Source organism: Streptomyces sp. NPDC051738 (assembly GCF_044453205.1).
Classification (GTDB): domain Bacteria; phylum Actinomycetota; class Actinomycetes; order Streptomycetales; family Streptomycetaceae; genus Streptomyces.
Window position 1 is genome coordinate 1 of sequence record NZ_JBITCM010000021.1, and the last position, 57,671, is coordinate 57,671.

A 57,671-nucleotide genomic window follows, 5' to 3' on the forward strand; every position below is an offset into this window, starting at 1 on the left:
CCGCTTCGCTCTGCCTCCGGCAGCCGAATACTCGCTTCGCTCGTTTCGCGCGTCCCCGCGCGAATTGCCCGCCTCCGGCGGGGAGTTGGGAAATTTGGCCTCCGGCCATTTTCCCAACTTGCGTGCCTCCGGCACGAAAAGATGGCGAAAAGGGTTTGTGCCTCCGGCACAAAAGGAGGGTGCTGGTTTTGATTGTGGGTGTGGGGAGTTGGGGAACGGGTTGAGGGGGCGTCATGCGCCGTTTCCCGTGGTTGGGTTGAGGGGGAATCTCCGATTCCCTTGAACCCGGGAAGAATTGAATTGTATTCCGTGGAGAAAAGTAAACCACGGAATACCAGGGAGAGACAACGGGGCCCCTCCGGGGCCCCGTTGCTCTGTGAGGGGTGGAGGGTGGGGCCTGCCTCCGGCAGGACGGGCCGGGGGTGAGGGATGGGAGGAGAGGGGAGTACGGGGGCAGGGAGGGGGAGTTGAGGGCCGGGACGGTGGTCCTGGCCCCTCACGCCACCCCCAGCACGGGCCGACAGGCCCATACCCCCACCACACACCCACCACCAGCGCGGCGGCCTCCGGCCGACGCGCAGCAGCCACCCACCACCCACACCCATTCCTCCAACCAGCGTGGGAAAAGTGGCAGCAGAGGGGATGTCAGACCCCCAACCACGCACGATTGTTGGGATGACCAGGGGTGATGTGGAAGCCGGCCACCAGGCCCCGCTGACGCAGGACACCCGACACTTCGGCTCGACCGGAGCCTGTTCGGTTCCCGGATCACCCGGGCTGGCCACAGGTCGAGCTCGGGTCCGGCATCGCCGAGTCGATGCAGTTGCCGCGACCACGCTCGCGGCAACCCTGAGTGGGACGACACTGCCGTACAGGCCGAGGTGTCCGCGATTCTCGCCGAGACCGGAGTTGCCGCGCCGGACCCCGTCGGGAGTTCCCCGCTGTAAACCCCCATTCGCCGTCAGCGGAAGACGCAACACCCAGGCACGTTGACTAGTAGATCTCCTGGCATGTCAGGTCTTCCGCGTCGTCGAAACCGAGCAGCCAAGCAGAAGGTCCGCATCAATCGTCGCCCGCAGGACGAATTCACAGAGCATGTGGCACAAGCCGCTGCGGAACAAGCGGCCAGAGATCAGCGCCTGAATTTGAAGATAGCCGCATTCGTCGCACTTCTGTCGGCGCCCGCACTCATCATCAGTCTGTTCAGCCTCTATTTTCAGGTTCAAAATGACAACGAGGCAGGGAAAAAGGAAGCCGCACGCGTCAATTGGAGTGTGGAATGGAACGAGGATAAAACGAAGGCGACGGCGGTCGTAATCGAGAATCGAAGCCTCAATCCCGCGTCACTTACCACTCTAGTGCTTAAAGACGAGCGCGGCAGAGCCGTGCAGCACTACCTCTTCGACTACATCACTCCTTGCACGCGGGAGACTTACCGCCTCCCCCCCAACGCAATCGAAGCCATCAACGAATTCAACGAGCCAGGCCCGACGAGCTTGTACTTTGTGGATAGCCTCGGCAGAGTGTGGCGGAATGACGATTCCACAGTACAAGAAGTGAACGGTTTCCTGGACGATGAGGGAAAAGACATCATCAGCGAGTACGACATTAGATATGAGACGGAAGAATTGCAAGCCTGCGCCTGACCTGCAATGAGGGGGTGGAATGCCCATCCACTCGGGAATGGTTGAAGACCTCGCCGTCGGCACCCCCGTGCCTGTATCAGCAGGCCGAGGAGCGCCTGTTGGGCATCATCGCCCGCCAGCTCGCCGACGGCCTCGACGCTCCCGGGTGGATCGAGCGCAAGCTCGCCGCCGTACAGGCCGTACGCCGCGTGCCTCGCACTCGGCGACGCGGCGCTGGTGCTGAAGCCGCTTCACGGCTACGGCGGTCACCTGCCGCTCGACGAGCTTCGAAGGACGCCAAGAAGTTCGTGGGCTGGAAGACCGAAGAGATCCAGGTCCCCTTCACCGCCCAGGCGAAGACGCCGAGGCAATCCGCGAACTGGCGCGCGATCAAGAGGTGGTGGCGGCGCGGGTTACAGCGGGAGTTGTATGCCGAGTTCCTGCATGGCGCGGGACGGCGGGCCACCCTCGGAGCGCTCGGTCTTATAGCCCTTGACGCGGGGCTCGAGGGTGCGGGGGTCGACGGCTTCCGCGGGGGCGCTCTTGGCGTACAGGCCCTCGGGCTCGGTGTCGCGGTCGTGGGGCAACAGCCAGAAGACACGGCGGCGGAAGGTGCCCGAGGCGCGGGAGGGCTTGGCGTCGGGGCCGAGGATGGCGTAGCCGACCATGCGGCCGTCGCGGTGGTAGGGGGGCTTGCCCTTGCGGGTGGGCAGCCGGTCCAGGCTCTGGCGCACATAGTCGAGGGCGTCGATATCCTCCAGCCACACGAGTTCGGCTTCGTGGCTGATCTCTTCCGCGCTGATCAGGGAACTCATGCGCCGGCGTCCCTCTCCTCGTCGGTGAGCAGTCCGATGCCCGGGTAGTACTTGCGCTGGTTGGACACTTTCATCTCCTTGGGCGAGGCCAGTCCGACCAGTTCCCTGGTCCGGGAGGCGAACGCGCGGGAGGAGATGATCTGCGCGCCTTCATTCTGACACCAGGTGGTGTAGGCGGCGTAGAGCGCCGTCTGCTCGGCGCGCAGGTCGGGGCCCAGGCGGCAGCACTCCTCGTAGAACCGGCCGGTGTGGTCCTCGGTCTCGGCGTAGGCGGTCGTGGCGATGCGGACGCGTTCGGGGCCGGTGAGGTCGCGGTCGCCGCCTAGGTAGCGGCGGGCACCGTCGATGAGCCAGGCGAGAATGCCGGGGCCCTCTTCCATGACGAGGAGGTCGGCCAGGTTGTCGATCTTGCGGTCGTCGGGGACGACGCGTTCGAAGGGGATCAGTCGCATGCGGCGCCAGAACGCGAAGCCGCCGGTGCCGACTTCGGGCTTATGGTTGCCCAGCAGCCACAGTTTGTGGGTGGGTTCGAAGCTGAAGGGGTCCTGGCGCATGCGGCGGGCCTTGATGCGGTCGCCGCCGGTCAGCAGTTTCACCCGGGCTTCGTCGAACTTGTCGCCGGGCTTGATCTCCGAGTAGACGTAGACGCGCCGGCCGTGGAGTTCGGCGAGGTCAGTGGGGTGGCCTTCGAACGGCTTAGCCATCAGGAAGCCGGGCGGGGCCGCGTCCGCGTAGTCGCCGAGCAGCTTCATCATGACGTCCAGGAGGACGGACTTGCCGTTCTTGCCCGTTCCCCAGAGGAAGGGGAGGATCTGGGCTCCGACGTCCCCGGTGATCGAGTACCCGAGCAGCAGGTGCAGGTAGTCGATCATATTGAGGCCTTCGGCGTCGTCGCCGAAGGTGTCGGTCAAGAAGCGCAGCCAGCGGGGGACGGGCATCTGCTGCGGGCCGACGGTGGTTGAGCGGGAGTGGAAGTCCTTGTTGGGGTCGGGGGCTTTCAGCAGCCCGGTGCGCAGGTCGACGACCCCGCGAGGGGTGCACAGTGCGTAGGGGTCGGCGTCCAGGCGGTCTGCTTTGAGGACCATGCCGGGCGCGGACCTGGCCTGGGTGAGCATCGCGTTCATGCCGGAGGTCGACATGGCACGGGTGCGGTGCTTGTGCAGGGCGGTGGTGGTGAACAGGCCGCGGGGGTCGTGGGTGGCGATGGTCTCGGCAAGGTCGCCGGCCGCCCACAGGACGGTGTCGTCCTCGTCGATCTGCCAGCGGGTGGTGTCCCACCGGTACCAGCCGATGTTGGGTACGTGCCGGAAGTCGTTGGCGTAGAGCTTGACGAACAGCTTGGCGTTGCCGCGGTCGGTCAGGGTGTCCGGCAGGAGGCCGTGGGAGGTTGCTTGGCCGACGGGGCGTTCGGCGGTGGCCTGGGCCGGGAGCGGCGTGGCATGGCTCTGTGCGCGGATCTGGGCGGCGACGGCTTCGGGGTCGAACTCGAAGAGCGTCTCGTTGCTGGGGGACGTCACGGGCGCCTCCCCGTGGCGTGCAGGGGCTTTTCCAGGCCGGCGGCGAGACCGCTGCGGATGATCTGCTCGATGCGCAGTTCTTGGCCCGGACGGGCCGCAGCCGCGGTGTCCTTGAGTGCCTGCTCGGCTTCTTGCCGGGAGAGACGGCCGGCGGCGATGAGGCCGCCGAGGGTGTAGGCAGCTCGGTTGAGGGTGTCGGAGAAGCCCGCGCCGTGGGCAACGTGGCCGCAGGCCGCAACCGGTGCCAGGACCGAGGCGAGGGTGCGCTCGGTCTGGCTGCGGCCGCCACCGGCTGCGAGGACAGCCTGTTGGGCGCGCGGCGGGACGGGGCGTGGAGCGGGGATCGTGGGTGCGGGCAGGTGCCCGGTGCGGTCGAGTTCCTGGGCGAGCCATAGGGGGAGGGCCGCGGGCTCGCGGGCCTCGTCGACTGGGGTGTAGGTGCCGTGGTGGGTGGTGGTGCCGGGGGCGATGATGTAGCTGCCGTGGGCGCGGATGTCGACCTGCCAGGCAAGGGCCCGGCCGGGGCTGGATCCGGCGGAGGACTTCCACTGACGGTTGCCGGTAGCCCGGTACCAGACGTGCAGGCCGCCGGAGGGCGTGCGTACGCGCAGAGTGGTGGTGTCGTCGGCGGGGCTCTGCTGGCCGCGGAGGGCAGCGAGGACGGCGAGGGTGTGGAAACCGTTGGCGAGGCCGGCGAGGTTGACGTGGTCTCCGATGGGGATGCCGGGCAGGATCCGGTCACGCGCGGGAGGCTCGGCGTCATGAGCGTCGATGTCGATGACGACCAGGCCGGCCGGGCCGCAGGAGACGCCAATGCCGAACTCCGGGTGCTGCCCCCACCACTGCTGGATGCGGTCTTGGTTCAGGGTGGCTGCGTGGAAGCTGTGACACCAGCGGCCTGCGCGAAGGCAGGGGCAGTTGACCGCGGCGTGGGAGCTGCCACGGCACTCGCTGCAGTTCGCGGCTGGTGTCTTACGGCCCGGGGCGAGGGGATGCACGGGCCAGCCTCGGCGGGCGCACGCCTGCGCGAGGGCAAGGGACGGAGCGACTGAAGAAGCTCGGATGGCAGGGGCCCTTGAGTCGCTGCGGGAAAACTGCAGCTCAGCAGGCATCTGCACCCCCTATCAGCGACCGAAGCGACTCAACGACGGACACAGACTAGCGAACGGGGCCGGTGGGGTCGTGGAGCACATGCGGAACAACAGTGACGCCGTGTCGATGATGCGACCGGCGAGCGTGCGTCCAGCGACCGAGCGAGAGGCGCAGCGACTCAGGACCGCCCGGTCGCTTCTGGCGGACAACGGCAAACAGCCTGGTCAAGCCGGGTATGAGGCCTGAACAGCGACTGAAGCGACTGAAGCTCTCCGTATATGACGCACACGCACACTCTCTCTGGATCCCGTATATGCCAACTCCGAGTCGCTTGAGTCGCTATCCCTCCGCAGAGAACGTGTTGACCTGCAGTTTTCCCCGCTTGGTCAGCCAGCGACCGAAGGGTTGCCCGGTCGCTGGCTGTTCAGTCGCTGTGCCGTGTCGAGTACAGCGACCCAAGCGACTGAAGCGACCGAACCTCAGGCAATCGGGCTCGGCGAGAGCCGGAGCGCAGGGGTCGTTGTCACACCCCTCCGATTCACTGGCCAGCAACCCAGTGAAAGGGCAGGGATGTTGCACCTGGTGTACGAGGACCCTCGCGGTTGGCTGCGGCACTACATCAAGAAGCGATCGGTCCCCGACCGGGCCTGGAAGGGCACGGGTTTCGTCTATGTCCTCGCGATCACCGGCGCTGTGTCGTACGTGAAGGTGGGCTCCACCGCCGGGCCACGTGCCCGCTTCGAAGCCCTGCGCAGCGAGGCACACCGTGTCGGCTCAACCGTGTCCCGGGCCTGGCTCTCGCCTGCGCACCCGGACTACCAGACCAGCGAGTCCCACATCCTTGCAGCCTGCCGAGCGCTCTCTCCCTCATCTACGCCCCGCGGCGAATACTTCCCCGAGCTCGACTTCGTCACTGCCCGCCGCGAAGCTGTGAAGGCGGTTCTGGGGGTACGCGATCAGCCGCGGGTGTCCGTCACGACTCTCGCCGCCGGCCTACACGAACGGGTTTCCTCCGCCGTCCAACGGCGCCTGGCCCCGAGCGTCTACGACATCCATCGTCGGCGGCAGGCCTACTTTGCCCAGGGCAGTCGGCGATCGCGCTTCCAGCAGCGCAAGGCAAGCCCGCCGGAACGCCCCGGTACGAACCCCTTCCGCAAGGCCCTCGAGGAGCTTGCCCAGCCACGTGCCGCGGTCATCGATCTGTCGTCCCGCCGACAGATAGACGTCGATGAGGCAGCCCTGCGGAGCGCCTGGACGGATCACCGCCGCAGGCCTTCCATCTCGGTGTCCGGCAGTTCCCGGCTCGAATGATCAGATCGAAGGACAATCGGCCGCTGGCGGTCGTGCTGGTTGCGCCCTGCGTCTGGCCTCTGCACGGCCCTCCCCCGCCCGTGGGCCCGCTTCCGTACCCCGTTCCGGACGTCCACTGCATGCAAGCAACTAGACACGGTGCGTGGTACGTGAGGAAACTGGATCATGGCCTCCCAGGTATCTCACGATACGTCGGCCTCCGCGCTGGGCTATCTGTACCAGGCGAAGTGGGCGCTGTTGGAGTTGTTGCGCGGGTCGTCCGAACGCCCTGACGGAGCGATCAGCCTCGAGTTGCACGACGACGTGGCGTGGGAGGTGGCTGGGCGTCCTGTCGACCTGCTACAGACCAAGCTCCACCAACGATCGACCCGCACGCTGGGCGATCGGGATGACGATTTGTGGCGCACAATCCGGTCATGGATGGATACCCATGATCCCGGTGATGCAGAGGGGCCTTGGCTGACGCTCGTCACGACCCAACAGGCGCGCGACGGTTCGGCAGCTGCGGCGCTGCGCAGCGCGAACCGAGAGCCTGGCGTGGCTCTGCGACGGCTCGAGACAGCCGCGGCCGAGTCGAAGTCGAAGGAGACCGCTGAGGCTCGGGCCCGCTTTCTGGCCCTGTCAGCCGGTGAGCGCGCGACGTTCGTGGAACGCATGCGCGTCATCGACAGCACGCTCGGCATCGACGACCTCGATGGGGCCGTGCGGAAGCGGCTGCTGTTCACACTCCCGTCTGGCGACGGTCCGCAGGCAGCGTTCATGGAGCAGTTGTGGGCGTGGTGGTACGACCAGGTCGTCGAGATGCTGCAGAAGCGCCGGACGAGCGTCTCCGTGGGGACGGTGCATCGGCGGGTGGAGCAGATCCGGGACGACTACGCCGCCGACCGGCTCCCCACCCTGGTGGAGCGGAGCGACTGGCAGGCCGCCCAGCGGGAGGGCGTGGACTACAGCGAGCGGTACTTCGTCCATCAGCTGCGGTGGGTCAACCTCGGCCGGCCCGAGCCGGAGAAGGCGATGATGGACTACTACCGGGCCTACAACCAGGCAGTGGCCTGGGCTGACAACGACCTGATCGGCCTGGACGAACTGCAGCGTTACCAGGGCGACTTGGTTGACGAGTGGGAGCGGCTCTTTGCCCGCATGGTCCGACGGCTGCCGGCGGATGCGAGTGAGCAGGACCGGCGGGACGCGGGAGAAGAGCTGCTGTGGCAGGTGCTGGACAGCGTCACGGTCAGGATCCGGCACCAGTACGACCAGGTCTTCTTTCACCGTGGCCAGCACCACTGCCTGGCGGATGAAGCCCGCGTGGGATGGCATCCCAAGTTCCTGCAGCGGGTCCAGGCACTGACCGTCGGGGCCGTACATGCCTAGCCACTCACAGCAGCCGCAGGCCTTCGCCGCGTTCCTGAATCCGGCGCTGGTGGGTGCGGTGCAGGCCGTGATGGCCCAGGAGTACGAGCTCAAGCGAGGGCGGGCGATGGTCTGGCCCTTGGCGATGGTCCTTCCCGTGCTGGTGCTGCACCGCTCCACACGTGAAGCGCTGCCGTCCAGTATCAGGACGCACCTGCCGACGTGGGCCGGGCGCAATCCCGCCCTCCTCACGGGATTTGGAGCCCAGGTCGACTCGACGCTGCCCGTGCTCCGCGAAGGGCTGCGGTTCGCTCTGCGCCACGGCCTGATCCAGATGGAGGCCGGGGCCGTGTACGCCGTGCCCTTCTCCACACGACGTGCCGAAGGAGAACTGCAGGAGCTGTTGAAGGCGGCTCGTCTGGTGGGAAAGTGGGCGGCGACCGTAGATCAGCCTTCTACCCTCTTGGCGCTACTGGGCGTGAGAGTCTGATCACCGTGCAGCTTCGGTCTCTGATCCTTTACAGCAAGAGCGGCAAGGTCCGCGAGCTGAGGTTCCGCCTCGGCGAGCTCAACATCATCACGGGCAGTTCACGGACCGGGAAAAGCATCGTCCTGGACATCGTCGACTTCTGCCTGGGCCGCGACGATGCCCCCGTCTCGGTCGGCCCGATCACCCGGACCGTCGAATGGGTGGCCGTGCTGCTCCAGTTGCCCGACACTCGGGCGTTCGTGGCACGCCGGCTTCCCGCCAAGGGCAAGAAGTCCATCTCCACAGCGATGCTCGAGTTCGGCTCCACCCTGCAGCCGCTGTCCTACGAGGGGCTCGCGAACAATTGCGACTCCGATGAACTGCGCCAGCAGCTCGGGCGGAGGATCGGCCTGGGCGACGTCCGCAGCGAACCCCAGCCTGGGAGCCTGCAGGCGCCCTTCGCAGTCCACCTGGGGCATGCGGTGCCGTTGTGTCTTCAGAACCAGGACGAGATCATCACCCGCAGCATCCTGTTCCATCGGCAGGGCGAGCGCGATGGTGGAGCACGGCTGACCTCAACCCTGCCGTACTTCCTGGGCGCCGTCGGCGAGGACCAGGCGCAAAAGCAGCACGAGCTGACGGCCGCCCGGCGCCTGTTGCGACGCCGGCAGCAGGACCTGCAGGTGGCCGAGACCGCCGATGGCAGGCCCTTGAGGCTGGTGTGCCTGCGGTGATGGTTGTAGTGGTGCAGCCACGCAGGGAACGCGTCGCGGCGTTCCTGCTCGCTGAGATACGGCCTGGCGTAGGCCCATTCGTCGAGGAGGGTGCGGTTGAAGCGTTCGACCTTGCCGTTGGTCTGTGGGCGGTAGGGCCGGGTGCGCTTGTGGGTGATTCCCGCGGCGTCGAGAGTGTCGGCCCAGGCGCGTGAGCGATAACAGGAGCCGTTGTCGGTCAGGACACGCTGGACGGTGATCCCGGCCTGGCTGAAGAACTTCTGCGCCCGTATCCAGAACGCGGCAGCGGTCTCCTTCCTCTCGTCGGTGAGGATCTCGCTGTAGGCCAGGCGTGAATGGTCATCAACGGCATTATGGAGATAGCTGTAGCCCCCGCCGATACGGTTCTTGCGGCCTGCTTGACGACCCCAGATCTGATGGCCCCCGCCATTGGGGATATTGCCGAGCTTCTTGATGTCGACATGTACCAGATCGCCCGGTGCGGCGTGTTCGTAGCGGCGGATGACGCGTCCTGTGGCGCGGTCGAGGTAGGACAGGCGGCTGATGCGGTATCGGCTCAGTACGCGATGCACGGTGGAGGGGTTAAGGGTGAGCAGGTGGGCGATGCGTGCTGGACCCCAGCGGCGCAAGACGCGGACCTTTATGATGCGCCGCTCAGTTCGGGTTGGTGTGCGCAGCGGGCTGAGGTGCGGGCGGCTGGAGCGATCCGTCATGCCGGCGGAACCCTGTTGGCGGTAGCGGTCCGCCCACCGTTTCGCCGTAGTGGGAGAGACCTGGAAGCGTTCGGCTGCGCGCCTAAGCGGCCATCCGTCCTCGACGATGCACTCGGCCAAGCGTAGGCGGCCGGTCTCGGTCAAGGGCGCGTTGCGGTGAACCATGCGGCACTTTCTGACGTTGCGTAAGACGACGGTCGGGGGCACGAGTCGTTTCTCGTGCCCCCGACCGTGGCTCAGGGAGCGGGTAAACGGTGTCGGGAAGCTGCAGCAGCTCTCCGACAGGTTGTTGTCTCGATCGTGCCTAGCGCGGGGGTAGTTCGCAGGAGTCGGTCGGACTGCACATCGCCGCACCGTCGACGCTGTTAGGGCTATCGGTCCAGGCCCGCTCCAGCGCCCGGGTGAAGGCATCGACGGACTGGCCGCCGGAGATGACGGTGTGTCCGTCGATGAGGAAGAAGGGGACACCCGGCACATCGAGTTCGGCGGCACGTTGTTCGTCGGCGCGGACCGCGGCGGCGTAGGCGGACGGGTCATCGAGCACCCGCTGGACGTCTTGGGCCTCCAGCCCCGTCTCGATGGCAAGCTCGATCAGGGGGCTGGTGGTGAACAGATTGCGGGCCTCGGCGAAGTTGGCGCGGAAGGCGGCGGCGACCAGCTGGTGCTGGAGACCGTACTCGCGGGCCAGATGGATCAGGCGGTGGAGGTCGAAGGTGCTGCCGACGTGCCGGTCGGTGCGGTAATCGAGCCCTTCGGCGTGGGCCAGCTCGGCAACCTGCCGGTCCATGCTGGGTCCGCGGGACCCGAACCTGTCGAGCAGCATGTGCCCAACGGGCTCGACACGCGCCTTGTCGCGTCCCGGCTCCAGCTCGAAGGAGCGGTAGAGCACCTCGACTTGGTTACGGTGGGCGAATGCGGCCAGGGCACGATCGAAGCGTGCCTTACCGATGTAGCACCAGGGGCAGATGATGTCCGCCCATATCTCTACGCGCATACGGCAACGTCCTTGGAGTTGATCAGGAGGGGGCCAGGACAGCGACTGTCGGCCCAAGGGCGTGTGTAGTGGCCGGGTGCCGCCTCGGCCGGCGAGGCGACACCCGGCGGTGAGGGCGAGCGTCAGGGGGTCATGGCCGCGTGGACGCTGGCTGAGTCGACGATCTGCTCGAAGCGCACGATGCGCCCGCCGCGCACGATGAAGCAGTGGGCAACCCGCACGCTCATCGACTTGCCCGTGGCCCTGTGCGTGGCGCTGTACCGTCCCAGGACGACGACGCGCTCACCGTCAACGACGTAGGTGTCGTCGTGGGTGACCCAGCCGTCCCAGGCCGCGGCCAGCTGTTCGAAGACACCCTTGATCACACCGTCCGGGGTGCGGTAGGTGCCGGCCAGCGGGAATCCCGCCGCCTCGATCCACTCCACGTCGTCCGCGACCGCCGTGCGCCACATCTGAAGATCACCGGTGGCTGAGGCCAGGTACTGGCGGCGCACCACGTCCACAGGCGCAGTGGCGGCCAGATCGTGTGCGGGCATCAGAACATGCCGTTGGGGTTGGCCGCGGTCTCCGGAACGTCCTGGATGACGTCCCAGTGCTCGACGACTTTGCCGTTCTCCAGCCGGAAGAAGTCGGCCAGGGCACGGCCCGGCTTGCCGGGCTCCAGGATGAGGTGGGAGTGCGTGACGACCATGTCGCCCTCGGCCAGGACCCGCTTGATGTCCAGCTGCAACTGCGGGTACTCGCCGCGCAGCCAGGTCACGAATCCGGTGAAGGCTTCCGGGCCGTCGGCAGCATCGGGGTTGTGCTGTATGTAGCGGTCGCCGAAGTGGTCCGCGATAGCCTTCTCGGGGTTGCCGCCGAAGGCAGTCTGGTAGTAGTCGACGACGATCTGCTTGTTGCGCTCAAGCTGCGACATGAGTCATTCCGTTCGGGGTGGGTGGCTCCCGGGAACGAAGACTCTGAAGGAGGTCGAAGTACCGGGAACCAGGATTTCTCAACTGGTGCCCTCGCGTCATGAAAAGGGCGGCCTGGGCGGCACGCCGACGCTGGTACTACTTTCTCTTGCCGTCCCGCAGGCGGGACGTACGCCAGGATCTGCCGCTATCCAGCGGTGATCTCCTGTCGCACATTCAACATAACCCGCAGAATCGACCCACGCAAACCGCGAAAGAATCCACCCAAAAGGCACAAAAGTCCCCTTGCGTGCTCCTTGCCCGACATGCTGCAAGAGCAGCAATGCCTCGATCACGCCTGTCATCCCAGATCGCAACCAGACTCACGGCAAGACAGCATCCAACTCTGTCCCCAACCTCTCGGAGTAGTACAGCTAGAGGACGTTGGTCGGCCGGCACCGCCTCCCAGCCCGCCGGCATCGCCCGGTCTCACACCGCGCGGACGAGGCTGAACACGCCGTCGCAGGCGGGACCCGCTGGAGGACATGGTCGGCATAACGGCGTCGACGTGAGAGGTGCCATGGTTGGCGTAGGACAGCGGGCCCCAGCCGCGGCCACGGCCAGGACCCGCCCCGCGTAGGGCGGGTCGGCTGTCCCGGCTCAGTTCGCAGGAGCCGGGGCGCCCGTCAGCACCTCGGGATCACGAAGTCCCTGATGCTCCGGACCACCCAGTACGCGGCGGCCGAGACCGGACCCAACCACAACCGCACGGGCCGCGCGGTTCGGGCCCTCCTCGGCCTGGTGCGCTCGCCCACAGACATCTCCCTCCTCCCGGCCGGCCCCATGCCGGACCCGGGCGCCCAGGGCCCAACAGCAGGACAGGAGAAAGGTGTTGCCTCCGAAGGGCGAGCGAGGACAACGCTAAGTGCGGTTCGGTCACCGGAGAACAGCGAAACGTGTTGCTCTGTGTTGCTCATCTTTTCGGTGGCCGCGTCGTCCCTGTTCTCAGCTCGGCCATCATGGAGACCGGCACGGACTCCTACCGCCTCGCCCAGACCGGGCTACCGACGAAATGGGCCGCCCCAGGTGACGAAACGCAGTTGGTTCGGCGGGCCTCATCGGTGCTGAGTGCGTTCACGTCGGCGCCGACGCTCAGGGGCGGGAACGTGGGCACCCCCGCGCGGGAAGCTACGTACCGGCTGGTCAATGAACTCCGTCCGGTGCCCGTTGGTACGCGGGCGCTGGCCGGTGTGCCGTCCGGGCGCTCCGACCCCGCCGTCAGGATCACATGCCATCCCGGTACCGGGGCGGCTACACGCACACGACGGCTCCGGGGCGCTTTATGGCCACATATACCAGACCTGCGACTCACCGCCGGAACAGATGGCCAGGTTGACCCGGTCGTTTGTCTGCCGCCCCAGACAGTTGAATGGGTAGTAGTCGTTGTTGATCGCCAGATTCGGTCCCGCCACGTGCCAGAAGGCCGCCGGGTCGGACGCGTTGCATGCACGCATCACCGGCCCCCCGCTGCGCACCGTCAGACACAAGCCGCTCGCCCTCTGTCGCAGCGCCGTTTTCGGGACGTCCGGGTCGAAGTACCACGTCTGGTAGGTGCTGCCGTTGCAGCCGGTGACGTATACGCCCCAGTCCGCCCGGTAGTCCAGGCACGCCTTGGGGCCCGCGTAAACGCCCCACGATCCCGCCACCGCCGTAGCGTTCGCCGGTGTGCAGCTCAACGCCCACACGAATCCGGACGCCACCACAGCCGACAGCCACCTCGAAATCACAGCGAATCCCGCCCCTCTGTCTACACAGTCGGGCGGTCAGCATAGATCGCCCCGACCCGCCGAGTAGGTGGGAACTGGCGAACTGCACTTCACGCATATGCACATCAGAAGAAGTCGAGCGGCTGGCGTCGACGGCGGCGCCTGCGCGTGGCCGGTTGCGGGCCCACCCGGTCAAGTCGGGCTACCGACGAAATGGGCCGCCCCAGGTGACGAAACGCAGTCGGTTCGGCGGGCCCCATCGGTGCTGAGTGCGTTCACGTCGGCGCCGACGCTCAGGGGCGGGAACGTGGGCACCCCCGCGCGGGAAGCCAGCTCGACGGAAGCCACGTACCGCCTGGTCAACGAATTCCGTCGGTTGCCCAGACCAAAGCCCGAGCGGGACAAGCTGCCGGTCGGCAACCTCAGATCGGCTGAACGCTTTCGTCGAGCCTGTCGGTTGATGTGAGCCCTTCGACAAACGACTTGAAGTCTGGAGCGAGGACGAGATCGCTCTCCGCATCGGCGTCGAACCACGTGACCGACGGCTCGCCTTGCCGGCCGCAGTTCCGGTAATCGAGCGCCACCCAGTAGTGGCCGTCGCCGGAGAGAAGGACAATCGGCGCCGGAAGGTCCCACTCCTCAACCAGATATGGCGTGTCCAGAAGCGATGTGATCCGCTCGCGTCGGCCGATCCCCATCAAGTCGCCGAACGGCACGTGGTCCTCGCTCCACGATGTCGGCATCCGGGTGGGAAACACGTTCCAGCGCTCCGCCACCCCACCGCCGTTCCGCACCCGCAAAAGCGTCAGAAGCGAAGCAGGAAGCGAGACGCCGAGCAGGCGTTCGGCGTCTTGAACCATCTCTTCCGTCAGCGGCGGCTGGACTCCGTAGTCGTCGTTCCAGAACGATGCCCTGACCTCATCGAAGCGCGTCACGATCAGCATCGTATGGCTCGGGACCTGACGCGCAGAGAAGGCCACCGAACATCCGAGCGACATTAAAACTCGGCGACATCGATCAAGCCGCATGGCTCCGACTGACATCGCGACTCAGCGACAAACGACATCCCCGACAACCCTCACAGCCACGGGACCAAGGAAGGAATCGTCGTGCTCAGCCAAGTAGCGCCGCTGGGTTTCGGCGCCGTGATTGGTGGTGGCGCCAACGCTGCTCTCGCCGCTCTGCACGTGTGGGCCGCTCGTCGCGCATTTGGCCCACCCCCGACGTCGTGGCCATCCCCAACGTGCGGTACGCCGTTCACGTCCGAGGCCTCGCTCGGCTGACCCCCTGGTGCGCTTGAAACGCGTCGTGGCCGACTCCGATGGCGGAGCCAGCCACGACGCCGAACGCGCTGGCGCCTCCGGCGCCGGAGGCGGGCGCCGTATTCGGACGGCTCCAGCCTGCCGTAACAGATCTGAACGACCGGTGCTGACGTGCCGGGCGTGAATCGCTCGCGAGCCCTACGGTCGGTGGTGTTCCCGCCAGGCGCGGCACAGTGCGTTGAACTCCTCCTGACGTGCGGCAAGAAGGTCCTGAGGCCGTTGCCGGTGGCAGTCCAGGATGTGCACGCCGGCCCGGAAGGGTTCGAAGCCGATCCGCTCCCGCCGGTCCATGACGAGCAGGTCGCCGACGGGGTGCGCGAGGGCGGCCTCGAAGGCCGGCTCCCATCGGCCGTCAGCGACGTCCAGCACCACCTCGCCGATGCGGGAGACGTCCCCGGTGTAGGAGTCCATCGCCTCGAATGGATGGTCCGGCCCGAACATCCGCACCCGCACGAACGACATGCTGCCCACCGTGACGTCCTGCACCGCGTCCAGCGACTCCTGGTCCATGTCGCTATAGGCGGCCAGGTCCTCCGCCAGGACGTCCGCGTCGATCCGGGCGGACACCGTCCACACCTCCAGCGTGTTCTCGAACTCGTACGCCTGGACGGGGTGTTCGTGGTGGTATACGAGGCTGATCAACGACGGATCGGCGGGCAGCTGGGCAATCTGGGGAGCCAACAGGGTCACCGTGCCAGCGTAGTTCTGTCTGGCGGGCACGTGCCGGGGAACAGCGCGCTCTCACCCTTCGGCGAGGCCCACGTCCAGCACTCGACGTTGAAGCACGGCGTCGGATCCCGTTTGCACATGCGTCTCACATCTTGACGCAGGTCGCGAATCGGACAGACGGTAAGTCTCGCGCCTTGCTCCACGGGAAGGGGACCGTATGTCCTTCACCTGGCGATACCTCGTACGCCCCGACGGCGACTTCTGCCGCATCGGCAACCTCGACGGCCGTCTAGACGACGTCAGCGACGAGGAGCTGGCCCGCCTGCACTCGTCCGATCGCGAGGAGGCCCAGCCGGCCCGGCCCTGTTCACGCTGTGGAGGCGACCTCCTCCTGCACTGGCACGGGCCCCTCATGACCGGTGTGTGGATGGAGCTCTGCCCGGCCTGCGACGCGCACCGCCCCGCGGCCCGTGCCTTCATCCGCTGGTACCGCGACGCCGACCGCGATCCGAAGGCACTCCCCCAGCTGTTCGAGGACTGGGAGACCGAGACCATGCACGCCCACGGCTGGGCCCGCGCTGCCCAGCCCGCACCGCCTTCCAGTCCACCGGCCCCATCAGGCCTCACTCCGCGCGGACGGGGCTGAATGCGCCGTCGTCGACGCCCCGAGACCTGCCGCAGGACAACGGCGGCATAGCACCGCCTGTTCAGTCGGGAGGCATCGCTCCGGGCAGCTGTCCGGCAAAGCCCAGCCACTGCTCGATGGTCCACACGGCGACACTGGAGCGGTCGGTGGACATCCGCAGCCACACCTCTTCTCCACCGGGCATGAGCGCCACCTCCAAGTGCGGCTCGTCCCACGTCCCGAGCGGGTACATCCACTCGATGCCGTCGGGCCAGGCACGCATCGCCACCGTGCGCACGCTCAGCGCCGCGGCCATGGCGTCAAGGACCGCGCGAGGTATCCGAACCTCCGCCGGCTCACGGTTGAACGCTTCCACCAGCCCTCCGTTCCTGAGGCGAGACATCCAGCTCGCCGCGCACCACAGCCTGCCAAACCAGAGGTCACGACCGGGACGAGTGAGGAGCTCCTGCGTCAGCGCGAGAGATCCTTCCCAGGCTTCCTCTGCGATGGACTGGGCGAGCGCCTTTAAACGCTGCCAGCCTCCTTCTGCGGATCGAATGAGACGCCGCGCGACCCCGGTCGTCGGCAAGGCAGTCCGTCAGTCAGGGCGCTGGTGACGTCTGCGTGAGTCCGTCGCCGTTGGCACCTGGTGCAGGCACTGCCGGAAGGTTGTCTGGAGGGGGCGGCGCCGGCAGCGGTTCGAGGCCCTTTTCGGCTCGCAGGAACTCGGCGTCCGCCCGGCGCAGTTCGGCCTGGGCGCGGATGATTGCTGCCTGGCCTTCCTTCTCCGCGCGGATGACGTCCGCGTCTCCTGCCCTCTCGTCCCTGGCTTGGGCTCCCCAGGCCCGGACGATGTGCGGGATCACCAGGATCGCAGCAGTGATCAGAGCGGGGATACCGATTGCAGTACTTACGATGGCCGGCGTGTCGGCGGGGCCAAGGCCCACCGGGGAGTCGAGAGAGGTAAGCACGTCTCTGAGCCCGAACAGGGAAAGGCCAAGGAAGGTGCACAGCAGGTAGACCTCCCAGTCGCGGAGACGCTGCGCCAGCCTGCCTTTTGTTCGCTCTGCAAGGGGCGTGCCGACGCCTTTGCGCTCGGCAAGTTTGGCCTCGTTCTCCCACTTTTTGACGAGCTCAGAGGCCCATCTGCGCTCGTATGCGGTCGGTTGCCGGGCTCGAAAGGTCACAACCCCCAGGACCAGCCAGGTGTACAGCACTACTGAAGGCGTCCAGCTCCAGATGGGATCGGCATAGGCGTCCCACCCGAACCCCGAGAGGATCACGATTGCTGTAAACCGAATCTGGCTGGTCCCCCGACGAACCACGGCGAGTGCGTAGTCGTACGTAGTTGGTTCCCCGTTGTGCATGCCATCAGGGTGGCGGAGGAGCGCCGTTATCGGCAGGGGTACGGCGGTTTTGCCGCCAGACCTTCTGAAACACCGTAGACAACGCCCGTATGCAGCACATTCTCGGGACCGGCTCGTGGCGTTGATGTGGTCGAGCCGCCTGACTGGAGAAAGCCTGTGAGCGCGATCGATCCTGCCTCAGCCATTCGCCCCGGCTGGTGGACCGACGACACGTATCTGCACCTCGCCGCCCTTGAGGATGGTGCACTGCCTGGCCGCGGACTGCTGGAGTCGGAGCAGAACCACCCCACCCTGCCCGTGCTCGAGAGCCTGATCAGGGCTGTGTGGTGGCTGGGGAAGACCGGTGGAGGTGAGGAGCGCGCCGAGACGTCTGCGGAGGCGCTGCGCGTGGTAGAGCACCATGCTGTCGCCGCTGCGCGCGCAGCACGCCGAAGCCTCAGCTTCCTTATCGACCGCACCATGGATGACGAAGAAGCCGAGTTCGAGCGTTCGTGTGAGCGCGATGAGAACTACGGGACGCCCCCAGCTCGTCTGACCGATGCCACTTTCACCGTGCGTCTTCCTGGCTTCTCGGGCGACACAGTCTCCGGACGCATCCATGTGAGCGGCGAAGGGATGCTGACAGTGCAGGGCTGCGGCCCCCTCGCGGACCTCGACCTGCTCGGGCGGCTCGGTGCCCGCGAGGTGATCGATGCGATCGAACATCTGGTCACCCGACAAGCCGAACGTCCCTTGCCCGGTCCGACGAGTACAGCTCCCGCCGACTCCTAGCCGGAACAGGAGGCGTGCAGCTCAGCGTGCTGTTACCTGAGTTCGACGGAGTATGAGGCGCCGGGAAACTCCCATCCGTCGGTGCCTTCGCCGATGTCCGCCACGATGATGTCGTCGATGAAGTGGTCTTCGAACTCGTCGTCGGTGAGCTCGCCAGCCAGCCAGAGTTCCTCGATCTCGGCCCAGTCGCCCCGGCTGCCGTCGATACGCAGGGGCGCAGCCCGGCGGTTGCCGCGCTCGCGCTCGTCGTCGCCCGTCTTGACGACGCCGCTGATCTCGAACTGGCCTCTCTTGACGTGGTCGGGGATCGGATCGGCGGGGACGACGGCGGCGTTCTCGTAGGCGGTGTGGATGATGTCGATGTAGCTGCGGCGGATGTTGTATTCGGGATCGGACAGCCAGTTGATCAGGGTCTTGGTGGTCACGTGGAGGCCGACGTCCTCTAGGGCCTGGTAGCCGCGTTGGGTCGCGGTGAGGTGGTTGAGCTGGGCGTGCCAGTGCTTGGCGGTGTATGACGACAGCCGGTGGCGGGGGGTGACTTGGGAGCGCAGGAGGTCGTTGAGGGCGGCGCCCAGGGAGCGGCCGCGGCCGGTGGGGCCGGCCATCAGTCGTCACCTTCGGGGATGATCTCGCCGGGCTGGATGAACTTGGCCTTCACTTCGCCGAAGCCGGTCCCGATCCGGTACGTGGAGGGCGGGGTGCCGTCGGGCGTCCAGAAGACGGCCGCGTCGACGTTGCGCAGGGCGATGAGCGTGTGGCCTTCTTGGACCGCTTTGAAGGCCACGGTCCAGTGGCGGACGGAGGCTTCGGCGACCATGCTCATGCGCCAGTCCGGCCGCCAGAATGGAGACTTCTGTTCCTGGCGCTTGGGCCACAGCAGGCGTAGTGCGATGGACAGCCGGGTTTTGTACGCCTTGTAGGGCTCGCCGCCGGCCTGGACGAGGTCGATACGTGCCTGGCGGGCCGCGGCGTAGAAGGGCTTGAACAGGGACTCGTTGGCCTTGCCAGTCCAGGAGTCGTAGATGGTCGGCATCGCGGCGAGGTGGCCTTCGCGGACGAGCCTCTCCAGCTGCTTGATGTGCGGGGTGGTGACCCACACGCGGCCCTGCTCATCAGGCCGGTCAACGATGCGTCCCAGCGGGTGCGGCATGTCGGTACGGGTCCACTGTGGGATGTCGATGAGGTAGATGCCAGCGCTGGCCTTGTCGAACGCGGCAAGGGGGCCGGTGTGCAGCAGCTTGTTCGGGGCCAGGGGCACGGCCGAACACGCGGACGGGTAGCTGCCGTTGCGGTCGATCAGGCACAGCACCCCGTCGCCGAACGAGTCGGGCACATCGAGCTGATCCCGCCGAACCCGCTTCCCGTTCTCCCGGATGAAGGGCACCCGCGTACTGGTGACGTCGGGGTGGACCCAGCGCGGTTCGCCGTCCATGTGCTCACTGATCAGCGGCCACGGACCGCTCTCCCGATCCTCGATGCGGATGACCCTGATCGGGTGCATCTTCGAGCGGCCGACCGCGTCCTTGAGGAGCTTCAGCGCGGGGAAGGGCGCGCCTTCGGGCTCGTCCTCCTCGTCTCCCGGCTGCAGTTCCACGTCTGCTTCCGCGTCGTCTTCGTCGTCTGGGACATGTCCGCTGCCCGCGGCGGGCCCGGTAGCGGCGGGCAGCCCGGGGGCGCCGGCGGACACGGCGGTGTTGTAGGCGTTCAGCGCGGCGGCGAGACGGCGCCCCTCGGCGTCGTTAGGCAGTTGGGGCGCCGCAGCCGTCTCGGCCAGGGCTGGCCCGAGTTCGGCAAGGGCTGCCTCGTCACCCTTGACCAGCGCGGTGCGCAGCGCGGCCAGCACGTGAGTGACGGAAGCCGGCAGTCCCTGCCGGGCACCGGACGTGTAGGGCAGCGCCGCTTCGGCCAACTCCCGCTCCAGGGCGCTGCCCAGACTCTGCGCAGGTTCGTTTCCGCTCGTACGGCCGACGGGGGCGCCACCGGCGTCGAGGAAGCGGGCGTGCAGTAGATCGGGGCTCAGGTACGCCGAGCCGATCGCGCCGAAGTCGCGCTCCGCGACCGTTGCCTGGACCTTGGCAGGGTCCTCAGTCGGCGTGAGCGTCACCAGGACGTCGGCGTCCAGGAGACCCAGGAGCGTGGGATCGTCGCTGTCCACGATGGCGAGCACCGGCACGCGCAGGGTCCGTGCGAGGGAGGCCAGGACCTGGGAGGCGTCCGGGAGACGGTCACCCGACAGAGGCAGGCGTGCGTTGCGGGCGGCCTGGAGCCGGTCCACGACCACGAGGGCCAGGTTCTCGACGTACGGGGCCGTCTCCGCGATCGCTTCGGCGGTCAGATCACTGCCGTCGTCGATCAGCAGAGGGGCCTGGACCAACTCCTGGGCCACTTGCTGCTCGTGCTCGGTGAGGCGGCCCTGCTTCAGACGCGGGTAGTCGCCACCAGTCTCTGCGGAGATGATGCGCCGCATGATGTCGGCCTGGTTCGGCCCGGACGCCGCGTACAGGACCTTGTGACCGTCAACGAGCGCGGTCTGCCGTGCGGCAGCCAGCCCCAACAGGCTCCCGCCCACGTTCGGGGCGGCCGCCACCAGCGTGAGCCGGCCGGACGGCAAGCCGCCCGTCGCCGCGTCCAGCCCGCGCAGTCCGAACGCGGGGCCGGCGGCTGGGGCGGAGGTGAGTACGGCGCCGATCGCGTCGCCGAGCGTGGCGAGCCTGCGCGGCGAGCTGCCGCGGTCCGGATTGTTGGAGCTGTTCACCGCATCTCCTACAGGCACCGCACTCGTGGCCGCGGCGGGGTCGGATGAGGGGGTACCGGAGGCTGCGTCCTTAGGCAGCAGTACCGCGACCGGTGTGGTGTTCCGCAGGAGCAACTGCGGCTGGCCTTGAGCAGCCAGGGTGATGAGTTCGCCGAACTTCGCTTGCGCAGCGCTCAGCGTGTGAGACGGCAACACCTCGGTCTTGCCGGCCGCCGGAAGCCGGTCGAGCGGTGCCAGCAGAGCACGCACCCTGTGCTTGGTGATCAGCGTTGTACGCCCGTCTTCCTCAGCGTGTTTCACCAGGGCATACAGATCGTTCCGTGCCTCGGTCGCATTCACCGCAGCTTCACCGTGCTCCGACTGACTCACTCACCCTCCCCACCTAGAACCTCACACCACCATATCGGCTATCCACTCAGTTTCTGACTAAGTCCACACAGTTCACTCCATGAGTCACTCATCTGTGAGGGATATCGGTGTGAGTTGACCCATCCGTCCAGGGCTTCCCTCCCCAAGGCGAGCGGCCGTGCACAGACCGAAGGTCGGGACCCGACACGACCCCAGCCCTCCAGCTTGTACAGGGCGCCTGTGAATCCGGCGTCGAAGGCCCGCCGGGCCAGGGCATAGCCCGGGAGTCTTGCAGTCGACGGCGCCGAGCAGGCGGCGCTCACCGACGTCTTGGACGGCTGCCCGAACACCCCCATCGAAGTCACCCGCGCCCGCTGAAAGCGACTCTGGCCCGTCACCACGGGGGAAAGCGCTTCGCCCAGGCGGTCATGCCGACGGCGATGTCGGCGAGCCGGCGTTCAGTCTCGGCGGCGACGTCGTCCTCGTCGACGAGCTGTTCCAGCGTGGCGACGTGTTCCTGGGCCAGGGCAAGGTCGTTGCGCAGCCGGGTGAGGTCGCCGTCGGTTCCGGTCCGGGTGAGTGCTTCGGCGATCCTGCCCTGGATGTGCGCGACGCGCAGGTTCTGCTCCTGCAGGTTGCGCAGGCGTTCGTCGTTCGCCAGTAGCTCTCTGAGCTGGGCACCGTTCAGTCTCAGACGTTCGGTGACGCGGCCGCGTTCGGTTTGGAGGGCGTGTCGGGGTGTTCTTCGCGGACGGGCTGGAGTGTTTGTGCCTGGGCGAGTTCCTGCGCGAGGTGGTCGGTGAGCTCGGAAATGTCCTGTGCGGAAGGGTCTGGATGTTCCAGGGTCTGGGTGCACATGGGGCACACGTTGGTGTCGTGCTGGCGCTCGGGGCCGAGGAGGTCGAGGGTTTTGAGGCGGTCGAGCTGGAGGTGGAGCTCGACCGTGAAGGCACGGCCCTGCTGTTGCCAGCGGTCGACTGCGGCCAGGGCATCGTCGAATTCCTGCAGTTGTTCGCGCAGGAGACGGCGTTCCTCGTTGAGTTCTTGGCGCCGGTCGCGTAGGTCCAGCGGTGCTGCAGTCTCGGGTACGGCGGTCAGTGCCTGGTGAAGAAGGTCGAGGAGTTCCCGCTCACCGCAAGAGGCCGTAGCCACCGAGAGAGGGAGTCGGGTATGTGTTCGGATTTTCGGGCGGTGTGCGAGCCGAGGGAGGGGCGTTGTCAGTGCTCTGTTCCATCCTCCGGGCATGAGTCTCACCAGTAACCTGAAGAACCCGAACTCGCCGGTGTCCCGCTTCCTGGCTGACCGTCTCCCTCGTACGGCGCACGTCATCGGCAGTGTCCGCAGCCAACTGCCGCTGTCTGTGGCGACGGTCAGACCGCAAGGCAGCCAGCGGTTCGACTACCGCAGTCTGGGCCGGGCCATCGACCGGCGTCTGCGCGTGGCATTCGGATCCCCTCTCGACTGCGCACTGACGGCAGGCGTCATGTTTGCACCAGGCGAGGTGGCAGCCGAGTCGGGCCGGGCGGCGGGGGTAGCAATCCGGGAGGGTGGCAGGCAGCTGCTGGCTGAACTGAAGGACCAGCCAGCAGTGTTGGCCGGTCGGTCTCGAACCGAGGAGGAGCGGCTGGCGCGACTGTGCTTCGTCGCCTCGCACTTCGAAGAGGTGTTCAGAGCCGGGTTGCGTCCGGGCAATCCGCTGCTGCAGGTTGCGCCAGGCGGCGGCCTGGAAGACCTCCTCGCACAGGTCCCGGCCTATGTCCCCGCAGACGTCGCGCAGCAGGTTCAGCTGGCTGGCGCTGAACAGGCTTTGGGCTGGATCGTCGGCCTGCCGGCGGGGCAATGCGTGTGCGCGCCCACATTCTGCGGCAGCAGCGATGTCGATGGAGCGGACGCTGATTTCATTACCGCAGGCCAGCTCATCGACTGCAAGGCAACTATCCGCCCCGAGCGCATCGGAGCGGCAGAGATTCACCAGCTGGCCGGATACCTGCTCCTCGACTACGAGGACCAGTACAGCATCAAGCGCGCCAGCTTTTACCTGTCCCGGCAAGGGCAGTTGGTCGGCTGGACCGTACAGGAGTTTCTGAACCTGCTAGGCGCCCAACAGCCACTGCATCAGCTGCGGACAGACTGCCGCACGGCGCTGGCCTCTCCCTCATCGTCGAAGCCGACCCGGCTGCCCCACCAGGGGTCCGGCGCACAGGAGAGCCTTTTCGACGTCGGTATGTGACACGTCTTTGCCGCCCGCCCGGCACTGTTTGCGCACAGCGTCAGTGTGTGCAAACAGTGCGCGAACACCCGCCTGCCATAAGGAGCAGCTGAGGCCGAATTTGGTCAAGCCGCCGGCTTGGGCAGCACGCAGGTCGCGAGTGATCCACCCCGAGTGGCTGGGCGCAGGCAAAGACCGTCATCGCCCGCTGCGTCCATGCAGGAGCCGGCGTCGGCAGGACCGCTGCTCGCCTTGTCGAGTGGCCGGAAGGGGATGGGTGGGCGGTGATCGTTCGGCCACTCTTTCGAGGATTCGCATGGGCGTATTGATCGAGGTGACAGGTTGTCAGTGGGCGCCGCCATGCTGATCCTGCGCGGCCGCGGAGCGGGGCCGAGGTTCGAGATGACCCGTGGTGTGGGCGGAAGGGGTGTGTGGGGTGGCCTTGAGGGCGACGGCTGAGCAGGAGGCCGCCAGGGAGGCGTTCGCCGCGGGCGATGACTTGGCGCTGGTGGCCGGCGCCGGTACGGGCAAGACGTCGACGCTGGTGATGATGGGGTCGGCCGCGCGTGGGCGGGGCCTGTACGTGGCGTTCAACAAGCCGATCGCGGACGAGGCCAGGGGCCGGTTCGGGCGGAACGTGGACTGCCGTACGTCGCACTCGCTGGCTCACCGGGCGGTGGGGTACCGGTTCCGGGACCGTCTTGCCGCCTCCCGCCACATGCCGCTTTGGCGCACGGCGCAGTTGCTCGGGTTGGACCGCGACCTGGCGGTGGGCAAGAGGCGGCTCAAGGCGACGACGCAGGCTCGGCTCGTGATGGAGATGGTCCGGCGGTTTTCCTACAGCACGGATGAGCAGGTAGCGGCCCGGCATCTGGGCCCGGTGAACGGACTGGATGACATGGGTACGCAGTATCTGGCGCAGGTGTTGCTGAAGCAGGCGCGGTGGGCGTGGGACGACATCTGCTCGCCTGAGGGGGAGCTGCCGTTTCAGCACGACCACTATCTGAAGATGTGGGCGCTGACGCGGCCCAGGCTCCCGGCGGACTTCGTGCTGTTGGACGAGGCGCAGGACACCAACCCGGTCCTGGAGGAGATCTTTCTGGCGCAGGATGCGCAGCGGGTGTGTGTCGGGGATCCGGCGCAGCAGATCTATGAGTGGCGGCATGCCAGGGACATCATGAGTGGATTTCCCGGGCAGCGGCTGGAGTTGACGCAGTCGTTCAGGTTCGGGCCGGCGATCGCGGAGGTGGCGAATCGATGGCTGCGGGCTGCCTCGTCGACGATGCAGCTGACCGGGCATGCCGGCGGGGTCTCAGGGCTGGGCCGTGCCGAGGTCCCGGACGCGGTGCTGTGCCGTGGCAACGCGGACGCTCTCGCCGAGGTGCTGCGCTTCCTTGAGGAAGGTGTGCCGGTTGCGCTGGCCGGGGGCGGTAAGCCGCTGTTGAGGATCGCTGAGGCGGCGATCGATCTGCAGGCAGGCCGTCGTACGTCGCACCATGAGCTGTTCTTGTTCTCGTCCTGGGGCGAGGTGCAGGAGTACGCCGCGCAGGACTCCGCGGCGTCGGAGTTGAAGGCGATCGTGGAGCTGGTCGACACCTACGGGCCGCAGCAGATCATCGCGGCGGTGAAGCGGATGGTCGACGAGGACCAGGCGCGGGTCGTCGTATCGACGGTGCACAAGGCCAAGGGGCGTGAGTGGAAACGGGTGCGGATCGGGGACGGGTTCGCCCCGGCGGCCGACGAGCCCGGGCCGCGTGGAGTGCACCCGGCGGAGGCACGGCTGATCTACGTGGCGGTGACGCGGGCGCGGGAGGTGCTGGACACGACGGGGATCCAGTGGGCCGAAGCCCAGATCCGGCAGGCCACGCGCGCGTCTGTGACGAGCACTCCGGAAGGTGTGCCGCTGGCCGCGCTGCCGTTGACGGGGCAGCTGGAGTACCCGCGCTCGCCGATGTCGCAGTTCCTGGCCCGGCATCTGCCGCGCACGGACCGGCTGGTCGGCTCCTACCTGCGACAGTCGCGTGGGTTTGCGCCGGCGGTGCAGCCGATGGACGAGCGGCGCCCCGACTATGCGGCCCTCGGACGCACCATCGACTACCGCCTCCGGCTCAGTCTCGGGTGCGGCCTGGGAGGCGCGGTCACGACCGGCGTGCGCCTTCTCGGCAGTACCATCCCGCTGCAGGGTGCTCCCGCACCAGAGGTACGGCGAGCCCTGCATACGGCTGGCACCCGGCTGCTCGCCCGGCTCCAGGCCCACCTGGAGGGTACGCCGCAGCTGGGAGAGGAGGAGCTGACCCGGCTGTGTCACGTGGCGGGGTTCTTTGAGGCCGTCTACCGCAATGGCGTGTTCTCCCGGCGCCGGAACCTCCTCGCACACGCCGATGCGCACACCACCCTCGCCCATCTGACCGCGGCGGTGCCCATGTACGTGGTGGAAGACATCGCCGAGCAGATGGAGCTTGCCGAGCGGCCCTTCGCGCCGCTCCGGCAGTTGCCGGAGCAGCAGCGGGTGTGCGGGCCGGTGTTCGCCGGCAGTGACAACCTGGGCGGCGCGGATGCGGACTTCATCGTCGGCGGACTGCTCATCGACTGCAAAGCCACCACCCGCCCCCACTCCCTGCACCGCTCCGCGGTCCAGCAACTCGCCGGATACCTGCTGCTCGACTACAACGACACCTACGGCATCAACCGCGTCGGCCTCTACCTCTCCCGCCAGGGCGCCCTGATCACCTGGCCCGTCCCCGAGTTCCTCACCGCCCTCGGCGCCCATGCTCCACTCCCCCAGCTGCGCAGCCTGCTACGCGACGACCTTCGTCGGGCGAAGCACTCGACGCCGCCGCAGAAGGACTGACGCGCTCTGAGGCAGCGGTAGGTGCCCGGCCCGTGGGCAGCACCGCGGTCGTCGAGAGCAGCCACCGCAAAGGGGGCGGCGGTGCCTGCCGTTTCCTGAGAGCACCATGCCGTCCTCCAAAGGCACGCTCGGGACACCGCTGCTGACGAGTTCGCCCGGGCGTGCTGTCCCGAGTCCCCCTGTCAGGCGGCCCGCCGGCCGTGATGGTGGATCCTAGGATGGGTAGCAGGGGGCGGTAGAGACCGGGGGTGGCTTGTGGCGCAGGTGCTCGTTGTCGGTATCGGCGCCTTCGACAACGAGGGGGGCAACGGGGACGAGGGCTTGCTGGTTCCGCAGGCCTTGGAGCAACTTCCGTCTGTGGCACCGGCCGTGGACGGTTTGGCGGCGCAGCTGGCGAAGGTTCCGGGCTTGACCGTGCTTGGCGGCGGCGCCGTGCACGACCTGGTTCGTGGCGACGGCCGCCAACATGGGCGGACTGGGCTGCGGTCCGCTGCTCGCCGGGGTGCTCGCACAGTACGCGGCCTGGCCGCTGTACCTGCCGTTCGCGGGGAGGCGCGGCGTGCGGGGGCGGAGCATGGGGCGGCGGTTCGTGGTCATCGTCGAATGAACGCCATGGGCGCGCGGGCAGTCACGGCCGGTTGGCGTCGCGCGCGGTTCTCGAGGCGGCACTGACGATGGTCCCCGCACACAGGCTGGAGTACCACCCGGTTTATGACGCCCTGATCCTGCGCCTGTCATGCGTGTTCTGCGTCCTGGTCCCCTACGCCGTCCTCGTGCGCGCCGCCCGCCTGCGCTGGGCCCTCGGCCTGCCGCTGCTCGCCCGCTGCAGCGACCTGGAAGCGAAGATCGGCCACCGCTTCAAGCAGAGCCACAGCCTTGCGGAGGTCTCCGAGCTCCTCGAACGCTATGAAGGCCCCCTGGGCTGGAACCGCGGTGGCTGCGTCGTCCTCTTCTGGATTTTGTGAAGCCTGTACCGCGACGATCTGAACTGGCCCCACCGGTGACGAGCCAAAAGGCCAAGTGGAGCCATTCCAGGACACCTTCACGGGAGGCGATCTTCGCAGATCGGGGCCGCTTCGAGACGCCTCGGTGGTCCCAAATGACGTCGCCGTAGCCAGACCCGCCGCTACGAGGCAGGCCAGACACCAGGGGCAAGGGGTTAAAAGGGAGGGAGGATGCGCCCCAGGCGCGCGCTGATGGCGCCCTCATTGCGGCCCAGTTCCTGCGCCATCTGCTCCACCGACAGGCCGCGGGCGTGCAGTTCGCCCAGCCGGGCGTCTTCTTCGGGCGTCCAGCGCTCATAGGCGCGTGGATGGGTCTGCCGTTTCTCCGTCGCGGTGTAGGCCTTGGGCGGTACCGGCTCGGGGGCCGGCCGTGGGGAGGGCACCAGGTCGTCCGGATAGGGGCCAAGCTTGAGGGCGTACAGCTTCCATCGGATCGCGCTCTCGCTGCGCCCCAGCTCCCTGGCCAGCTCGGCCGCGCTCTGACCGGCGTGGTGTCCCTGGCGCAGGTGCTGCTCTTGCTGGGGTGTCCAGGCAGCGCCCGGCCGGGTGGCCTTCACCGCGTTGGCGCCCTCGTCCGGGGGTCCTTGGCGGACTGCCGTTGCAGCGGCCGCAGGCGCCGGGCAGGCGTCGGCCACGGCAGTGATCAGGCGGCCGATACGGGCAAGATCACCCGCATCCATCTCTCCCGTCAGTTCGCCGTGGATGATGCCGTCCGTCGAGCACACCAGGACGGTCACCTCCAGGCGGTCTGCGCCGACCGGGTCGGCGGCCAGGCAGTAGCGGCGATCGCCATGGGTGGCCTCGAGCCGGATACCGGGCCCTGGAACAGGCGTCGTTACCGAAGCCGGCGGCAACGGGCCGGGGAAGGGGTCGTCGAGGAGCTCGTGGACCTGCCAGGTCGCGGGCAGGAGGCGGCCATCATCCAGCCGGTAGAGCGCGGGCGCGAGGTCGACGCCCGCCTCGGCAGAAACGATCTCTACTGTGAGGTTTTGGCCGGTGAAAGGGCTCAGGGCGCCTGGCTCTGCGGGTGCGGGATGGTGGGGCAGGGTCGCCCGCGTCCAGTGCCGGTCCTCACCGGCCCGCTGCCCGTGCCACTGCCCGCCTGCGTCCTGGACGGCAGTGATGACAAGCCCGTGTTCACGCCCACTGTCCGTCTGCACGGGAGCCCGCCCAGGGCGGGTGGGGCCAGCTGGGGCGCCGGAGGGCTGCGCCGGGCGGGCCGCAGGCCGGCTTGGCCGGGCGGGCGGAGCGCTTGGGTGCCACAGTCGGTACATCGCCTGGCGTAAGGCGGGCAGGCTGCGCTGCGCGCCCAGCAGGTGCACGAACTCCTCGCAGGAGAACGAGATGAGCGCTCCGAGGCGGGCGGAATACCAACCGACTTCGCTGATGCGGTGCTCGTCGTGGTAGTCCAGGAGCAGGTAGCCGGCTAGCTGGTAGACATCGGTGAGTGGCAGTTTGCCGGGATGGATCGTTGCCTTCACGTCGACCAACAGGCCATCGGCCAGCCAGTCCCCGTCTGCCCCGCCGACATCCTCACTGCCGGCGAAGGTAGGGGCCAGCACGATCTGGTCGGCAGCCACCCGTCTGCGCACCGCGGCCATCCCCTCCCCGGCCAGGGTTGTCATCGCTGTCAGGTCGGCCACCGCATGCGCCGGCACGCTGGCCAAGAGCCCCGCCGGAGTCAAGCCGCTGTGTGCCGTCTGCAGCAGATGACTGCGCCGCGGATCAGGACACCGGATCACCTCCTCGAACAGCGCCGCCGCATAACAGGCCCGCGCCAGCTCCTCCTCCACCCTCCCCGCACGCTCTAGGGGCAAAAAGCGATCGGTCAGCTGGTGTTGGCGCACCCCCTCCTCCAAAGCGTCCAGCACCGCGGCTCCGCACGTGGACAGCGCCTTGGCGGTGGTCGGATCAGATAACTCCGGCCGCGAAGCCAGCGCCATCCCAGCTCCCACCGCCCGCTCGCGAAAGACCTGTCCGCTCAACGCGAGCCGCAGCCGGTGGTCGATGGCCGTCCCTAGCGTCGACCACCGCACTGGTTGCCCTTCGCTAGAAGGCGTGACGGGCACGCCTGCCGGCAGCCGGGCGCGAAACGCCGCCCGTAAGCGGGACACCTGCGGTAACTCCCCCGCCAAAAAGCGACGCAGTAACGAACCCGACTCATTCACCCACGACGTCAAAGTCACAGCCGACCACCGTAGCCAGCCCCACTGACACTCGGTCGCCGATGCAGTGATCCGCCGCGTTGCCAGGTCAGCCGCTGGCGTGGAACCAAAGGCTGCCTGGGGTCATGTCCCGCTCAGGGCGGCTCGGCCCAAACGCACGCCGCCGCGCCGCCCACTGAGCGCCACACCCCAACGTCGTTGGCCGTGCCTCGGCACTGCAGCCGATCACACTCGTCCTGGCCGCGCGCACCCGCGACCACACAGCGCCGACATGGACGTGCTCACCCACCTGCGGGGATACTCGCCCATTGAGACCGCAGATTTACTCGGCCGTCTGGTCACCACCCGCTCGTGGGGCCGCTGGCACCCAGGCCGGCCGAAGGAATGACACACGAGGCAGAAACAGGTCTACCCACCCGTATTATCTCTGCGCCAGGCGTCCGTAGCCGGGGCACCTGACTCGCTGCACTTGGCCACAGGGCTTAGCCCGGCCATGAACCGAGGAGAACAGCATGCCCCAAAGCACTACGTCAGCCACCGAATTGACATCGCAGTACATCAACCAAGTAGCCAATGACCTCGAGCGCAACGTCAAGGAGCAGGAACGCATCACGGCGGACATCGCCGCGCTGCAGCAACAGTTGGCCGCCTTGCAGCATGACCACACGGTGCTGGTGAACATGCAACAGGCACTCGGAGTCGCAGCACCGGCCCCTGAGGCGGCGAGCGCCGCCACCGCCACCGTGCCCTCCCCTCGGAAGGAGGCCGCTGCTGAGCGTCGCGGGCGGGGGAAGACGGCAGCTGCCAAGCCGTCCGCGGCCACGAAGCAGGCCGCCCCAAAGGCCGTCGCGAAGACGGCTCAGCCCACGCTGATCGAGCTCGTCCGCCGCTACCTCATCGAACAGAGTGAACCGCGCTCTGCGGCGGAGGTCGCCACGGCGCTCAGCCAGACCCATCCCGACCGCGGCGTAAAAACCACTGTTGTGCGCACCACCCTCGAAAATCTTGTGGCCAGGAACCAGGCTCAGCGCACGAGGCAGGGCACTTCCGTCTTCTACACCGCTCCCAACCCGCCGGAGCCCACGGCAGCACCCGAGGCCGAGGCTCAGTCCGCAATGGCTGGATAGGCCACGCTGTTGTGGACGAAACGGTCGGCGCCGCGTGCGCTGCACTCCCCTCGCCGAGGGAGTTTGATCCTTCCGGCCGGACGCGATCGCTGGCTGGCTGGCGGCGGGCCGACTAGCGCCGGCGCTCTTGGTGCGGACTTCGACGTGGAGGATCTGGGTATTGGCTCGGATGCGTTTGGTCTCGGCCATCCATGGGAGTGCCGCCCGTGTCACGTCGCCTGCTGCGGCGGCCTCCATACAGCGGGCAACGTCGGCGGTCTGAGTAGAGCCGAGGAGCGTTCCTCGACGTGATCGACGCGCCGGATAACATCGCGGTGGATGCCGGTGCGTCAGTGCGCCTGCCCATGGGATGCAGGTAGCCGGTCTTGGCCCAGCGGACGGTGACGGCCAAGCGCAGGCCCTGGCTGGCGGCTTCGGCGATCAGCGGACGCAGGCAGGTGGAGCGGCAGGCAATGGCCTGGGTACCGACACGGCTGGAGCCGGTGAGGGCGAACAGGACGCGCCAAGGGGCAACTTGCTGATGTCGAGGCGTGCGCTGAGCTGCGTGGACATTGAGGTTGCGGGTACCGTGCTGAATCCAGCAGCACGGGAGCGAGGGGGGTTCGTGGCATCCCAGGTGGTGTCGTATGCACTCGATGCGGACACGGTCGTCCAGTTCGAGGTGGAACCGACCGGTCAATGGCGGCAAGTGAGGGCCGACCAAGTGGCAGGCCAGGTTGATGAGGCCGCGCGGCCCGCGGTGGAGGCCGCGCAGCGGATCCTGGCGCAGATCGCTGAGTTGCGTCCGGCTGAGGTGGAGGTGTCGTTCGGGATCAAGGTCAGCGGCACGGCCAACTGGCTTATCGCCAAGGCCGCGTCGGAGGCAAACTTCGGGGTGAAGCTCGTCTGGCGTCCGGGGGCCGGACGGGATAGCGCCGGGGACGGGGACGGCACTTCGGCATGACGGGGCAGCACCAACCGGGTGTGCGGCCCTCCTTGGATGGATGGGTGGCGGCCATTCACCAAGAGGCAGATGCGGCCCTGCCGCTGGGGTCGGGGGTGTTGATCGACACGCGTCGGGTGCTGACGTGCGCTCATGTGGTGTACGACGGTGGGCAGGTGCGGGACGGTCTGTGGGTGGCGTTTCCCAAGGCTGATGAGTTGATGTTTGAGCGGCTGCGGGTCGTGGAGGTCCATGCGCCCTTGCCGGAGCTGCATGAGGTCCAGGACGTGGCGGTCTTGGTGCTGGAGGACGAGGTCGCCGCGAAGCATGCGGCGCCGCTGCATAATCCCTCGCCTCGTGCCCTGGTCGATAGTGCGTGGTGGTCGTTTGGTTTTCCCGACAGCGTGTTGGGCGACTCAGCCGAGGGTGAGGTGGGTGAGGCCCTGGCTCTTGGCTGGGTGCGGCTGACGACCACCTCGCCTTCATTGGTGCAGCCCGGCTACAGCGGGGCCGCGTTGTGGTCGGCGAAGTACGAGGCCGTGGTGGGCCTGGTGGGGCAAGCGCGTCAAGGTTCGGGGGATGCGCGCGCGTTGACGCTGAAGGCGGTCAATCGGTGGTTGCCGCAGGCGCATTTGGAGCGGTTGCCCGGCTGGTCGCAGGAGACGGTTTCGGATGGGGCTGGCGTGCAGTGGGCGTGGACGCTGGCGGGGGATGCGGAGTCGGTGCGGCACTGGCGTCCACGGGCGCGGGGCGTGAGCACCGATGCCGAGCAGGGGTTTCGTTTCCGTGGCCGGCATGCGGCGTTGACCACGGTGGTCGATTGGATCACTGCAGCGGGGGCGGATCGGCGTCAGGTGCTGCTGGTGACGGGCTCTCCCGGGGTGGGAAAGTCGGCGGTGCTGAGCCGGGTGGTGACCACGGCCGATGCGGAGATTGCGGCCTGGTTGCCGGACGACGATACGGCGGTGCGGGCTACGGTGGGGTCGGTGGCGTGTGCGGTGCATGCGCGCGATAAGACGGCGGTGGAGGTGGCCGTTGAGATCGCCATGGCCGCGTCGGCGCGGGTGCCTGAGCAGGCCAAGGAGTTGCCGGATCTGCTGCGCGAGGCGTTGGAGCGGGATGACCGTGGCCGTTTCTGTGTGGTGATCGACGCGGTGGATGAGGCGGCCACCGCGGAGCAGGCGCGTCTGATGATGCAGACCGCGATCGCGTTGGCGGAGACGTGCGCGGATGTGAATGTGCGGGTGGTGGTGGGCAGTCGCCGTATTGACGATGCGGGAGATCTGCTCGCGCCGTTCGATAGCGCATTGAAGATTGTTGATCTTGACTTGCCGGAGTTCTTTGCGCGGGAGGATCTGGTCGCCTATGCGCTGGCAACGTTGCAGTTGGTCGGGGCTGAGCGGGCGAACAGCCCCTACCGTGACACCCAGGTCGCTACCGCCGTCGCCACGCGCATAGCCGACATGGCGCACAGCAACTTCCTGATCGCTGGCCTGGTGGCCCGCTCGCACGGCCTGCACGATCGGCAGGCGGTGGCCGTGGAGCAGCTGCGCTACACAACGACGGTGAGAACAGCGCTGCATGCGTATCTTCAGCGGCTGCCGGGCGTGCAGGGGGTGTCGGCGCAGGCGCTGCTGACCGCGTTGGCGTATGCGGAATCCCCTGGGCTGACGTTGGCGTTGTGGCGCTGCGTGGTGCAGGCCATGGCCGGTAAGGAGGTAGAGGAGCAGCAGCTGTATCGCTTTGCCCGGTCAGCGGCCGCCAACTTCCTCGTCGAATCGAGCGACGTCAGCTCCCCGTCGGGGAGTTTTCGGCTGTTCCATCAAGCGTTGAACGAGGCCCTGCGCCGGCCTCGAGCTGCCATCGCCTCCGCGGTCGACGATGAACGCGACATCGCGCGCGCATTGATGCAGGCGGCCGACGGTCAGTGGGCGGCAGCGCCGGGCTACGTGTTGCGGTCGCTGCCCGGTCATGCGGCGCGTGGAGGCATCATCGACGAGCTACTCCACGATGACGCCTATCCCCTGCACGCCGACTTGCGGCGGCTGGTGCCGGCGGCGAAATCGGCCCAATCGGCGGCCGGCCGTGCACGAGCGCGCCTGCTGCGCAAGACGCCGCAGGCGTTGGCGGCGGGCCCCAGCGAGCGGGTTGCCTTGCTCAGCGTGACCGAAGCGCGCGAGCAGCTGGGCCACGCTTACCGCCGCCGGGAGGAGGCTGCGGCGTATCGGGCGGTGTGGGCGGTCGGGGCACCGCATGCGGAGGACATCGTGCTGGAGGGGCACACCGGGTGGATCAACGCCCTGTGCGCGGTTCAGGTGGGCCAGCAGACACTGCTGGCCAGTGCCAGCAACGACCACACCATCCGACTGTGGAATATCGATACCGGAGAAACCGTGCGGGTCCTGGCCGGGCATACCGGACCTGTCCGCGCCCTGGCCGGCTGTCCGGGGGGCGGCCACGCTCTGCTTGCCAGCGCTGGCAGCGATCACACCATCCGGCTGTGGCATCCACTGACCGGGACGACAGTGCGCTTACTGCCCGGACACACCGCCTACATCAACGCCCTGTGCGCGGTGGAGGCGGGCCAGCAGACACTGCTCGCCAGCGCCAGCAACGACCACACCATCCGACTGTGGGATCCCGCCACTGGGGAGCTGGTGCGGGTGCTGGCCGCGCACACCGGTTCCGTCCGCGCGTTGGCCTGCTGTGTCAGCGGCGGGCAGACGCTGCTGGCGAGCGCCGGCGCCGATGGCACTATCCGGCTGTGGGATCCGGCCACCGGGCACAACGTGCGGGTGCTTGCCGCGGGTGATGCCTGGATCAACGCCCTGTGCCCCGTACGGGTGGGCGACGAGATGCTGCTGGCCAGCGCGGGCAACGACCCGGCCCTGCGGCTGTGGAATCCTGCCACGGGCGAGCTCGTGCGCACAATCACCCAGCACCGCGACTGGGTGCGTACGCTGGCCTCCTTCGCGGTGGCAGGACGCAGCGTGGTGGCCAGCGGCGGCCATGACAGTGTGGTGCGCCTGTGGCACAGCGCCCCCGCCCCGCTGGCGCACGACGGTTTTGATGGCCACACCGACTGGGTCACCAGCCTGTGCGTCCTTACTCAAGGGCAGCAGTTGTTGCTGGCCAGCGCCGGCAACGACAGCGCCATCCGGATCTGGGATGTGCAAGCCGAGCCGCCCCAGCCTAGCGAAGGCCAGGTGGGAGCGGTTACCGCCGTCTGCGCCCTGCCCACCATCCACTCGACCATGGTGGCCTCGGCGGAAGGTGACTCTGTGGTGCGCGTGCGGGACGCGGCCAGCGGTGCCGTGGTCCGCGAGCTCCACGGACACGACGCGTGGGTGCGCACGCTGTGCTTGGTCGAAGTGGACGGCCGGCCTCACCTGGCCGCCGGCGGCGATGAGGGCCGCATCCAGCTGTGGGACCTGACGGACGAAGCAAGCGTGCGGACGTGGGTGGGCCACGACGACGCCCTCACCGCCTTGCGCCCGGTAACCGTTGGGGGACGCATGCTGCTGGCCAGTGCCAGCACGGATCACACCCTGCGAGTGTGGGACCCGGCCACCTCAGCGTCCAGGGTGACCCAGGTAGCCTGGGAGAGCCCCGTGGTGGCGCTGGACAGCGTGCGGGTAGGCAAGCAACAGCTGCTGGCCGTCGGGCTGGAGGATGGCAGCATCGGCCTGTGGGATCCTCACCGCGAGCGCACGGTAGGCATCTGGGAAGGCTGCACCGACGCCGTCACCGCACTCACCGCCCTGCCCCTGCCCGGACGGACACTGCTCGCCAGTGCCAGCGACGACCGCACCATTTCGCTGTGGGATATCGACACCGGACAGGTCATCCACCGTTTCGAGGGCCACACTGACAAGGTCACCACACTGGCGACGGTGACCGTGGGCTCGCGCACGCAGCTGGTTTCCGCCAGTGACGATCGCACCATACGGGTGTGGGACCCCCACACCCTGCATGCGACGATGACGGTAGCGGTGCACTCCCCCGCCTGGGCCCTCGCCGACTGCGGTGCGCAGGTTGTCGCCGGGCTCAGCGATGGCCTCATCGCCCTCGCCTTGGGTCAGGGAGCATAAGGTGCCGGCCGCCCCAGGAACGAGGAGCGCAGCGCGGCGATGCGAGTGTGTCGTGCTCACTCGGGCCGACCGTCACCGCGCTGGGCGTAGCGCTGCATGTGCTACTGCACCCAGTGCCACGGCGCGCAAAGATGCCCGATGGCGGGGGCAGAAAGGCAGCCGCGCATGGACCGCGCAGGCAAAGGGCTCGGCGTCACGGCCAGCTCCTCAAGGACGGCATCACACTTCGCTCGCTACGGCCGGCCACACCGCCGGCTGTGGGGAATGCACAGGGAGCGCGAGAAGGACGCATGAGCGACAACGTCGATGCACTGTATGGAACGTTCCGGCTTGTACTGGAGCTATCCCACTGCGCTGCCCGCCTCGAGCAGCTCGGTCTCAACGCTCGGGAGATTGACGCGCTCAACGCCCGCCACGCCCTACGCAAGGAACAGGCCATGTGGCGGGGGGCGGGGCCGGTGGACGCGTGGCCATCGCACGCCCTGTGGTACACCGGTCCGCGCGAGGGTGATGTGTATTGGCCGGCGTTCGTCCATCAGCTGGGCCCCCACACCCCCCATAGGGCGGCGTTCACGGCGTTGGATGATGCCTCCACGCGGATCGTGAGCCATCTGCGCCACCCCAAGGAGCCGTCCTTTGCCACCCGTGGCCTGGTCGTGGCCTACCCCCAGTCCGGGACGGCCACGAACATCGCAGCCGTCATCGCTAAGGCCGCCGACCGGGGCTATCGGCTCTTCATCGTGCTAGCGGGCGTACACAATGCACTGCGTGAGCAGATGCAGATGCGGTTGACTCAGCAGCTCATCGGGCCCCATCCGGCACGTTGGGTTGAACTGACCACCACCGCGCGGGATTTCCAGCCAACGATTACGCCTCCAGCTGGCGTGCTCGGTGCATCGGGCGGCCCGGCGCTGTGCGTGGTGAAGAAGAACGTAACGGTGCTGCGCAAGCTGACAAAGTGGCTGGCTGCGGCCCCCAGTCTGCTGCACGAGTATCCCACGCTGATCATTGACACCGAGGCCGATCAGCCGTCGGTGGCCTCGGCCAGCATCACCCCCCGCATCGGCAGCCTGCTCAAGCTGCTACCGCGCGCCGCCTACGTGGGATACACCCATACTCCTTTGGCGGGCCTCCTCCTCGAGCCAGGCGCTGACGACCTCTTCCCCGAAGACTTCATCGTCACCCTGCCGCGACCTGACCACTACAGCGGCCCGGAAATCCTCTTCGGCGGCGCTGCGCGTGAGCAGGACGACCCGGAACAGGCCGATGACGGGTACGACATGATCCGGCTGATCCCTGACGAGGACGTCCCGCAACTACGGCCCATCTCCCGGGCACAGGTGGAAGACTTCACCCCCCAGGTGCCAGATAGCCTGCGTCACGCCGTGGAGTACTTCTGGCTGGTCGCCGCCGCCCGTCATGTCCGCGGCAGCGGCACCCCTCACAACACGATGCTGATCCACACATCCGTCAACACCACAGTCCACGCCAGCTTCATGGCCCCCTTGCAGGCGCTACGCGCGCACGCGGCCCACCAGTTGGCCTCCCCGTCCTACCTCGAACACCTGCGCAACCTGTGGCAGCACGAAACGCGTCTGGTCCCGGCCGAAGACTTCGATCAGGAGACGGTTGGCTTCGCCGAGCTGCTCGCGCACCTGCCCGCCGTGCTACAGGATTGCCGCATCCTCACCGACAACGCCAGCAGCAACGATCGCCTCGACTACACGCCCGGTCCCGTCACCGCCGTGGTGGTGGGCGGCACTACCCTGGCGCGCGGCCTGGCACTTGAGGGCATGTCGGTGGGGTACTTCGTGACGGCCGTCACCGCTTACGACACCCTGCACCAAATGGAACGCTGGTTCGGCTTCCGTGCCGGCTACGCCGACCTACCGCGGATCTGGATGACCGACGAGCTGTCCGCCGGGTGGCGCGAGATCATCGGCGCCCAAACTGAGCTACGCCAGCAACTGGAACGCGCCGCCGACGAGGGCACCAGCCCACTCAACCTGGCCCTGCGCGTACGGTCTCACCCTCAGCTGCGCATCGTCCGGGCAGCCAAGCAAGGTCAGCCGATTGTGTCGGTCTCCTACGGCGGTCGACGGGTGCAAACTCGCTACTTCCACACCAACGCCAGCTGGCTACGCGCCAACCTCCAAGCAGCAGACACCCTCGTAGCCGCCTCAATCTCCCACGCCAGCCACACCCAGGCACACCCCGACCTGGGCCGCTACCTCTTCTACAACGTGCCCGCCCAGCTGGTCATCGACTTCCTCACCAGCTACCAATTCCACGAACGCTCATCCGACGCCGACCCCTACCTCCTCATTGACTACATTGAAAAGCGCATCGCCCGGGCCAATTCCCTGCGGCATTGGAACGTCGCTCTCCTCGGCAAACCATCCGAGACCGGCGACGACACACTGACCTTCGCCGACAACATCACCGTCGGCCGCATCGTCCGCTCCCGCCTGGCCAGCACCTCACCCGAGTCAGACGTCGCCGATATCAAGACCCTCATGAGCCGCCGCGACGCCGCCATTGATCTCGCCGGCGACATCAATCACCTCAGCGAACACGGCATCAAGCACGCCCGCCGTATCCAGTTGCCCCACACCGGGCTGCTCGCCCTCTACCCCATCGACAAAACCTCCGCCCCCAGCACCACTAAGAAGACCCGAGCCCCCCTCAATGCCGAAGAACACGTCATCGGCGTCGGCATGGTCTTCCCCGAACCCGAGACGATCGACTCCACGGTCTAACTGGCTGTTCTCTATCCGCTCGTGTGGTCGGTGGGGTTCGAACAGGGGCCTGGTTCGGGTGAGTTGGCCGGTGTACGGGCATGGAAGAAGGGCCTCTTGGTAGCTCGCGGTTGTCGAGTCCAGCGAGAAGCAAGAGGCCCTGTTGTCGAAGTGTCGCGTGGTCGTGGTCGCGGGGTCCAGTTCGTCCACTCGTGGGTGTGACTGCCTCGCCCAGAGGTTCGGTAACGCGGCCGACCGGCCGGATCGCCGGCCCCGGTACGGCTCGGACATGAGCGATGCCGAGTGGACCCTGGTGCGGGATCTGCTGCCGGTTCCGGGCTGGCTGGCGGGCCAGGGCGGCAGACCGGAGGGCTACTGCCACCGGCAGATGATCGACGCGGTGCGCTATCTCGTCGACAACGGCATCAAGTGGCGGGCGATGCCTTCCGGCTTCCCGCCCTGGCCGCGTGTGTATGCCTTCTTCGCCCGCTGGCGGGATACGGGGCTGGTGACCGAGCTGCATGAACGTCTGCACCAGGCCCTCCGCCGAGTGCAGGGCCGTGAACCGGAGCCGAGCACGGCTGTGGTGGACTCCCAGTCGGTGAAAGCGGACGCCACCGTCGCCCTCGACTCACGGGGATTCGACGCCGGCAAGAGGATCAACCGGCGCAAGCGGCACCTGCTCACCGATACCCTCGGGCCCCTGCTGGACGTGCTGGTCACGCCGGCATCCACGACCGACCGGGACGCCGCCCGGATGCTTCTGCCGACAGCAGCCAGCCGCTTCCGGCGGCTGGTGCGGGTCTGGGCCGACGGCGGCTACACCGGGCACCTCGCCGACTGGACCATCCAGCACCTCGGGCTCGTCCTGGACGTCGTCCGCCGCCGCGAGGACGTCCGCGGATTCCAGGCACTGCCCCGCCGCTGGGTCGTCGAAAGATCCTTCGCCTGGCTCCTGCGCAGCAGGCGCCTGGTCCGGGACTACGAGCGACGCACCGACACCAGTGAAGCCGTCATCCGGTGGTCGATGATCGCGCTCATGAACCGCCGCCTGGCCGACCGACAGCACCAGCATCATGGGGCCTGCTGCGATGCCGGCAGTGTGAACCTTCCCGGCTTCGCCTCCACCAGCCAGCCCCGTTCGACCAGCCTCTTCAGACGTGCTCTCGCACCCTCGACACAAGAGGCGGACGCGCTGTCCCAGCCGAGTACCACGACCGTCCGCCGGGCATCCAGTCCGTCGGCTCCGGCCTCCGTCGCGGCCGCCATCACCGCCTGGTAGTCCACCGACAGGTCCTCCACCCCGGCCGCGTTCTCCCGGTGAGGCACACCGCGTCGCGGTCCGACCGGCTTCCTCTGCGACGACCCGCCGACCGCCACGGCGGGCGCTTCCTCCTCGGCCAGCGCCTCCAGATACTGCTCGAGGCCGACCATCCGGCGCCTGAGCACCTCTTCCGCATCCGTCAAGTCGGCCCGCACCCGCTTCAGTTCGGCTTCGAGCTCCTCGACCCGCACCACCGCGGCCTTGCGCCGTGCTTCCAGAACCGCCCGCATCGACGGCATCCGCCACCCCCGCAACATCCCGACCGGTAACGAGCCGAGACTTCCGCGACAGCTGCGATCCCATGTCTGACCAGCGGAATCCGCACACGAGGTTCGGAAAGAGAACGACCTCTAACACAATGAGGTGGATTGTCGCTGAGTGCTGTGTCCGGGACGGTGGTTGAGTGTTCAGTCATATGTGGGGACGTCGCCGTGGATCGTGTCGGATGAGCTTTGGGACCGCTTTGAGCCGCTGCTGCCGCGGCGTGAGCGGCGCTTCCGGTACCCGGGCCGCAAACCGCTGCCGGACCGCGAGGTGCTGTGCGGGATCCTGTACGTGCTGCACACCGGGATCCAGTGGGAGTACCTGCCGCAGGAACTCGGCTTCGGCTCGGACATGACCTGCTGGCGACGGCTGCGGGACTGGAACGAGGCCGGCGTCTGGCACCGCCTTCACGAGGTCCTGCTCGCCGAACTGAACGCGGCCTCGCGCCTGGACTGGTCCCGCTGCGTGGTCGACTCCTCCCACGTCAGGGCCCTAAAAGGGGGGAGCACACGGGCCCCTCGCCGGTCGACCGGGGCCGGGCCGGCTCGAAACACCACTTGATCACCGACGGACACGGCACTCCGCTCGCGGTCCTGCTGACCGGCGGCAACCGCAACGACGTCACCCAGCTGATCCCCCTGCTCGATGCGATCCCGCCGGTCCGCGGCCGGGTCGGCCGTCCCCGCCGCAAGCCCGACTCGCTGTTCGCCGACCGCGGCTACGACCACGACATCTACCGCGACCAGGTCCGCAACCGAGGCATCGTGCCCGCGATCGCCCGCCGCGGCACCCTGCACGGCACCGGCCTGGGCACCTACCGCTGGGTGATCGAGCGGAGCTTCGCGTGGCTGCACGGCTTTCGACGTCTGCGGATCCGCTGGGAACGGCGGGCCGACATCCACGAAGCGTTCCTCAAACTTGCTTGCTGCCTGATCACCCAGCGGCAGCTCCGTTCATTGTGTTGCCGTTGTCAGCCGATGAGGGCTTGGGTGATCTGCCGGGTCGTCTGCGCGGCGACCCGGGGGTTGACGGCGGCGTAGGAGGTGTAGGCGTTCAGGCCGGTGGCCAGGGCCCAACCGCGACCCCGCATCCAGGTGGCGTCGTCCACGCCGAGCGCATCGCGGAAGGCGGCTCGGCTGTTTGCCGACATCAAGGTGAAGGCGACCATCAGGTCGCAGGCCGGGTCGCCCATGCCGAGCCCGCCGAAGTCGATGACGGCGCTGAGGCGGCCGTCGAAGGTCAGCAGGTTGCCGGTGTGGAAGTCGCCGTGAAACCACACCGGAGAGCGGTCCCATCCAGACGCGCTCAGCGCCGCGTTCCACAGTTCCGTCATCGCTGTTGTGTCGAACACGCCGTCGACCTTGGCGATGGCGACCCGCGTCGCGCGGTCCCGGTCGGACAACGGGCGGCCGGTGAGGTCTTCCCTGGTGTTTCCGGCGTGGATGTCCTCGGGCGCGAACCGCTGCAGGGCGGCCAGGAACTGAGCCAGTTCAACTGCGGCCCTGGAGGAGTCGCCCAGTGCGTCGACGGCCGCCACCTCGCCGTCCAGCCAGCGGGACACCGCCCACGGCCACGGATAACCGAAGTCGGGGTCGCCCACTCCCACTGGTACCGGGATGGCCAGGGGAAGGTGCGGGGCGAGTCGGGGCAGCCACTGGAATTCCTTCCTGGCCTGCCCGATGGCTCCGGCATGGCGGGGCAGCCGGACGGACAGCTCCTCGCCCAACCGGTAGATCACATGATCGGATCCAGCGGGGTTGAGCAGCTTCAGGGCCAGCCCTGCCCACTGCGGGAACTGAGTGTCGACCAGGCGCCTGACCAGTGCCTCATCGATCTGGGGACGAGTGTCCGCAGTTCTCTCAGCTACCAAGAGCAGCTCCCATGGCCGGCCCGATCCGTGCGACGGGCAGTCGCAGCCATCACAGTGGTTCACGGCTGCGCCTGTCGACCGATTTTGCGGCGCACGGCAACCGCGTCGAGGCGTGGCTTGCATGGCATCACAGACCCTGAGGCGTGATCCACCTCATTGTGTTAGCCGCTGTTAGCGCTGGTGGTGATCTGCCCGGCAAAGCTGTTCCTGGCCGCTACGTGGACGAGCTGCGGTGACGCCCCGCCCCGGCCGGGCGCGGGGCGCCCGCGGCGTCGTAGGCCGGTTGCAGGGTCTCGCGGCTGGTGTCGGAGACCGCCCTGGTGACCTGCTGCTTCTTCCGCTGCCTCACGGCGTGTCGGACAACGGAGCCTCAGCTTCGTGTCGCTTCCTCGGCGGTCTGTCTTGTCGGAGCAGACCGCCGGGCTTGTGACCTGGGCTGTCGCGCACTGTCCGAGTCAGCAGTCCGCAAGTCTCCCACCTGTGCGGTTGCCAGGTGGTTCGGGGACGAGCGCGGTGCCGGGCCGTAAGTGCGGGCACGCGTCGACGCCGTCGGCCAGGGCCTGGACGCGGGCTGCCGGAGCGGAACTCGCATGGACAAGCCTTTGGGTGTGTGACCCGCTCGGTCGCGCCGTGCGGGCGATGGGTCTTCCCGGGCCCCGGCCGGACGGGCGGATCAGCGCAGTCCGGCGAAGAGATCGTTCTCGGGTAGGGCCGAGCCGGTGGCGTCCTTGACACGTACGAAGGTCTCCATGCCCATCAGCTCGCCGAACCTCTCCTTGCCCATCTTGAGGAAGAAGATGTTCTCGCCCTGACTGGCGTGCGCGGCCAGCGCGTCGAACTTCTGACCGCTGAACGCGGTGGTGTCCACCCACGTGCTGATCTCATCGTCGGGGAGGCCGATCTCGGCCATCGCGGCGGCCTCGGCAGGATCCGGCTCCGGCATGTCCTCATGAAACTCGCGCATGATCTCGCCGAACCGCTGCATCATCGAGCGGGGCATCGTCGTCCAGTACACCTTCGGTGTCAGCGCGGTCATCTCCAGCGCCGCCATCGTGATGCGGTGGGCCTGGATGTGATCGGGATGGCCGTAGAAGCCGTTCTCGTCGTAGGTGACGACCACATCAGGTCGGTAGTGCCGCATGAGTTCCGCGAGTCGGGCCGCACCTTCCTCCACGGGCGTCTGCCAGAAGGATCCGGGGGCTTCGTTGCTCGGCCAGCCCATCATCCCGGAGTCGGCATAGTCCAGCATCTCCAGATCGCTGACCTTCAGGACGCCACAGCTCGCCTCGAGTTCTTGACGGCGCATCAAAGCGACGGCCGCCGGATCGTGCCCGGGATCGCCCGGTTTGACACCCCCCGGTCCGTCACCGCAACCGCCGTCGGTACACGTCACGAGTACCGTGCGGATGCCTTCCGCCGCGTACCGGGCGAGGACCCCTCCGGTTCCGGTGGCCTCGTCGTCGGGGTGGGCGTGTACGGCCATGAGCGTCAAGGGCCGGTCAGTCATGAAACAGTCCTCCTGCAGAAATACGTCCTGGTCCAAGAGCGCGGCGGGCATACCGCGATCCCGGGGCCCAGATCCTGGTGGGGCGGACGACCTCGTGGTCTTGCGTGTTCCCCGCCCGCCCGGCGCCGCTCCCTCGGTCGATGCAACCGCGCCGCCGGAGCGGCTGTTCCTTCCATCCAGCACCAGCCGTGAGACTCCGACACGAAATCTGAAACCCTACGCTGGCGCAGGATCTCTCGCCTCGTGTCGCAGGTCACCGCTGTGACCTGCGGCTTTCAAGTCTGTCTCACCGCCCGTCGGGGTTGATCCGCCTCACCACGGGTGGCGGATCCTCATAGCCGGGCTTACCACTCGTCTTCGTCGTCAAGGAATCCGCCGGACAGACCCCATCACGCCGCCGACCACTGACGGGATGTCTTCGGTGGTGTGGTGGACAGTGAGGCGCGCCTGCGCCTTGTCTGGTTCAGAATCTGAGGACAATCGAGCCGATCGCCTGTCGGGACGTCAGGTGAGTGAAGGCGTCCTCGAAGTCGTCGGGGGTGAACCGGCTGTCGATCACGGGGTGGAGGAAGCCCTGCGCGGCCAGTTCACCGATCTTCCTCAGCCCCGGGGCAATCGCTTCCGCGGGTTCGTCGTGGACGGCGTAGACGGTGAAGGTGCTTCTCCCCCATGAGCAGGTCGACGATGCCCAGTTCAGCCTGCTTGCCGCCGGTGCAGCCGAGGGAGACCACAGTGCCCCGGGGCTGGACAGCGCGCAGCAGTTCGCCGAGCCGGACACCGCCTGCGGGGTCGAGGGCGGCATCCGCCTCCTGCCCACCGGTGGCCTCGGCGACGGCCGTTGCCAGGTCCCGCGCCGACAGGTCGATGGCGGCCTCGGCTGCGATGTCCAGGGCCCGCTGTGCCTTGTGTGCGGTGGAGAGCAGGGCGATGGGGCGCGTTCCGAGCGCGCGGGCTGTCTGTATCAGGGCGCTGCCGAGTCCTCCGGTGGCGCCGGAGATCAGGACGGTCTGCCCGTGCTGTACGTGGGCGGCGTTGGTGAGGGCGAGGTAGGCGGTGAGGAAGTTGACGGCGAGCGCGGCGCACTCGTCGAAGCCGATGCCGCCCGGCAGTGGCAGCAGGCGGCTGTCCGGGACGCTGACCCACTGCTGGCGGAAGCCGGCTGTGACGCCGAGGTTTCTGTGGCCGCAGAGGGCGACCCGGGTGCCGGCGGGGAGGGTGTCGCTCGCCTCGACCGTGCCCGGGCCCTCGTTGCCGAGCACCGGGGGCGGGGGCGGAGCCCCGAAGGTTGCGGTGCGCAGCGAGTTGGCGAGCTGGTTGGCGGTGGCCGCGTGGACGCGGACCGGAAAGTGGCCGGCGGTGGGTTCGGGGACGGGGCGTTCCTCGACGCCCATGTCGGGCACGGCGGCGGCGCGGCGGATGACGGTCGACTCCTTGGCGAGGGAAGCCTGCGCGTGGTGGCTGTACGGGGCGGGTGGACGCGCCCGTTCACGGCGCCGCGGATGGGCGCGTCACGCGGCCGGCGGGTGCGGGAGAGCGGCCGGGCCGGGTCAGCCGCCGATGAGCGGGAAGCCGCGCAGTACCTGCTGGACGTGGACGACGTCGCGGGGGAAGGACTCGGCGACGGTGGTGGCAACGACGTCGCTGGCCTGTGCGAGGTCGTGGGCGATGCGGTTGACCTGGGCGCCGGTGAGGCCGTCGGGGATCTGGCCGGGGCCGAGGCTGCCTTCGCGGACGCCGGCGGTGTCGACGTCGAGGTGGATCGCCACGCGGGAGGCACCGGTTGCGGCGCCGCAGCGCGAGGCGCAGGCACGACAACCCGACGGGTGCTCGGCACGCTTGCGCCCAAGTCTGTGGGCCTTGGAGTGAGCGCTGCGGTCCGCAGCGTCGCATCGGTACTGGTCGACGATTGCAGCGCTTCCCACCCCATGGCCCGTCATTGCCGCCGGCATTGAGCAGGAGCTCACCCGTGGATGGCCGCCTCGGCTTTCGGTGGCGGCTGAAGTGGGGCCGTCGTCGAGTGCGGCCGCAGCGGATATCGCTGGTGATCGCCTGTGCCGGAGCGCGATGGACGCGACCGGCTTGCCGGGGCGAATCTGCATGATCTGTGACTGCGTGCCTTCCGCCCGGACCGGCAGAACCCCTCGGCAAGGTTCGTCGTCCCAGCCCAGAAAGCCGCGTCACCGCTCATGTTCCGGAGACGGGGCCAAGTGAAACGCGAGGGTCAGGAGTTGGTGTACGCGCAGGCGGTCCACATCCCGTCATCGTTGCGGGACAGCACCCGGTTCGCCCGGCGGCGTCCATCGGGCCGTTCGGTCTCGCCGGACATGAGGATGCCGCTGACGCTGATCAACACCTTTGCGTCCCCGAAGACGAACCGCATGCTCTTTGGCGTGTCCGTCGACGTCGAGCCCTTGAGCGGGCTGTCGAACGCCCTCGCCATGCAGGTCCTGATCTCGTCCCGGCTGTTCTACGGTCCCCCAGCGGTACCCGCGGGCAAGCCGACGCCACCGAGAGCCGCCGCGGTCCCCGGTGCCCGTACACCGGGACGCCCCCGCAGCCGTACGCGTACGTTCATCCATAGCGACGCAAGTCGTGGAAGAAGTCGTCGATGACGTGCAGCTGCCCGGCGCGGGTCACCTCGTCGTACACGTGCTTGCCGACGGCGAGGTCGAGCACTCCGAGGCCGAAGGGCGAGAACACCACCGGCCGGTCCGTCGGTAGCGTCGCGCGTGCGGTCATGACGTCGTGCAGCGTGCCGGTCAGGAAGTCCCGGTTGCCGGTGAGCTGTTCGGCCAGGTGCGGTGAGGTGTCGGCTTTGAGGCAGTGGTCGACGTCGTCGACGATGTTCGCCGAGGCGAGGATGATCTCGGGGGCGAGGTCGCGCAGCGACACGTGCAGCACCAGGGGGTTGTGGTCGAACCACGCCGGGTCGGTGACGTGTGGCCGGCCGGCGACGGTGGCGAAGACGACCAGGTCGCTGGTGCGGATCAGCTGCTCGGGGTCGTCGTGCACGGTGATCCGGCCGGCGGCGGTCTGCTGCAGGTAGCCGTGGAAGCCGCTCGCGTGGTCGGCGGACACGTCGTGCACGCCGATCTCGTCGAACGACCAGCCGGTCGCGGTCAGAAAGGTGTGGATGTAGCGGGCGATCAGGCCCGTCCCGAAGAATCCGACACGGGTGGGGCGCCGGCGGTTGCGGCTGAGCTGGTCGGCCGCCGATGCGGCCATCGCGGCCGTTCTGGTGGCGCTGATGATGGAGCTTTCCAGGCAGGCGAACGGGTAGCCGGTGTCGTGGTCGTTGAGGATCAGCACCGCCGAGGCCCTCGGGATGCCTGCCTGCACGTTCTCGGGGAAGCTGGAGATCCACTTCAGCCCGTCCACCCGCACCTCCCCGCCGATCGACGCGGGCAGCGCGATGATCCGCGCCGTCGGGCGGTCGGAAAAGCGCAGGAAGTACGACGGCGGGTTGACCGAATCCCCCGCGGCGTGCAGCGCGTAGGTGGCTTCGACCAGGTCCACGATCTGTCGTTCCTGGCCCTGCAGGGTGTGCTGGACCTGGGCTCCCGGGATCACCGCGAACGGTGGCACGGTGATCGGCTGTGGCGCGGCGATCTGCTCGGACATGTCGGACATGGAGGACTCCGTGGCGTTGGAGCGGGACGTGGTCATCGGGTGCTCCCCTCGCGGGTCGGCGGGCAGGGGGTCGGGGTCGGGTGCATCGGTTCGGCCATGGCGACGAGTACGTCGCGCGGTGGCTCGTAGGGTTCTCGGCTGTGGGCGGTGCGGACGTTGTCGACGAGCATCAGGTCGCCGGCCTGCCACGGCTCGCGGACGGTGTGTCGCTCGTAGACGGTGTTGATCAGCTGGACGACGTCCTCGCTGACCGGGTCGCCGCCTCCGAAGCGGGTGTTGAAGGGCAGCCCGTCGGGGCCGTAGACGTCGGTGAGGTATTCCCGTATCTCCGGGGCCATCGTCCACTCGTTGAGGAACGCGACCTGGTTGAACCAGCAGTGCCGGCCGCTGACCGGGTGGCGCACCACGGCGGGGCGGCGCTGGCGGGTGTTCAGGGTCCCGTCGGGCCCCCAGCAGAACTCGATGGTGTTGGCGCGGCAGTATTCCTCGACGGCGGCCTTGTCCTCGGTGCCGAACGCCTCCTGCCAGGACGCCCCGATCTCGTCGTTGTACGTGCGGGTGAGCAGCCAGCCCTCCTCTTGGAACCGCTGGACCAGTTCCGGCGCCAGCGCATCGAGGACGGCGCAGGCGTCGGCGAGGGCGGTGGCTCCGCCGGCGGGTGGCGGGGTCAGACAGGCCATCAGCAGGAGGCCGGGGGGTGAGTGGGTGTAGCTGAGTTCGTGGTGCATGCACATGGGCTGGTTGGCCGGCCATGCCGTGGAGGAGTACACGCCCGGGGTGTGGGTGCGGCGGGGGGCGAAGGCTTCCCTCTCGGTCATCAGGCCGGCAGCCAGGTGGTGGAAGACGGCGCCGACCTGATCGGTGGCGCGCAGGCGAAGGCCGCGGACGAGCAGCGCGCCGTGTTCGGTGACCAGGCGGCGCAGGGCGTGGCGGTGCACGGCCGCCCAGCCCGGCGCGTCCTCAAAGGCGTGGGCGGGGGTGTGCAGTATCGGGGGTTTGCCGGGGTGCAGGTCCACCCGGAGCTCGGGCGCGGGCATGAGCATGGGCATGGGCATGGGCATGGGCATGGGCATGTGGCTGATCATGGTGCGGAGTGACATCGTCTTCGTCCTTTCAGTGGTGTTGAGAAATTCCTCAGAGGAAGTCCTCAGTGGATTTGAGGGAGAGGCCGGCGGTCAGGAGGCGGCCGGCTGTGCGGTTGGCTGTCGCAGTGACGGGTCCTTCAGGAGCCGGGCCAGGTCGGCGAGGACGGGGTGGCGGGTGATGTCTGCCAGGGACACCGCACGGTCCAGGGTGATGGCGAGTTTCACGGCCGACAGCGAGGTGCCGCCGAGGTCGAAGAAGTGGTCGTGGCGTCCGATCCCGCTCAGCGGGATGCCGAGCACGCCGGCCCATGCGACTGCCAGTCGCTGTTCGGTTGGCATGCCGGGTGCCTGGAAGTCGTCCTCGGCGACGTGGAGTTGAGCGGCCAGGGCCGTCAGGGCCTTCCGGTCGATCTTGCTGTTCGCGGTCAGCGGGAGGCCTTCGCGCCAGTGGACGGCCGAAGGGACCATGTACGCGGGCAGCGCGGCGCCCAGCCGGGTCAACAGGACATCGGCCGACAGGGGCCCCGGGGCGCTGTAGAAGGCCACCAGGTGTGTGCTGCGGTCGGGGCGTTCGGCGACCACCACGGCGCTGCCGCGCACACCCGGCACCTGCAGCAAGGTGTTCTCGATCTCGCCGGTCTCGATACGGAAGCCGCGGATCTTGACCTGGGTGTCGCGGCGGCCGAGGAACTCCAGCTTGCCATCGGGCCGCCAGCGGCCGAAGTCGCCGCTGAGGTAGAGGCGCCGGCCTTGACGGTGGGGATCGCGCAGGTAGGCAGGCAGGGTGCGCTCAGGGTCGTTGACGTAGCCGCGCCCGACGCAGATCCCGGAGAAGGCGATCGCGCCGGGCGCACCGAGCGGCACCGGGTTGAGGTACTCGTCGACGACGTAGACGTGCACGTTGTTGACCGGCCGGCCCAGCGGGATCCGGTCGCCATCCGGTACCCGGTCCATGACCTCGTGGTTGGTGTCGTCCGAGGTCTCGGTCAGGCCGTACGCGTTGACCAGCTTGATGTGGGGCTGGGCGGTGAACCAGCGCTGGACGAGTTCCTTCTTCAGCGCCTCGCCGGTGACCGACACATACCGCAGGTCGGGCAGCTCGCGCGGGTGCTGCTCGACATACGTCATGACGACTTCGAGGTACGACGGCACGACCTGGAGTACGGCGACCCGTTCATCGACGATCTTGTCGACGAACCGCTGCACGTCCAGGATCACCTCCTGCTCGACGAGCAGGGTCCGCCCACCCCTCATAAGCGCGGCGAGCAGCTGCCACAGCGAGATGTCGAAGCACTGAGGAGCGGTCTGGGCGACCACCTGCCCCTCGCCGATCTCCAGATCGTCGATCTTGGCGTAGAGGTGGTTGAGCATGCCCGCGTGTTCACACATGGCGCCCTTCGGTTCGCCGGTGGAGCCGGAGGTGAAGTAGATGTAGGCCGGCTGGTCGGGTGCGACGTCGACGCCGAGATCACCCTCGGCGTGGCTCTCCTCGTAGGCAGTGTCGGTGACCAGCGTCCGGACTGCGGGCAGCGACGCGAGGGCCGTGTCGAGCGTGCTGGTGGGGGTGCCGGGTTCGGTGAGCACGAGCGTGCACTCGGAACGGGCCAGCGTGGACTTGATACGTGCGGCAGGCAGATGCGGCTCGATGGGCAGGTACACGCCGCCGGCCTTGAAGACCGCCAGAACGGCTGCCAGCCAGTAAAGGTTCCTGTCCATCACCACCGCGACGACGCCTTCATGGCCGAGCCCCCGCGCCAGCAGGGCACGGGCCAACCGGTTCGCGCGGGCGTTGAGCTCCCGGTAGGTCCACTGCCGGTTGCCGTGCTGGGCCGCGACGGCGCCGGGGTGTTGCCGTACACGCTGCTCGAACAGCTCGTGCACCCGGGCGTCGGGCAGGCTCCGGGGCGCCCCTGCGAGCCCTTCGAGCTGGAAACGCACTTCCTCGGCGGACAGCAGGCTCTGCCGTGCATGCTCCGCATCCGGGTCGGCGGCGATCAGCGCGAGCGCGGTGAGGTGATAGCCGGCGATCCGGGCAGCGCAGTCGGCGTCGAGGGCGTCGGTGCGGTAGCGCAGCCGCAGCGTGAGCCGTCCGTCGTCGTGGGACAGGATGCCCACCCGCAGTACGGCGTTCTGGGCCGGGTCGCCGCTGTCGCCGACGTACTCGATGCTGTCTGCGGCTGCCTGGCTGCGGCCCGTGGCCGGATCGCAGCTGGTGTCGGTCGCATCGCCGTCGGTGCCGGTGGGGTCGGCACCGGCGCCGGTCGCATCGAGAACGGTTTCAAACAGTGGCTCGGTCAGACCGAGTTCGCGCCTGAGGTCGTCGACCGGGTGATCCCGGTGGGTGAGCAGTTGCGAGGCGACCTGATGGGTGTGCAGCAGCAGAGCCCGCCACGAGCCGTGTCCGGTCGCCAGCCGGCACGGCAGCGGTCGGCCCCGCGCGGCGGCGACGTAGCCGGTGGTCACGTCGCGTTCGCCGGTCAGCGCGGCGAGCACCTTGGCATGCGCGCCCAGGAGCAGAGAGCTCAGCGGCGCGGCCAGGTCGTCTGCCAGCCGACGCAGTGCCCTCACGTGGCTGACGGGGATCGGTGCGTGGTGCTCGGCCAGGCCGGCGACCGGCTCACGGGTCCAGCGCGGAAGGGGCGTGCAACCGCCGGATGCGGTCAGGACACCGTGCCGGAAGTTTCGGCCGGCGGGAGTGTTGAGTGCCATCAGGATCTGTCCTTGTGCTCGGGTTCTCATGTGGTGCGGCGGGGTGCCAACCCTCGTCAGATGCGGGTTGCCGTCGCGGCTTGCGGTTGGGGGGCGTTGTCGGGCAGGTGACAGGCCGGGTTTCCTCCCCACCGGGCGTGTGAGGGGACGTGCTCGCCCTTCATGAGGAACGAGTCGCAGGCGAGGTCGACGTGGTCGGCCATGGCCACGCCGTAGTGGACGAACGCGCCGACACCGAGGGTGCAGCCGGAGCCGATCGTGGTCCGGTCGGACTTGAAGGCGCCGTCCTCCTGCGAGTGGCACTGGATCCCCGTGCCCGCGTTGAGGGTGCAGTCATCGCCGATCGTCACCAGCGTCCGCTCCGGGAAGGAGCAGCCGTCGTCGAAGACCCGCTTGCCGACCCGGGCACCCAGAAGTCGCCAGACCACGTTCTTGAACGGGGTCCCGTTGAAGAACTGGGTGTAATCGGCTCGGGCCAGCTTCCAGAAACGTTCATGCCGCCAGAAGGACCCCTCATAGATCGAGCAGTTCAGCGGTACTTGGGCCTTGAATCCCGTGGCGGCCCGATCGATCAGCGCGAAGTAGCAGACGGTGAAGACGAGGCCGAGCACACCGGCCAGCGCTATCACCGATGCGCCGAAGGAGGGGTAGAGGGCTTCCGCTGCCACGGCCAGCAGGGTGACGGCGAAGACGTGGAACCACCGCGCCAGCAGATACAACACCGCGGTGACGGCGTTGTGCCGGCTCTTGGCGGCGAGGCGCCGGCGCAGCTCGCTACCGCTCGCCACGTCGTTCAACCGGACGTCCCGCATCACCGTGCGCGGAATGGTGAAGGCAGGCGATCCCAGCAGACCGACGTCCTCCCGCACCTCTCCGTCGACAGGCACCATGACCTTCGTTGCCAGCAGGCAGTTGTCGCCGGTCGTGGCCCGTGCCGGATAGGCGATGTGGTTTCCGAGGAAACTGCGCGCTCCGATCGAGACACGGGAGAGGGAGAACGACGTGTTGGAGAAGTCGGCATTGATGATCGACAGGCCGTCGGCGACCATCGTGCCGCTGCCCACCGAGCTCAGGAACGGGCTGTCGTGCTTCACTTCCGTACCGAAGTTCGAGCCGGTCTGCGTGAAATTCGACAGGTCGTATCCGATATAGCGCAGGTAGTGGACGATCGCGGAGCTGTCGCCGAAAAGCGTGGTGAAGAACTTCCTGTTGGTCAGAAAGGCGATCGCCCGCTGCACACCGTATTGGAAGCCGTAGAGCGGATAGACCGTGTCCGGCTTGATGGCCCTCTTGAGCAGGCGCGGCACCATTCCCTGGATGACGAGCCCGGCGAAAGCGGCGCCGAAGAACAATACGAAGGACGCGGCCAGGGCACCGAGGAAGAACGTCCAGCCGGCGAAGGGCGATGACCCGGAATCGAGCGGCGCGTTCAGCTGCGGTACCGCGGCGAGGAGCAGGGTCACGCCACCCGTCGTCAGCGGCAGGTACACCAGCAGCAGGGTCAGCAGCTGCCCGATGCCGTACAGGACCTTCCCGGTGGTGGAGCAGTCGGCGGCGTCCACCCTGCGGAAGTCCGTGACGGTGGCCTCGCCCGGTGAGCCGTGCCAGCGCTGTCCGGCGGGGACAGCCTGTCCGGCGTGCAAGGAGGAGGCATGCCCGAGCTGGGCCGCGTCGCCCATGGAGGTGTTGATGTCGAGGACCGTCTGTTCGCTGACGACGACGTCCTTGCCCAGAGTGACCGGGCCGGTCTGGATGAAGCCGTCGTGGGCCCGGTAACAGGAGAACAGTGAGTCCTTGCGGATGACCGTCCCGTCTCCGATCGTGAGCAGATCGGTGCACACGGGGATATGCGTGGAGAAGATCGCCACGTTACGTCCGACCTTCGCGCCCAGGGCCCGAAGGTAGAGCACGAACAGCGGCGACGCGGTGAACAGGCGCACAGGGCTCGTTCGCATCAGCGTTTTGACGATCCACCAGCGCAGATAGGCCAGGCTCCACACGGGGAACCGGCCGGGCTTGAAGCGGCCGATGAGCGTCCATTTGGCCAGGATCGGCACGGTGCACAAGCCGATGAAGCCGGCACCGCCGACCAGCACGGAACGCAGGTAGCGGTCGGTCAGGGCGGAAGCATCGCTGATCCATTCGTAGCCGCCGACCACGGCCAGGGCGGCCAGGTAGGACCACCCGAGGAAGAACAGCAACTGCAGCATTCCGCACAGCAGGTACTGGCGTGTACCGGCCCGTGCCGCCGTCCCGCTCGACTCCTGGACAGCGGGCGCGGCGGGCGCCGCAGCAGAGGTCGAGGCGGCCGCGGGGCCGGACGGCTGGACCGGCACGTGTGCCGCGGCCGGGCGCACGGTGGCCGTCGAGCCACTGGTCGTGGGCACGGTGGCCGCGGTCGCCGCGCCGGTGGCCGTGGTCGCCGCGCCGGTGGCCGTGGTCGCCGCGCCGGTGGCCGTGGTCGCCGCGCCGGTGGCGGCGGACGCGGGAGCCACGGCTGCGGGAGCGAAGGCCACTGCGTCAGATCCGGTGAGCGCGGTGGCCAGGCTCTCGACGGTGGGATGCCGGTAGACGTCCTTCATCGACACGGACGGCAGGTCCGCCCGCTTCCTGACCCGCGCACAGAACTGGGCCATCACCATCGAGTCCGCACCGAGATCTTCGAAGAAGTGACTGTCGACCGATACCTGATCCACGCGCACGACGTCGGCCAGCACCTGCGCCAGACGCCGTGCGGTATCGGCCGTCGGGCCGGCGGACGTGCCATCGGGCCTGCCGCCGCCGTTGCCGTCGGAGCACGTGGAGATGCCGGGCGGGCCGGCCGTCCAGGTGCCGGGGGATATTCCTGCCATGTGAGCTCCGGTGTCGTCGGTGTGGTCGCGGGTGAGGGCTTCTTCCACCCGCAGAGGCGTCAGAGCTATCCGGGGCGGATTCCTCACGCCTGCCTCTCCATTACGCCCGGTCGGCACATCCTCGTCACGCCGCTGAATTTCGTACCTTGACACCACAGACCGACAGCGGTAGCGGGAATCGGCCGATGCTGCGGCCTCTTCGCTGCTGCGCGGACCCCGGACGCTGCTATACAGCCCGGGACAGATCGGAGCTTGCAGCCCGGGACGATCCGACTCGCCTCGAATAACGACGACCGCGCGCTTTTACGCCTGATCGCGGTCACTGTCAAGCCCCGAGATCCGGTGGCGTGACAGGACCTCTGCGATCGCGCGTACTGGAGGAGTCCAAAAGACGTCTTCCCCGGCAGGTGACGTCTTCTCTCAGCCGCCCGCATTACGGACGAGCGGCACGAGATGTTCCAGCGCTTTTCGGGAGGCGATCATGCCGGTCATATCCACCCCCCAGGAATTCAACCAGGACGACCTCTACGTCGACCTCGACGAAATCATCGGGAACCGACTGTTTCTCAAATGCGAAGGATTCAACTTCGCCGGCTCCATAAAACTCAAAGCCGCCGCCGAGATGGTCGAGGCCGCCGAACGCGACGGCCGGCTCACCGAGGACTCGATCCTCGTCGAGTCCTCCTCCGGCAACCTAGGAGTGGCCCTGAGCATGATCGCAGCCAGCAAGGGCTACCGGTTCGTGTGCGTGACCGACTCCCGCTGCAACCTGCCCACCCGGCTGCTCATGGAAGCCCTGGGCAGCCAGATCCACATCATCACCGAGCCCGCCGCCGATGGCGGTCTGCTCGCCGGGCGCATCAACCACGTCCGCGCGCTGTGCGCCTCAGACGACCGCTACCTATGGCTCAACCAGTACACCAACCCCCACAACCGCATGGCCCACTACCGCACCACCGCCCCCGCCATCGCCCGCCACTTCCCCGACCTCGACGTCCTCTTCGTCGGAGCCGGCACCACCGGCACGCTCATGGGCTGCGCCCGCTATTTCCGCGACTGGCACAGGCCGGTACACATCGTCGCCGTCGACAGCGAAGGCTCCGTCACCTTCGGGGACACCCCAGGCCGACGCATGATCCCCGGTCTCGGCACCAGCGTCCGTCCGCCGCTGCTGGACGACTCGTACGTGGACGAAGTGATACACGTCAACGAAGCCGACACCATCCGCACCTGCCACCAGCTGGCGCGTCGCGGCTTCGTCTTCGGAGGCTCCACCGGCACCGTCGTCAGCGGCGCCACCCGATGGCTCGCCGAGCACTCAGGGCACCACCGGCAGCCGACCGCGGTGGCCATCGCCCCCGACCTCGGTGAGCGCTACCTCGAGACCGTCTACCAGACCAACTGGGTGCAAGACCTCTACGGCGACGACGCACTCGCCCCGCAGGCACTGACCGCCCACGGCGCCGCGGCCTGAGAACCCCAGGCCCCCGCAGGCCGTGCCGGCACCCCCGTCACCGACCGGCCGGCACCGGGACGAGGCCGTCGGCGACCAACTCTGCGGGGCTGGAACGCAAGCAACGGCCCGAGATGGGCCATGATGCGGTCGGCCGCGGACTTCGACGGGCGGTGTACGGCTCACACAAACACATCACCGCCAGCCTCGCGAAAGTGAACATCCTCGCCGCCCTGCTCCTGCAAGCCCAACACGCAGAACGGTCCCTCACCCCCTGGGAGACCTCCACCGCCGCAGACCAACTCACCCTGCTGACCGCCGTGTTCACCGACCACTCATCACTCAGCAGTACACAGCCCTCGGTGCAGCCACCAGCTCCAGCGAGGAGTCACGCACCGGACAACACCGTTGACGCGGCGGCCCGACGAACCCCCCACCGCCAGGCCAGCCCCACCCAAAGAACCAGATCAGCAGTTCAGACATCGACGCTGAGACTCCGTCACTGAGGGCGCCCGGCATTTCATCAGGCCGGTGCGACGGAAGGCAAAGCCGAGGCAGACGGGCCGAGTTGCGGTCTACACCGAACACCGCTGTCCCCCGTATCCTCATCTGTAGCCAGTAGCACACAATCCCCCCACCCAGGTCGCGTGCTGGCACGGGCGACACCCCCTCAACCTGCCCAAGCAGCCGGGTGACCTCCCCCTTCACCGCCTCCAGGAGGATCACGGTGAGAGTTCGCACCAGAAGCTCGGCGATCATCGGCACCCTCTGCCTCGTCGCCTCCCTCGCCTTCACCACGGCGTCCGCCGACGAGCCCGCCGCCCCACCCCAGGCAGCCAAGGTCACGCTCAAGGAAGTCGCCACGGCCCAGAATCCGACCGCCGGCACCGCCGGTCCCGGAGGCACCATCTGGATAGCCGAACGCGCAGGAACCGTAAGGGCCTTGGGCGATCAGGGACTCGGCGAACCCGTCCTCGACATATCCGGCGAGACCACCACCGACGGCGAACGCGGCCTGCTGGGCATCGCGTTCGACAAGGGATTCGCGCACTTCTACATCTCGTTCACCAACCTCGAAGGCACCAGCACCGTCGACGAGTTCACCATGCGGGACGGCAAGATCCAGCCGGACACCCGGCGCACCGTCCTCACCCAGACGCAGCCCTACTCCAACCACAACGGCGGCGACATCACCTTCGGCCCCGACGGCTACCTCTACATCGCGTTCGGCGACGGAGGCGCGGGCGGCGACCCGCACGGCAACGGACAGAACCTCGACACGCTGCTCGGCAAGCTCCTGCGGATCGACCCGCACGGTGCCAAGCCGTACGCGATCCCGCCGGACAACCCGTTCGTGGACGACCCGAACGCGAAGGACGAGATCTGGGCGTACGGGCTCCGCAACCCGTGGCGGTTCTCCTTCGACGCGGGCACCGGCGACCTGCTGATCGGTGACGTCGGCCAGAGTGCCTGGGAGGAGATCGACTGGGCCCCGGCAAGCAGCAAGGGCGGTGAGAACTACGGCTGGTCCCAGATGGAGGGCAACCATCCCTTCCGGGACGGCACAGAGCCCGCCAACCACGTGCCGCCGATCCACGAGTACGACCGCAACGGCCTTGGCTGCTCGGTGACCGGCGGATACGTCTACCGAGGCACCGCCATCCCAGACCTCCAAGGCCAGTACGTGTTCAGCGACTACTGCGACGGCACCCTGCGCACCCTGCAGATAGAGAACGGCAAGGTGACCGGCGTGAGCGACCTCGCAGTCAACGGCGGCTCGGTCGTCTCCTTCGTGCAAGGCGGCAATGGCGAACTGTACGCACTCGACCTCGGAGGCAGCATCTCCCGCATCGACCCGGCATAACAACCGCCACAACCACCACAAGAAGCCGCCCATCCGGGGACGGATCCGGCCGCCGAACGGTGACGTGTCACGCTCAGGGCTGCCACGCCTCCGGGCCCCCGCCGCGCCACTCGATCAGCCCGGAACCCCGTACATACTCCGGATCCGCGTCCTCAATACCCACCCGTCTCAGGAACTCGGCCACGTCCAGCAGGCCATACGCCATGCCCAGGAAGTGATCGTCGACGCGGACCCGCCGCCCGCCGTCCTCGGCGGGCGGGTAGACGACGACGGGCTGCGTACTTGCCATAGCACCAGAGTGCGGCGTGCGACACACACCCGCATGCGGGGCGCAGCCAGCGGCTCCCCGGCTACCGCACCACCACCCCCGACCCCACAACCCGACCCTCCAAACGCGCCGTGGGGCGCAGCAGGAGAAGGGCGATGTCGTCGGTGTGCCGGTTGGTCGGGCGGGTGCGGTGGACCAAGTGGTCGACGAGGTGGTGCAGCGGGAGGTGGCTCGACTCGCCGAGGTGGTGGGCGAGGTCGGCCGTGGTCTGCTCGATGTCGGTGCCGGGGACTTCGACCAGACCGTCCGTGTAGAGCGCGAGGAGCGACCCCTCGGTCAGGGGCAGGGCCGTGACCGGGTAGGTGGTCGTTCCCATGCCCAGGCCGAGGGGTGGGCCGGGGTCGATGGCGACGGCGTGGGCGTGGTGGTCGGGGTGGCGCAGCAGCGGGGGCGGGTGGCCCGCGCTGGCCAGGGTCACCTCGTGGCGGGCCAGGTCGAGGTGGGCGTAGAGGCAGGACACGAAACGGCCGGCCTCCAGATCGGTCAGATCGCGGTCGGTACGGGCCAGGACCTGACCGGGGCCGGCACCGGCGGTGGCGTGG

Annotated in this window: 47 protein-coding genes and 2 pseudogenes (1 of these 49 running past the window's edge); 20 read left to right on the top strand and 29 right to left on the bottom strand. The window is 68.0% G+C overall.

The features are described 5' to 3' along the window. The first annotated feature begins 1,010 nt into the window (after positions 1-1,010). The gene (locus tag ACIA8X_RS36765; RefSeq protein ID WP_393462506.1) at positions 1,011-1,646 is read left to right on the top strand and encodes a hypothetical protein; all 636 of its coding nucleotides are present in this window, start codon (positions 1,011-1,013) and stop codon (positions 1,644-1,646) included. A 392-nt stretch (positions 1,647-2,038) separates the two neighbouring features. Here ACIA8X_RS36765 and ACIA8X_RS36770 read toward each other — a convergent pair whose 3' ends face one another. Genes ACIA8X_RS36770 through ACIA8X_RS36780 form a run of 3 tightly spaced genes read right to left on the bottom strand, consistent with a single transcriptional unit; the run spans position 2,039 to position 4,955 of the window. Continuing rightward, a complete protein-coding gene (locus ACIA8X_RS36770) occupies positions 2,039-2,440 on the bottom strand; it encodes a DUF6009 family protein (protein ID WP_393462508.1) in 402 nt (133 codons plus the stop codon). Next, entirely contained in the window at positions 2,437-3,957 is a 1,521-nt protein-coding gene (locus ACIA8X_RS36775; protein WP_393462510.1) for a phage/plasmid primase, P4 family, read from the bottom strand. Before ACIA8X_RS36775 ends, ACIA8X_RS36770 begins: the two co-directional genes overlap by 4 nt. After that, positions 3,954-4,955 carry a bifunctional DNA primase/polymerase gene (locus ACIA8X_RS36780; protein WP_393462512.1) on the bottom strand — a complete coding sequence of 334 codons (1,002 nt, stop codon included), beginning with the start codon at positions 4,953-4,955 and terminating at the stop codon, positions 3,954-3,956. Before ACIA8X_RS36780 ends, ACIA8X_RS36775 begins: the two co-directional genes overlap by 4 nt. 664 nt (positions 4,956-5,619) lie before the next feature. On the opposite strand from ACIA8X_RS36780, the gene ACIA8X_RS36785 reads away from it, so the two are divergent. The 4 genes from ACIA8X_RS36785 (at position 5,620) to ACIA8X_RS36800 (ending at position 8,913) form a co-directional block, all read left to right on the top strand. Continuing rightward, the gene (locus tag ACIA8X_RS36785; RefSeq protein ID WP_399460117.1) at positions 5,620-6,360 is read left to right on the top strand and encodes a hypothetical protein; all 741 of its coding nucleotides are present in this window, start codon (positions 5,620-5,622) and stop codon (positions 6,358-6,360) included. A gap of 165 nt (positions 6,361-6,525) precedes the next feature. Further along, positions 6,526-7,731, top strand: a complete 1,206-nt coding sequence (locus ACIA8X_RS36790; protein WP_393462516.1) for an ABC-three component system protein — start codon at positions 6,526-6,528, stop codon at positions 7,729-7,731. Continuing rightward, entirely contained in the window at positions 7,724-8,200 is a 477-nt protein-coding gene (locus ACIA8X_RS36795) for a three component ABC system middle component (RefSeq protein WP_393462518.1), read from the top strand. The genes ACIA8X_RS36790 and ACIA8X_RS36795 overlap by 8 nt, the downstream gene beginning before the upstream one ends. Before the next feature lie 5 nt (positions 8,201-8,205). Then, complete coding sequence (locus tag ACIA8X_RS36800; RefSeq protein ID WP_399460118.1) at positions 8,206-8,913, top strand: hypothetical protein; 708 nt, start codon at positions 8,206-8,208, stop codon at positions 8,911-8,913. Here ACIA8X_RS36800 and ACIA8X_RS36805 read toward each other — a convergent pair. The 7 genes and pseudogenes from ACIA8X_RS36805 to ACIA8X_RS36835 form a co-directional block, all read right to left on the bottom strand. After that, positions 8,874-9,791, bottom strand: a pseudogene (locus ACIA8X_RS36805) (IS481 family transposase); the annotation flags it as partial. The gene ACIA8X_RS36800 and the pseudogene ACIA8X_RS36805 sit on opposite strands and share 40 nt — an antisense overlap. Before the next feature lie 139 nt (positions 9,792-9,930). After that, positions 9,931-10,620, bottom strand: a complete 690-nt coding sequence (locus ACIA8X_RS36810; protein WP_393462522.1) for a DsbA family oxidoreductase — start codon at positions 10,618-10,620, stop codon at positions 9,931-9,933. Between the two features lie 122 nt (positions 10,621-10,742). Beyond that, positions 10,743-11,156 carry a nuclear transport factor 2 family protein gene (locus tag ACIA8X_RS36815; protein ID WP_393462524.1) on the bottom strand — a complete coding sequence of 138 codons (414 nt, stop codon included), beginning with the start codon at positions 11,154-11,156 and terminating at the stop codon, positions 10,743-10,745. Continuing rightward, a complete protein-coding gene (locus ACIA8X_RS36820) occupies positions 11,156-11,536 on the bottom strand; it encodes an ester cyclase (protein ID WP_393462526.1) in 381 nt (126 codons plus the stop codon). The genes ACIA8X_RS36815 and ACIA8X_RS36820 overlap by 1 nt, the downstream gene beginning before the upstream one ends. A gap of 1,317 nt (positions 11,537-12,853) precedes the next feature. Next, positions 12,854-13,219 (bottom strand): ricin-type beta-trefoil lectin domain protein, encoded by a 366-nt coding sequence (locus tag ACIA8X_RS36825; RefSeq protein ID WP_399460119.1) that lies wholly within the window; start codon positions 13,217-13,219, stop codon positions 12,854-12,856. A 482-nt stretch (positions 13,220-13,701) separates the two neighbouring features. After that, complete coding sequence (locus tag ACIA8X_RS36830; protein WP_393462530.1) at positions 13,702-14,214, bottom strand: SMI1/KNR4 family protein; 513 nt, start codon at positions 14,212-14,214, stop codon at positions 13,702-13,704. A gap of 525 nt (positions 14,215-14,739) precedes the next feature. Further along, the gene (locus ACIA8X_RS36835; protein WP_399460120.1) at positions 14,740-15,282 is read right to left on the bottom strand and encodes a hypothetical protein; all 543 of its coding nucleotides are present in this window, start codon (positions 15,280-15,282) and stop codon (positions 14,740-14,742) included. Between the two features lie 205 nt (positions 15,283-15,487). On the opposite strand from ACIA8X_RS36835, the gene ACIA8X_RS36840 reads away from it, so the two are divergent. Then, positions 15,488-15,916 (top strand): DUF6300 family protein, encoded by a 429-nt coding sequence (locus tag ACIA8X_RS36840; protein WP_393462534.1) that lies wholly within the window; start codon positions 15,488-15,490, stop codon positions 15,914-15,916. Between the two features lie 61 nt (positions 15,917-15,977). Here ACIA8X_RS36840 and ACIA8X_RS36845 read toward each other — a convergent pair whose 3' ends face one another. Both ACIA8X_RS36845 and ACIA8X_RS36850 read right to left on the bottom strand, forming a co-directional pair. Beyond that, positions 15,978-16,271: a hypothetical protein gene (locus tag ACIA8X_RS36845; protein ID WP_393462536.1), complete on the bottom strand. Its 294-nt coding sequence runs from the start codon at positions 16,269-16,271 to the stop codon at positions 15,978-15,980. A gap of 226 nt (positions 16,272-16,497) precedes the next feature. After that, positions 16,498-17,262 carry a hypothetical protein gene (locus tag ACIA8X_RS36850; RefSeq protein WP_393462538.1) on the bottom strand — a complete coding sequence of 255 codons (765 nt, stop codon included), beginning with the start codon at positions 17,260-17,262 and terminating at the stop codon, positions 16,498-16,500. A gap of 156 nt (positions 17,263-17,418) precedes the next feature. On the opposite strand from ACIA8X_RS36850, the gene ACIA8X_RS36855 reads away from it, so the two are divergent. Then, entirely contained in the window at positions 17,419-18,033 is a 615-nt protein-coding gene (locus ACIA8X_RS36855) for a hypothetical protein (protein ID WP_393462540.1), read from the top strand. A 32-nt stretch (positions 18,034-18,065) separates the two neighbouring features. Here ACIA8X_RS36855 and ACIA8X_RS36860 read toward each other — a convergent pair whose 3' ends face one another. Together ACIA8X_RS36860 and ACIA8X_RS36865 are read right to left on the bottom strand one after the other, a co-directional pair. Beyond that, on the bottom strand, positions 18,066-18,638 hold the full coding sequence (locus ACIA8X_RS36860; protein ID WP_393462542.1) for a hypothetical protein: 573 nt from the start codon (positions 18,636-18,638) through the stop codon (positions 18,066-18,068). Next, a complete protein-coding gene (locus tag ACIA8X_RS36865; protein ID WP_393462544.1) occupies positions 18,638-21,037 on the bottom strand; it encodes a DnaB-like helicase C-terminal domain-containing protein in 2,400 nt (799 codons plus the stop codon). Before ACIA8X_RS36865 ends, ACIA8X_RS36860 begins: the two co-directional genes overlap by 1 nt. A 610-nt stretch (positions 21,038-21,647) precedes the next feature. Between ACIA8X_RS36865 and ACIA8X_RS36870 the strand changes: the two genes are divergently transcribed. Beyond that, a complete protein-coding gene (locus ACIA8X_RS36870) occupies positions 21,648-21,800 on the top strand; it encodes a hypothetical protein (RefSeq protein ID WP_393462546.1) in 153 nt (50 codons plus the stop codon). A 26-nt stretch (positions 21,801-21,826) separates the two neighbouring features. Here ACIA8X_RS36870 and ACIA8X_RS36875 read toward each other — a convergent pair whose 3' ends face one another. Then, a complete protein-coding gene (locus ACIA8X_RS36875; protein WP_393462548.1) occupies positions 21,827-22,288 on the bottom strand; it encodes a hypothetical protein in 462 nt (153 codons plus the stop codon). A 91-nt stretch (positions 22,289-22,379) separates the two neighbouring features. On the opposite strand from ACIA8X_RS36875, the gene ACIA8X_RS36880 reads away from it, so the two are divergent. The 4 genes from ACIA8X_RS36880 (at position 22,380) to ACIA8X_RS36895 (ending at position 27,161) form a co-directional block, all read left to right on the top strand. Next, positions 22,380-23,366 carry a hypothetical protein gene (locus ACIA8X_RS36880; protein ID WP_393462550.1) on the top strand — a complete coding sequence of 329 codons (987 nt, stop codon included), beginning with the start codon at positions 22,380-22,382 and terminating at the stop codon, positions 23,364-23,366. Between the two features lie 415 nt (positions 23,367-23,781). Then, on the top strand, positions 23,782-26,196 hold the full coding sequence (locus ACIA8X_RS36885; RefSeq protein WP_393462552.1) for a UvrD-helicase domain-containing protein: 2,415 nt from the start codon (positions 23,782-23,784) through the stop codon (positions 26,194-26,196). Positions 26,197-26,644: 448 nt separating this feature from the next. Beyond that, positions 26,645-26,803 (top strand): hypothetical protein, encoded by a 159-nt coding sequence (locus tag ACIA8X_RS36890; protein WP_393462572.1) that lies wholly within the window; start codon positions 26,645-26,647, stop codon positions 26,801-26,803. Positions 26,804-26,870: 67 nt separating this feature from the next. Further along, a complete protein-coding gene (locus tag ACIA8X_RS36895; protein ID WP_393462554.1) occupies positions 26,871-27,161 on the top strand; it encodes a hypothetical protein in 291 nt (96 codons plus the stop codon). A 194-nt stretch (positions 27,162-27,355) separates the two neighbouring features. Here ACIA8X_RS36895 and ACIA8X_RS36900 read toward each other — a convergent pair whose 3' ends face one another. Then, positions 27,356-29,143: a hypothetical protein gene (locus ACIA8X_RS36900; RefSeq protein WP_393462556.1), complete on the bottom strand. Its 1,788-nt coding sequence runs from the start codon at positions 29,141-29,143 to the stop codon at positions 27,356-27,358. Positions 29,144-29,877: 734 nt separating this feature from the next. On the opposite strand from ACIA8X_RS36900, the gene ACIA8X_RS36905 reads away from it, so the two are divergent. The 6 genes and pseudogenes from ACIA8X_RS36905 to ACIA8X_RS36930 form a co-directional block, all read left to right on the top strand. Then, positions 29,878-30,492, top strand: a complete 615-nt coding sequence (locus ACIA8X_RS36905; RefSeq protein ID WP_393460159.1) for a hypothetical protein — start codon at positions 29,878-29,880, stop codon at positions 30,490-30,492. A gap of 604 nt (positions 30,493-31,096) precedes the next feature. Then, positions 31,097-31,435: a CU044_2847 family protein gene (locus tag ACIA8X_RS36910; protein ID WP_393460162.1), complete on the top strand. Its 339-nt coding sequence runs from the start codon at positions 31,097-31,099 to the stop codon at positions 31,433-31,435. Between the two features lie 44 nt (positions 31,436-31,479). After that, entirely contained in the window at positions 31,480-35,505 is a 4,026-nt protein-coding gene (locus tag ACIA8X_RS36915; protein WP_393460165.1) for an AAA family ATPase, read from the top strand. A 290-nt stretch (positions 35,506-35,795) separates the two neighbouring features. Further along, positions 35,796-38,264: a Z1 domain-containing protein gene (locus ACIA8X_RS36920; protein ID WP_399460121.1), complete on the top strand. Its 2,469-nt coding sequence runs from the start codon at positions 35,796-35,798 to the stop codon at positions 38,262-38,264. A 268-nt stretch (positions 38,265-38,532) separates the two neighbouring features. Then, positions 38,533-39,525, top strand: coding sequence for an IS5 family transposase (locus tag ACIA8X_RS36925; protein ID WP_399460122.1), 993 nt, complete (start codon positions 38,533-38,535; stop codon positions 39,523-39,525). A gap of 459 nt (positions 39,526-39,984) precedes the next feature. Next, a pseudogene (locus tag ACIA8X_RS36930) lies at positions 39,985-40,778 on the top strand (IS5 family transposase); the annotation flags it as partial. A 23-nt stretch (positions 40,779-40,801) separates the two neighbouring features. Here ACIA8X_RS36930 and ACIA8X_RS36935 read toward each other — a convergent pair. From ACIA8X_RS36935 to ACIA8X_RS36985, 11 genes are all read right to left on the bottom strand, one after another. After that, positions 40,802-41,701 carry an aminoglycoside phosphotransferase family protein gene (locus ACIA8X_RS36935; protein WP_399460123.1) on the bottom strand — a complete coding sequence of 300 codons (900 nt, stop codon included), beginning with the start codon at positions 41,699-41,701 and terminating at the stop codon, positions 40,802-40,804. A gap of 214 nt (positions 41,702-41,915) precedes the next feature. Then, positions 41,916-42,050 (bottom strand): hypothetical protein, encoded by a 135-nt coding sequence (locus tag ACIA8X_RS36940; RefSeq protein WP_393460180.1) that lies wholly within the window; start codon positions 42,048-42,050, stop codon positions 41,916-41,918. A gap of 324 nt (positions 42,051-42,374) precedes the next feature. Next, entirely contained in the window at positions 42,375-43,208 is an 834-nt protein-coding gene (locus tag ACIA8X_RS36945; protein WP_393460183.1) for a PIG-L family deacetylase, read from the bottom strand. Positions 43,209-43,671: 463 nt separating this feature from the next. After that, positions 43,672-43,905, bottom strand: coding sequence for a zinc-binding dehydrogenase (locus ACIA8X_RS36950; protein ID WP_393460497.1), 234 nt, complete (start codon positions 43,903-43,905; stop codon positions 43,672-43,674). Continuing rightward, positions 43,796-44,599 (bottom strand): zinc-binding alcohol dehydrogenase family protein, encoded by an 804-nt coding sequence (locus ACIA8X_RS36955; protein WP_399460124.1) that lies wholly within the window; start codon positions 44,597-44,599, stop codon positions 43,796-43,798. The genes ACIA8X_RS36950 and ACIA8X_RS36955 overlap by 110 nt, the downstream gene beginning before the upstream one ends. Positions 44,600-44,755: 156 nt before the next feature. After that, positions 44,756-44,974, bottom strand: a complete 219-nt coding sequence (locus ACIA8X_RS36960) for a hypothetical protein (protein ID WP_399460125.1) — start codon at positions 44,972-44,974, stop codon at positions 44,756-44,758. Positions 44,975-45,429: 455 nt separating this feature from the next. After that, positions 45,430-45,648 carry a hypothetical protein gene (locus ACIA8X_RS36965; protein WP_399460126.1) on the bottom strand — a complete coding sequence of 73 codons (219 nt, stop codon included), beginning with the start codon at positions 45,646-45,648 and terminating at the stop codon, positions 45,430-45,432. A gap of 131 nt (positions 45,649-45,779) precedes the next feature. Beyond that, positions 45,780-46,838 (bottom strand): 2,3-diaminopropionate biosynthesis protein SbnB, encoded by a 1,059-nt coding sequence (sbnB, locus tag ACIA8X_RS36970; protein WP_399460193.1) that lies wholly within the window; start codon positions 46,836-46,838, stop codon positions 45,780-45,782. A gap of 32 nt (positions 46,839-46,870) precedes the next feature. Further along, entirely contained in the window at positions 46,871-47,887 is a 1,017-nt protein-coding gene (locus ACIA8X_RS36975; protein WP_399460194.1) for a TauD/TfdA family dioxygenase, read from the bottom strand. A 126-nt stretch (positions 47,888-48,013) separates the two neighbouring features. Continuing rightward, positions 48,014-50,632, bottom strand: a complete 2,619-nt coding sequence (locus tag ACIA8X_RS36980) for an amino acid adenylation domain-containing protein (RefSeq protein ID WP_399460127.1) — start codon at positions 50,630-50,632, stop codon at positions 48,014-48,016. Between the two features lie 56 nt (positions 50,633-50,688). Beyond that, positions 50,689-53,484, bottom strand: a complete 2,796-nt coding sequence (locus tag ACIA8X_RS36985; RefSeq protein WP_399460128.1) for a Pls/PosA family non-ribosomal peptide synthetase — start codon at positions 53,482-53,484, stop codon at positions 50,689-50,691. Positions 53,485-53,965: 481 nt separating this feature from the next. Here ACIA8X_RS36985 and sbnA point away from each other — a divergent pair, with 481 nt between their 5' ends. Both sbnA and ACIA8X_RS36995 read left to right on the top strand, forming a co-directional pair. Further along, entirely contained in the window at positions 53,966-54,958 is a 993-nt protein-coding gene (gene sbnA / locus ACIA8X_RS36990; protein WP_393460202.1) for a 2,3-diaminopropionate biosynthesis protein SbnA, read from the top strand. Positions 54,959-55,664: 706 nt separating this feature from the next. After that, entirely contained in the window at positions 55,665-56,801 is a 1,137-nt protein-coding gene (locus tag ACIA8X_RS36995; protein WP_393460205.1) for a PQQ-dependent sugar dehydrogenase, read from the top strand. Between the two features lie 73 nt (positions 56,802-56,874). On the opposite strand, the gene ACIA8X_RS37000 is transcribed toward ACIA8X_RS36995, so the two are convergent. Together ACIA8X_RS37000 and ACIA8X_RS37005 are read right to left on the bottom strand one after the other, a co-directional pair. Continuing rightward, positions 56,875-57,090, bottom strand: a complete 216-nt coding sequence (locus ACIA8X_RS37000) for a hypothetical protein (RefSeq protein WP_393460208.1) — start codon at positions 57,088-57,090, stop codon at positions 56,875-56,877. Positions 57,091-57,151: 61 nt separating this feature from the next. Further along, positions 57,152-57,671 carry the end of a SpoIIE family protein phosphatase gene (locus tag ACIA8X_RS37005; RefSeq protein WP_399460129.1) on the bottom strand. Its footprint extends 1,637 nt past the window's final position, so the window shows 520 of its 2,157 coding nt (coding positions 1,638-2,157); its start codon lies off the right edge, out of view — the gene reads right to left on this strand; the stop codon is at positions 57,152-57,154.

Bases quoted from the DNA above. Each gene is read 5' to 3' on its own strand.
- ACIA8X_RS36965 (WP_399460126.1), bottom strand. From the start codon at position 45,648: ATGGCGAGGGCGTTCGACAGCCCGCTCAAGGGCTCGACGTCGACGGAC.
- ACIA8X_RS36905 (WP_393460159.1), top strand. From the start codon at position 29,878: ATGCCCCAAAGCACTACGTCAGCCACCGAATTGACATCGCAGTACATC.
- ACIA8X_RS36785 (WP_399460117.1), top strand. From the start codon at position 5,620: ATGTTGCACCTGGTGTACGAGGACCCTCGCGGTTGGCTGCGGCACTAC.
- ACIA8X_RS36765 (WP_393462506.1), top strand. From the start codon at position 1,011: ATGTCAGGTCTTCCGCGTCGTCGAAACCGAGCAGCCAAGCAGAAGGTC.
- ACIA8X_RS36820 (WP_393462526.1), bottom strand. From the start codon at position 11,536: ATGTCGCAGCTTGAGCGCAACAAGCAGATCGTCGTCGACTACTACCAG.
- ACIA8X_RS36980 (WP_399460127.1), bottom strand. From the start codon at position 50,632: ATGGCACTCAACACTCCCGCCGGCCGAAACTTCCGGCACGGTGTCCTG.
- ACIA8X_RS36795 (WP_393462518.1), top strand. From the start codon at position 7,724: ATGCCTAGCCACTCACAGCAGCCGCAGGCCTTCGCCGCGTTCCTGAAT.
- sbnB (WP_399460193.1), bottom strand. From the start codon at position 46,838: ATGTCCGACATGTCCGAGCAGATCGCCGCGCCACAGCCGATCACCGTG.
- ACIA8X_RS36920 (WP_399460121.1), top strand. From the start codon at position 35,796: ATGAGCGACAACGTCGATGCACTGTATGGAACGTTCCGGCTTGTACTG.
- ACIA8X_RS37000 (WP_393460208.1), bottom strand. From the start codon at position 57,090: ATGGCAAGTACGCAGCCCGTCGTCGTCTACCCGCCCGCCGAGGACGGC.
- ACIA8X_RS36895 (WP_393462554.1), top strand. From the start codon at position 26,871: ATGGTCCCCGCACACAGGCTGGAGTACCACCCGGTTTATGACGCCCTG.
- ACIA8X_RS36925 (WP_399460122.1), top strand. From the start codon at position 38,533: ATGAGCGATGCCGAGTGGACCCTGGTGCGGGATCTGCTGCCGGTTCCG.
- ACIA8X_RS36900 (WP_393462556.1), bottom strand. From the start codon at position 29,143: ATGGCGCTGGCTTCGCGGCCGGAGTTATCTGATCCGACCACCGCCAAG.
- ACIA8X_RS36860 (WP_393462542.1), bottom strand. From the start codon at position 18,638: ATGGCCGGCCCCACCGGCCGCGGCCGCTCCCTGGGCGCCGCCCTCAAC.
- ACIA8X_RS36815 (WP_393462524.1), bottom strand. From the start codon at position 11,156: ATGCCCGCACACGATCTGGCCGCCACTGCGCCTGTGGACGTGGTGCGC.
- ACIA8X_RS36880 (WP_393462550.1), top strand. From the start codon at position 22,380: ATGAGTCTCACCAGTAACCTGAAGAACCCGAACTCGCCGGTGTCCCGC.
- ACIA8X_RS36850 (WP_393462538.1), bottom strand. From the start codon at position 17,262: ATGCACAACGGGGAACCAACTACGTACGACTACGCACTCGCCGTGGTT.
- ACIA8X_RS36985 (WP_399460128.1), bottom strand. From the start codon at position 53,484: ATGGCAGGAATATCCCCCGGCACCTGGACGGCCGGCCCGCCCGGCATC.
- ACIA8X_RS36840 (WP_393462534.1), top strand. From the start codon at position 15,488: ATGTCCTTCACCTGGCGATACCTCGTACGCCCCGACGGCGACTTCTGC.
- ACIA8X_RS36945 (WP_393460183.1), bottom strand. From the start codon at position 43,208: ATGACTGACCGGCCCTTGACGCTCATGGCCGTACACGCCCACCCCGAC.
- ACIA8X_RS36975 (WP_399460194.1), bottom strand. From the start codon at position 47,887: ATGCCCATGCTCATGCCCGCGCCCGAGCTCCGGGTGGACCTGCACCCC.
- ACIA8X_RS36810 (WP_393462522.1), bottom strand. From the start codon at position 10,620: ATGCGCGTAGAGATATGGGCGGACATCATCTGCCCCTGGTGCTACATC.
- ACIA8X_RS36790 (WP_393462516.1), top strand. From the start codon at position 6,526: ATGGCCTCCCAGGTATCTCACGATACGTCGGCCTCCGCGCTGGGCTAT.
- ACIA8X_RS36955 (WP_399460124.1), bottom strand. From the start codon at position 44,599: ATGGGCGTCGAGGAACGCCCCGTCCCCGAACCCACCGCCGGCCACTTT.
- sbnA (WP_393460202.1), top strand. From the start codon at position 53,966: ATGCCGGTCATATCCACCCCCCAGGAATTCAACCAGGACGACCTCTAC.
- ACIA8X_RS36770 (WP_393462508.1), bottom strand. From the start codon at position 2,440: ATGAGTTCCCTGATCAGCGCGGAAGAGATCAGCCACGAAGCCGAACTC.